51 protein-coding genes are annotated in these 57,671 nt (G+C 44.6%); 24 read left to right on the forward strand and 27 right to left on the reverse strand.

Translation table 11 applies throughout. The features are described 5' to 3' along the window. Nucleotides 1-137: 137 nt before the first annotated feature. Nucleotides 138-728 carry a pentapeptide repeat-containing protein gene (locus tag ACVBIO_RS07420; RefSeq protein ID WP_447172359.1) on the reverse strand — a complete coding sequence of 197 codons (591 nt, stop codon included), beginning with the start codon at nt 726-728 and terminating at the stop codon, nt 138-140. Here ACVBIO_RS07420 and ftsY point away from each other — a divergent pair. The 5 genes from ftsY (at nt 727) to ACVBIO_RS07445 (ending at nt 5,828) form a co-directional block, all read left to right on the forward strand. Continuing rightward, nucleotides 727-1,614, forward strand: a complete 888-nt coding sequence (ftsY, locus tag ACVBIO_RS07425; protein ID WP_447172360.1) for a signal recognition particle-docking protein FtsY — start codon at nt 727-729, stop codon at nt 1,612-1,614. The genes ACVBIO_RS07420 and ftsY overlap by 2 nt on opposite strands. A gap of 71 nt (nt 1,615-1,685) precedes the next feature. Then, nucleotides 1,686-2,378 carry a cell division ATP-binding protein FtsE gene (ftsE, locus tag ACVBIO_RS07430; RefSeq protein ID WP_447158957.1) on the forward strand — a complete coding sequence of 231 codons (693 nt, stop codon included), beginning with the start codon at nt 1,686-1,688 and terminating at the stop codon, nt 2,376-2,378. 9 nt (nt 2,379-2,387) lie between these two features. After that, a complete protein-coding gene (gene ftsX, locus ACVBIO_RS07435) occupies nt 2,388-3,353 on the forward strand; it encodes a permease-like cell division protein FtsX (protein WP_447163520.1) in 966 nt (321 codons plus the stop codon). Nucleotides 3,354-3,690: 337 nt separating this feature from the next. Next, on the forward strand, nt 3,691-4,548 hold the full coding sequence (gene rpoH, locus ACVBIO_RS07440; protein ID WP_447158955.1) for an RNA polymerase sigma factor RpoH: 858 nt from the start codon (nt 3,691-3,693) through the stop codon (nt 4,546-4,548). Nucleotides 4,549-5,150: 602 nt separating this feature from the next. Beyond that, a complete protein-coding gene (locus tag ACVBIO_RS07445; RefSeq protein ID WP_447172307.1) occupies nt 5,151-5,828 on the forward strand; it encodes a hypothetical protein in 678 nt (225 codons plus the stop codon). 25 nt (nt 5,829-5,853) lie between these two features. Here the strand turns inward: ACVBIO_RS07445 and menE are convergent, their stop codons facing one another. The 4 genes from menE to menD form a co-directional block, all read right to left on the reverse strand. After that, nucleotides 5,854-7,311, reverse strand: a complete 1,458-nt coding sequence (gene menE, locus ACVBIO_RS07450; protein ID WP_447172308.1) for an o-succinylbenzoate--CoA ligase — start codon at nt 7,309-7,311, stop codon at nt 5,854-5,856. 69 nt (nt 7,312-7,380) lie between these two features. Further along, on the reverse strand, nt 7,381-8,466 hold the full coding sequence (gene menC / locus ACVBIO_RS07455; RefSeq protein ID WP_447163516.1) for an o-succinylbenzoate synthase: 1,086 nt from the start codon (nt 8,464-8,466) through the stop codon (nt 7,381-7,383). Between the two features lie 14 nt (nt 8,467-8,480). Next, nucleotides 8,481-9,296: a 2-succinyl-6-hydroxy-2,4-cyclohexadiene-1-carboxylate synthase gene (menH, locus tag ACVBIO_RS07460; protein WP_447172309.1), complete on the reverse strand. Its 816-nt coding sequence runs from the start codon at nt 9,294-9,296 to the stop codon at nt 8,481-8,483. Next, complete coding sequence (gene menD / locus ACVBIO_RS07465; RefSeq protein ID WP_447172310.1) at nt 9,296-11,005, reverse strand: 2-succinyl-5-enolpyruvyl-6-hydroxy-3-cyclohexene-1-carboxylic-acid synthase; 1,710 nt, start codon at nt 11,003-11,005, stop codon at nt 9,296-9,298. Before menD ends, menH begins: the two co-directional genes overlap by 1 nt. A gap of 238 nt (nt 11,006-11,243) precedes the next feature. Here menD and ACVBIO_RS07470 point away from each other — a divergent pair, with 238 nt between their 5' ends. Further along, nucleotides 11,244-12,221, forward strand: coding sequence for a LysR family transcriptional regulator (locus ACVBIO_RS07470; RefSeq protein WP_447170079.1), 978 nt, complete (start codon nt 11,244-11,246; stop codon nt 12,219-12,221). A gap of 171 nt (nt 12,222-12,392) precedes the next feature. Here ACVBIO_RS07470 and ACVBIO_RS07475 read toward each other — a convergent pair whose 3' ends face one another. After that, complete coding sequence (locus tag ACVBIO_RS07475) at nt 12,393-12,854, reverse strand: tellurite resistance TerB family protein (protein ID WP_447172311.1); 462 nt, start codon at nt 12,852-12,854, stop codon at nt 12,393-12,395. 111 nt (nt 12,855-12,965) lie between these two features. Next, nucleotides 12,966-13,484 (reverse strand): DUF2780 domain-containing protein, encoded by a 519-nt coding sequence (locus ACVBIO_RS07480; protein WP_447172312.1) that lies wholly within the window; start codon nt 13,482-13,484, stop codon nt 12,966-12,968. A gap of 207 nt (nt 13,485-13,691) precedes the next feature. Here ACVBIO_RS07480 and ACVBIO_RS07485 point away from each other — a divergent pair, with 207 nt between their 5' ends. From ACVBIO_RS07485 to ACVBIO_RS07495, 3 genes are all read left to right on the forward strand, one after another. Continuing rightward, entirely contained in the window at nt 13,692-14,438 is a 747-nt protein-coding gene (locus ACVBIO_RS07485; RefSeq protein WP_447158945.1) for a hypothetical protein, read from the forward strand. A 127-nt stretch (nt 14,439-14,565) separates the two neighbouring features. Then, complete coding sequence (locus ACVBIO_RS07490) at nt 14,566-16,011, forward strand: DUF4145 domain-containing protein (protein WP_447172313.1); 1,446 nt, start codon at nt 14,566-14,568, stop codon at nt 16,009-16,011. A gap of 370 nt (nt 16,012-16,381) precedes the next feature. Then, nucleotides 16,382-17,650 carry a hypothetical protein gene (locus ACVBIO_RS07495; RefSeq protein ID WP_447172314.1) on the forward strand — a complete coding sequence of 423 codons (1,269 nt, stop codon included), beginning with the start codon at nt 16,382-16,384 and terminating at the stop codon, nt 17,648-17,650. A 61-nt stretch (nt 17,651-17,711) separates the two neighbouring features. Here the strand turns inward: ACVBIO_RS07495 and ACVBIO_RS07500 are convergent, their stop codons facing one another. Both ACVBIO_RS07500 and ACVBIO_RS07505 read right to left on the reverse strand, forming a co-directional pair. Further along, complete coding sequence (locus ACVBIO_RS07500; protein ID WP_447158942.1) at nt 17,712-18,041, reverse strand: hypothetical protein; 330 nt, start codon at nt 18,039-18,041, stop codon at nt 17,712-17,714. 188 nt (nt 18,042-18,229) lie between these two features. Further along, nucleotides 18,230-19,204 carry a LysR substrate-binding domain-containing protein gene (locus ACVBIO_RS07505; RefSeq protein WP_447158941.1) on the reverse strand — a complete coding sequence of 325 codons (975 nt, stop codon included), beginning with the start codon at nt 19,202-19,204 and terminating at the stop codon, nt 18,230-18,232. A gap of 100 nt (nt 19,205-19,304) precedes the next feature. Here ACVBIO_RS07505 and ACVBIO_RS07510 point away from each other — a divergent pair, with 100 nt between their 5' ends. Both ACVBIO_RS07510 and ACVBIO_RS07515 read left to right on the forward strand, forming a co-directional pair. Further along, nucleotides 19,305-20,507 (forward strand): multidrug effflux MFS transporter, encoded by a 1,203-nt coding sequence (locus ACVBIO_RS07510; RefSeq protein WP_447158940.1) that lies wholly within the window; start codon nt 19,305-19,307, stop codon nt 20,505-20,507. Between the two features lie 199 nt (nt 20,508-20,706). After that, on the forward strand, nt 20,707-21,300 hold the full coding sequence (locus ACVBIO_RS07515) for a tRNA-uridine aminocarboxypropyltransferase (protein ID WP_447158938.1): 594 nt from the start codon (nt 20,707-20,709) through the stop codon (nt 21,298-21,300). Nucleotides 21,301-21,572: 272 nt separating this feature from the next. Here the strand turns inward: ACVBIO_RS07515 and ACVBIO_RS07520 are convergent, their stop codons facing one another. Next, nucleotides 21,573-23,669: a putative bifunctional diguanylate cyclase/phosphodiesterase gene (locus tag ACVBIO_RS07520; RefSeq protein ID WP_447172361.1), complete on the reverse strand. Its 2,097-nt coding sequence runs from the start codon at nt 23,667-23,669 to the stop codon at nt 21,573-21,575. A 450-nt stretch (nt 23,670-24,119) separates the two neighbouring features. Between ACVBIO_RS07520 and ACVBIO_RS07525 the strand changes: the two genes are divergently transcribed. The 3 genes from ACVBIO_RS07525 (at nt 24,120) to ACVBIO_RS07535 (ending at nt 26,230) form a co-directional block, all read left to right on the forward strand. Continuing rightward, nucleotides 24,120-24,437, forward strand: a complete 318-nt coding sequence (locus ACVBIO_RS07525; RefSeq protein ID WP_447159133.1) for a hypothetical protein — start codon at nt 24,120-24,122, stop codon at nt 24,435-24,437. A gap of 37 nt (nt 24,438-24,474) precedes the next feature. Then, nucleotides 24,475-25,110, forward strand: a complete 636-nt coding sequence (locus ACVBIO_RS07530; RefSeq protein ID WP_447163512.1) for a class I SAM-dependent methyltransferase — start codon at nt 24,475-24,477, stop codon at nt 25,108-25,110. A 148-nt stretch (nt 25,111-25,258) separates the two neighbouring features. Continuing rightward, entirely contained in the window at nt 25,259-26,230 is a 972-nt protein-coding gene (locus tag ACVBIO_RS07535) for a hypothetical protein (RefSeq protein WP_447158936.1), read from the forward strand. Between the two features lie 82 nt (nt 26,231-26,312). On the opposite strand, the gene ACVBIO_RS07540 is transcribed toward ACVBIO_RS07535, so the two are convergent. Beyond that, nucleotides 26,313-26,981: a flagellar brake domain-containing protein gene (locus tag ACVBIO_RS07540; RefSeq protein WP_447158935.1), complete on the reverse strand. Its 669-nt coding sequence runs from the start codon at nt 26,979-26,981 to the stop codon at nt 26,313-26,315. A 278-nt stretch (nt 26,982-27,259) separates the two neighbouring features. On the opposite strand from ACVBIO_RS07540, the gene ACVBIO_RS07545 reads away from it, so the two are divergent. Together ACVBIO_RS07545 and ACVBIO_RS07550 are read left to right on the forward strand one after the other, a co-directional pair. Beyond that, nucleotides 27,260-28,591 (forward strand): M16 family metallopeptidase, encoded by a 1,332-nt coding sequence (locus ACVBIO_RS07545; protein WP_447170072.1) that lies wholly within the window; start codon nt 27,260-27,262, stop codon nt 28,589-28,591. Further along, nucleotides 28,588-30,048 carry a M16 family metallopeptidase gene (locus ACVBIO_RS07550; protein WP_447172315.1) on the forward strand — a complete coding sequence of 487 codons (1,461 nt, stop codon included), beginning with the start codon at nt 28,588-28,590 and terminating at the stop codon, nt 30,046-30,048. The genes ACVBIO_RS07545 and ACVBIO_RS07550 overlap by 4 nt, the downstream gene beginning before the upstream one ends. 164 nt (nt 30,049-30,212) lie before the next feature. Here ACVBIO_RS07550 and trmL read toward each other — a convergent pair whose 3' ends face one another. Further along, nucleotides 30,213-30,674, reverse strand: a complete 462-nt coding sequence (gene trmL, locus ACVBIO_RS07555; RefSeq protein ID WP_447172316.1) for a tRNA (uridine(34)/cytosine(34)/5-carboxymethylaminomethyluridine(34)-2'-O)-methyltransferase TrmL — start codon at nt 30,672-30,674, stop codon at nt 30,213-30,215. Between the two features lie 185 nt (nt 30,675-30,859). On the opposite strand from trmL, the gene ACVBIO_RS07560 reads away from it, so the two are divergent. After that, nucleotides 30,860-31,792, forward strand: coding sequence for a LysR family transcriptional regulator (locus ACVBIO_RS07560; RefSeq protein ID WP_447172317.1), 933 nt, complete (start codon nt 30,860-30,862; stop codon nt 31,790-31,792). 1,542 nt (nt 31,793-33,334) lie between these two features. Here ACVBIO_RS07560 and ACVBIO_RS07565 read toward each other — a convergent pair. Further along, nucleotides 33,335-33,544, reverse strand: coding sequence for a hypothetical protein (locus tag ACVBIO_RS07565; RefSeq protein ID WP_447172318.1), 210 nt, complete (start codon nt 33,542-33,544; stop codon nt 33,335-33,337). A gap of 217 nt (nt 33,545-33,761) precedes the next feature. Here ACVBIO_RS07565 and ACVBIO_RS07570 point away from each other — a divergent pair, with 217 nt between their 5' ends. After that, complete coding sequence (locus ACVBIO_RS07570; RefSeq protein WP_447163508.1) at nt 33,762-34,367, forward strand: hypothetical protein; 606 nt, start codon at nt 33,762-33,764, stop codon at nt 34,365-34,367. Between the two features lie 33 nt (nt 34,368-34,400). Here the strand turns inward: ACVBIO_RS07570 and ACVBIO_RS07575 are convergent, their stop codons facing one another. The 4 genes from ACVBIO_RS07575 to exaC form a co-directional block, all read right to left on the reverse strand. Beyond that, on the reverse strand, nt 34,401-34,559 hold the full coding sequence (locus tag ACVBIO_RS07575; protein ID WP_447158929.1) for a hypothetical protein: 159 nt from the start codon (nt 34,557-34,559) through the stop codon (nt 34,401-34,403). A 314-nt stretch (nt 34,560-34,873) separates the two neighbouring features. Next, nucleotides 34,874-35,752: a YjjW family glycine radical enzyme activase gene (locus ACVBIO_RS07580; RefSeq protein WP_447163507.1), complete on the reverse strand. Its 879-nt coding sequence runs from the start codon at nt 35,750-35,752 to the stop codon at nt 34,874-34,876. A gap of 59 nt (nt 35,753-35,811) precedes the next feature. Beyond that, nucleotides 35,812-37,380 (reverse strand): YjjI family glycine radical enzyme, encoded by a 1,569-nt coding sequence (locus tag ACVBIO_RS07585; RefSeq protein ID WP_447172319.1) that lies wholly within the window; start codon nt 37,378-37,380, stop codon nt 35,812-35,814. 196 nt (nt 37,381-37,576) lie between these two features. Then, nucleotides 37,577-39,097, reverse strand: a complete 1,521-nt coding sequence (gene exaC, locus ACVBIO_RS07590; RefSeq protein WP_447172320.1) for an acetaldehyde dehydrogenase ExaC — start codon at nt 39,095-39,097, stop codon at nt 37,577-37,579. A 272-nt stretch (nt 39,098-39,369) separates the two neighbouring features. On the opposite strand from exaC, the gene acuI reads away from it, so the two are divergent. Continuing rightward, nucleotides 39,370-40,350 carry an acrylyl-CoA reductase (NADPH) gene (acuI, locus tag ACVBIO_RS07595; protein WP_447172321.1) on the forward strand — a complete coding sequence of 327 codons (981 nt, stop codon included), beginning with the start codon at nt 39,370-39,372 and terminating at the stop codon, nt 40,348-40,350. Nucleotides 40,351-40,691: 341 nt separating this feature from the next. On the opposite strand, the gene ACVBIO_RS07600 is transcribed toward acuI, so the two are convergent. After that, complete coding sequence (locus tag ACVBIO_RS07600; RefSeq protein WP_447158924.1) at nt 40,692-41,624, reverse strand: LysR family transcriptional regulator; 933 nt, start codon at nt 41,622-41,624, stop codon at nt 40,692-40,694. 668 nt (nt 41,625-42,292) lie between these two features. Here ACVBIO_RS07600 and ACVBIO_RS07605 point away from each other — a divergent pair. The 4 genes from ACVBIO_RS07605 (at nt 42,293) to ACVBIO_RS07620 (ending at nt 47,023) form a co-directional block, all read left to right on the forward strand. Then, on the forward strand, nt 42,293-43,813 hold the full coding sequence (locus ACVBIO_RS07605) for a flavocytochrome c (protein WP_447163504.1): 1,521 nt from the start codon (nt 42,293-42,295) through the stop codon (nt 43,811-43,813). 28 nt (nt 43,814-43,841) lie between these two features. Further along, complete coding sequence (locus tag ACVBIO_RS07610) at nt 43,842-44,195, forward strand: cytochrome c3 family protein (protein WP_447158922.1); 354 nt, start codon at nt 43,842-43,844, stop codon at nt 44,193-44,195. A gap of 343 nt (nt 44,196-44,538) precedes the next feature. Next, nucleotides 44,539-45,783 (forward strand): hypothetical protein, encoded by a 1,245-nt coding sequence (locus ACVBIO_RS07615; protein ID WP_447172322.1) that lies wholly within the window; start codon nt 44,539-44,541, stop codon nt 45,781-45,783. A gap of 133 nt (nt 45,784-45,916) precedes the next feature. Then, nucleotides 45,917-47,023: a hypothetical protein gene (locus tag ACVBIO_RS07620; RefSeq protein WP_447172323.1), complete on the forward strand. Its 1,107-nt coding sequence runs from the start codon at nt 45,917-45,919 to the stop codon at nt 47,021-47,023. Nucleotides 47,024-47,128: 105 nt separating this feature from the next. Here ACVBIO_RS07620 and ACVBIO_RS07625 read toward each other — a convergent pair whose 3' ends face one another. Next, on the reverse strand, nt 47,129-48,016 hold the full coding sequence (locus tag ACVBIO_RS07625; RefSeq protein ID WP_447158919.1) for a LysR family transcriptional regulator: 888 nt from the start codon (nt 48,014-48,016) through the stop codon (nt 47,129-47,131). Nucleotides 48,017-48,137: 121 nt separating this feature from the next. On the opposite strand from ACVBIO_RS07625, the gene ACVBIO_RS07630 reads away from it, so the two are divergent. Then, the gene (locus ACVBIO_RS07630) at nt 48,138-48,785 is read left to right on the forward strand and encodes a TetR/AcrR family transcriptional regulator (protein ID WP_447170096.1); all 648 of its coding nucleotides are present in this window, start codon (nt 48,138-48,140) and stop codon (nt 48,783-48,785) included. A 47-nt stretch (nt 48,786-48,832) separates the two neighbouring features. On the opposite strand, the gene ACVBIO_RS07635 is transcribed toward ACVBIO_RS07630, so the two are convergent. From ACVBIO_RS07635 to ACVBIO_RS07670, 8 genes are all read right to left on the reverse strand, one after another. After that, nucleotides 48,833-50,752, reverse strand: coding sequence for a methyl-accepting chemotaxis protein (locus ACVBIO_RS07635; protein ID WP_447172324.1), 1,920 nt, complete (start codon nt 50,750-50,752; stop codon nt 48,833-48,835). A 42-nt stretch (nt 50,753-50,794) separates the two neighbouring features. Next, nucleotides 50,795-51,838, reverse strand: coding sequence for an inorganic phosphate transporter (locus ACVBIO_RS07640; protein ID WP_447172325.1), 1,044 nt, complete (start codon nt 51,836-51,838; stop codon nt 50,795-50,797). A gap of 11 nt (nt 51,839-51,849) precedes the next feature. After that, nucleotides 51,850-52,518: a DUF47 domain-containing protein gene (locus tag ACVBIO_RS07645; protein WP_447172326.1), complete on the reverse strand. Its 669-nt coding sequence runs from the start codon at nt 52,516-52,518 to the stop codon at nt 51,850-51,852. Between the two features lie 100 nt (nt 52,519-52,618). After that, nucleotides 52,619-53,443 carry a hypothetical protein gene (locus ACVBIO_RS07650; RefSeq protein ID WP_447172327.1) on the reverse strand — a complete coding sequence of 275 codons (825 nt, stop codon included), beginning with the start codon at nt 53,441-53,443 and terminating at the stop codon, nt 52,619-52,621. A gap of 14 nt (nt 53,444-53,457) precedes the next feature. Further along, nucleotides 53,458-54,816 (reverse strand): OprO/OprP family phosphate-selective porin, encoded by a 1,359-nt coding sequence (locus tag ACVBIO_RS07655; protein ID WP_447172328.1) that lies wholly within the window; start codon nt 54,814-54,816, stop codon nt 53,458-53,460. A gap of 341 nt (nt 54,817-55,157) precedes the next feature. Next, the gene (locus ACVBIO_RS07660) at nt 55,158-56,471 is read right to left on the reverse strand and encodes a hypothetical protein (RefSeq protein WP_447172329.1); all 1,314 of its coding nucleotides are present in this window, start codon (nt 56,469-56,471) and stop codon (nt 55,158-55,160) included. A gap of 11 nt (nt 56,472-56,482) precedes the next feature. Then, a complete protein-coding gene (locus ACVBIO_RS07665) occupies nt 56,483-56,953 on the reverse strand; it encodes a CYTH domain-containing protein (RefSeq protein ID WP_447165300.1) in 471 nt (156 codons plus the stop codon). A gap of 14 nt (nt 56,954-56,967) precedes the next feature. Continuing rightward, nucleotides 56,968-57,603 (reverse strand): hypothetical protein, encoded by a 636-nt coding sequence (locus tag ACVBIO_RS07670; protein ID WP_447165301.1) that lies wholly within the window; start codon nt 57,601-57,603, stop codon nt 56,968-56,970. Nucleotides 57,604-57,671: the final 68 nt, after the last annotated feature.

Genomic DNA, 57,671 nt, shown 5'->3' on the forward strand with positions numbered 1-57,671 from the left:
GCTGAGACTGCACGTATTGCGGCTGAAAATGCCGCCGTGGCAGAAGCTGAAGTTCAAAGAGTTGCTGCAGAGCAAGTGGCTCAAGCTGAGACTGCACGTATTGCGGCTGAAAATGCCGCCGTGGCAGAAGCTGAAGTTCAAAGAGTTGCTGCAGAGCAAGTCGCACAAGCTGAAGCTGCACGCATTGAAGCTGCACGCATTGAAGCTGAACGCATTGAAGCTGAACGCATTGAAGCTGAACGCATTGAAGCTGAACGCATTGAAGCTGCACGCATTGAAGCTGCACGCATTGAAGCTGAGCGCATTGAAGCTGAACGTATTGAAGCTGAGCGTATTGAAGCTGAACGCATTGAAGCTGCACGCATTGAAGCTGCACGCATTGAAGCCGAGCGCATTGAAGCTGCACGCATTGAAGCTGAACGCATTGAAGCTGAGCGCATTGAAGCTGAGCGTATTGAAGCTGAACGTATTGAAGCTGAACGTATTGAAGCTGAGCGCATTGAAGCTGCACGTATTGAAGCTGAACGCATTGAAGCTGAACGTATTGAAGCTGAACGTATTGAAGCTGCACGTATTGAAGCTGCACGTATTGAAGCTGAAACTGCTGCAGAGCAAGCGGCACAGCTAGAAGCGGCAGAAGAGCAGCAGCCAGAACCGCAAGCTAAACCAGTAAAAGAAGGCTTATTTGCCCGCCTTAAGCGTGGCTTAAAACGAACCAGTGAAAGCATTGGTAGCGGCTTTATTGGTTTGTTTAGCGGGAAGAAGATCGATGAAGATCTTTTTGAAGAGCTAGAAGAGCAGTTATTGATTGCCGATGTGGGTGTTGAAACGACGACACGCTTGATTAAGAACTTAACTGAGCAAGCGAGTCGCAAGCAGCTAAAAGATGGCGAAGCGCTGTATGAGTTACTGCGCGAAGAGATGCAAAAGACGCTAGATCCGGTTTCTGTACCATTAGTGCCAGAAAACGCCGATGGCCCATTTGTGATCTTAATGGTCGGTGTTAATGGTGTGGGTAAAACCACCACCATTGGTAAGCTTGCTAAGCAATATCAAGCGCAAGGCAAGTCGGTCATGTTAGCGGCAGGTGACACTTTCCGCGCAGCAGCGGTTGAGCAGCTACAGGTTTGGGGTCAACGCAACAATATTCCGGTTATCGCTCAGCACACAGGTGCAGACAGTGCATCGGTATTGTTTGATGCATTACAAGCGGCTCGCGCTCGTAATGTCGACGTATTGATAGCCGATACTGCAGGCCGTTTGCAGAATAAAGCACACTTGATGGACGAGCTTAAGAAAGTCGTTCGAGTGATGAAGAAGCAAGATGAAACGGCGCCACACGAGGTGATGTTAACCTTAGATGCAAGCACGGGTCAGAACGCGATTAGTCAGGCGCAGTTATTCCAAGAGGCGGTTGGCGTAACGGGTATTACTATCAGTAAGCTAGACGGCACCGCAAAGGGTGGCGTTATCTTTGCGATCGCTGACAAGTTTGGTATTCCAATTCGTCATATCGGTGTGGGTGAGCAGATCGACGATCTACGTACCTTCGATGCGAAAGACTTTATTGAAGCTTTGTTTAGTCAAACAAAAGACGACAAAGACGTTAAATAGCGTTAGCTTATAGAAGATAATTTAAGCTGCATACTCGATGTGATAATACCAACTAATAAGAAATCTAATTAATGATTCGATTTGAGCAGGTAAGTAAAGTTTACCCCGGAGGGCAAAAAGCCCTATCGGATGTGAGTTTCCATCTAAAGCGTGGTGAGATGGCCTTTTTAACGGGTCACTCAGGCGCCGGTAAGAGTACGCTGCTCAAGCTGATCACCGTTATCGAAAGAGCTAACGGTGGTCGCGTTTCGATTAATGGCCACGATATCGCTAAAGTCACCCGCTCGCAGGTGCCTTATCTGCGCCGCGATATCGGTATGATTTTTCAAAACCATCATTTATTAATGAATAAAAGCGTGTTCGATAACGTGGCTTTACCTTTGATCATTGAAGGTTTTTCGATTGGTGAAATTCGTAAGCGAGTAGCCGGAGCGCTGGATATGGTCGGCTTATATGGTAAAGAGCGACATAATCCTATTATGTTGTCAGGCGGTGAGCAGCAGCGTGTGGGCATTGCCCGCGCGATTGTAAACAAACCGCCACTATTATTAGCCGATGAGCCAACGGGTAACTTAGATCCTAAATTATCGATGGATATCCTGCGTCTATTTGAAACCTTCAACGATGCAGGCACCACAGTACTTATCGCCACCCATGATCTTGGTTTAATTGCGCGAATGAAATACCGTACCTTAACGCTTAAGCAAGGGCGAGTATTAGGTGCCGAAGAGCTAAATACTCAAGATAACTTTGGCACTAACTGAGGATAAATGATGAGCCAGCAACCTCAGATAAACCGCAGCAAGCTGCCAATTTCCGGCAGAATCGTGATGTTTTTTATCCGTCATATTCAACATGCTATGGCCAGCCTTGGCGAACTATGGCGTAATCCGGTATCGTCCATCATGACGATGGCAGTACTGGGGGTGAGTTTAAGCTTGCCCGCGGCACTACAGGTATTAGTGAAAAACGCAGAGACCATTACCGAGTCCTGGAATAGCGCTGCTGAAATATCGCTATTTATTGATGAAGGTCGCAGCGAAACCGTGATTCAAAGTTTAATTACCCGCCTGAAGGTTTATCCGGAGGTGAGTAACGTCAGCTATATAGATCGTGATCAGGCGTTAGAAGAGTTTCAGCGTTTATCAGGCTTTGGTGAGGCGCTGTCGTATTTAGACTCAAACCCGCTTCCGGCCGTTGTAATGGTAACGCCTAGTCTTAAGTATTCAAGCCCTGCTGGTGCGAGAGAGCTACTGCGTAAGCTTGAGCAAGAGCCCGAAGTGAGCTTTGGCCGATTAGATATCGAGTGGCTAGAACGCCTGCAAGCGGTCGTTAAATTATTAGAGCGCACTGTACTAGCCATCGCAGCACTTCTAGTATTAGCCGTGGTATTGGTCATTGGTAATACGATTCGCTTAGCGATTATGAACCGCCGTACTGAAATTGAAGTGATGAAACTGGTTGGTGCAACCGAAGCCTTTATTCAGCGACCTTTCCTTTATACCGGGATCTGGTATGGCGTAATAGGTGGTGTGTTAGCGTGGATTATCATTAACTTATTGGTTTGGTATCTGGACTCAGCGCTAGCGGAATTGTTGGGTTTATATGGCAGTACGTTGCACATGGAATCTCTCACCTTTGCTGAACTTGGGCAATTAGTCTTACTCGCTTCGTTTTTGGGGTGGTTAGGTTCCTATCTTTCTGTGCGTCAGCATCTCAGAGCAATAGAACCGTCATAATAAAAGACTATTCTAACTGACAACTAGCCAACAAAAGCTCAGGCTAAATGATGAACTTTTTTTCATTTGCGTTAACGATAGCTAGGTGTAATATTTTGTTGGCGAATTTAAGAATGGCATTTAGCTTGGGTACTAGGCTGGTATGATAAGCGGTTTTTGTGAGTCAGTATGCTCACTCTATACCTACTATATAAGTGATACATAAGCGTACATATTAGATAACGTCGATGGTTGACATATTTTGTCAATTAGTCGATAGTTCACAGTCCGTTTCAGTAATGAGCGGCTCGAAAGTAGATTTTAGCAAGACCTTTGTAAGCAAGTCGCAGGAGCGTAAATGACAGAACAAACGCAATCAATGGCACTGATGATTCCCCAGAGTAGTGGAAGCCTCGAGTCTTATGTTCATTCAGCACACAACATCCCGATGTTGGAAGCTGATAAAGAATATGAGCTAGCGAAGCGTCTGCAAGAAACGGGTGATTTGCAGGCTGCGAAGCAGTTAATTATGTCGCACTTACGTTTTGTAGTACACGTTGCAAAAGGTTACTCAGGCTACGGTTTACCGCAGGCTGATTTGATTCAAGAAGGCAATATCGGCCTGATGAAAGCGGTTAAGCGTTTCGACCCAGATGTGGGCGTACGCTTGGTATCGTTTGCCGTGCATTGGATTAAAGCTGAAATTCATGAGTATGTGCTTAAAAACTGGCGCATCGTAAAAGTGGCCACCACTAAAGCACAACGCAAGTTGTTCTTTAATCTTCGTAAAGCTAAAAAGCGTTTAGGTTGGTTTAGCGATAGCGAAGTGGGCATGGTGGCTGAAAATCTAGGTGTATCAAAAGCCGACGTGACCGAAATGGAATCACGCATGGCAGCGCAAGATCCTGCATTTGATCTGGCTAGCGATAACGATGACGAACAAGATTATGCTCCTATGCATTACCTTGAAGATCATTCATCAGATTTAGCGTCTCAAGTTGAAACAGACAACTGGGAGCAGAATAATCAAGCGCGTTTGCTATCGGCCATCAAGACACTTGATGAGCGTAGCCAACATATTCTTCAAGCGCGTTGGTTAGATGAAAACAAGACCACATTGCAAGATTTAGCATCGACTTACCAAGTGTCTGCTGAACGTATCAGGCAGTTGGAAAAGAATGCAATGAACAAGCTTAAAGGCTGTATGGAAGTTTAATTCCATTATTAGTTTTAGAGACTTTATTAATAATTGAAACCTGCTTACCCAAGCAGGTTTTTTTATGTCTGGAACATTTATGCCAAAAGCCCATGGATGGGCAGCTTTTGGCTTTATGTCTGGAGTTTACCTAGGCATATGTGCCTTTGGCATCAGGCTACGCCTGAGCTTTGAGTTAGACTGCGTCTAACAACTAACGTCGTGGCGCTTCGCCCACACCCAAGATTAACAGCTATAAGCAATCAAACTTCGTTTGATAAAGGTCGTGAGCTTCCAGCTCACACTCGGCCAAGAAGGGGTCTACAGCAACCCCCTCTTGGATCTCCCCGCCGCCCCCGACGAAGTTACATGCATTAGATACGGGCCTCATACTTATTCGAAATAGCCTAACACTTCCGATGGGACATCCTGTCCCGCGAAAGCTATGCCCACATCCGTGTGGGCATTACGGCTATTTCTTCAACGTACTTCGGCAACTTCGATGGGGAATTGGTGTTTTCTGTTAGCTTGCTATAAAAGTTTTTCCTTGGTTTAAAATCAATTTACAACAATGGTTTATAGGTGGTAGTTTGCTAGGGTGACTGTAATTTTTTAGGTGGATAATGAAAAGTGTAGAGAATAAAAAGACTGAAGATATTATTCGTCGAGCAGAAGAAATATTAGCCACTGCTAAACTTGGTTATGAAGATTGGTCCAGCACTAATAAAACTAGGAAATTCTCGGGATTGAGAAATCTTATTGTATTTGGGCGCTCAGTTACATTTGTTATTCAGAATTTAAAGTCGTCTGAGAATAACTTCGAAGAGTGGTACCTTGAAATTCAAAATGAACTAAAACAAGATCCATTAATGAAGTACTTTGTTGATGTTAGAAATAATATTTTGAAGCAAGGTAAGATGGAAGTGAGTACAACTGCTCACCTTAGCAACTTCTCTCCAAGTGATATTCATAAGTTTGGTACACCTCCACCCGGTGCCACATCTTTTTTTATTGGCGATGATATCGGTGGTTCAGGCTGGTTAATTTCATTACCTGATGGATCAGAAGAAAAATATTATATGGATTTACCTAGATCAATAGGTGAAGTGAAGCAGTCTTTCTCTGACCTTCCTGAAGTCATTGACGATGAGTTAAAGAGGAAATCAATTGATGAGTTGTGTTTACTCTATCTTATGAAATTGGAGTCAATTCTTGATCGAGCAAGAAAAGAATTTTTAAACAATGAAGTTCAAGTTATAAATGGAAGAAGGTTGCCACCATTTTTGAGGGTTGTGAAATAATCGAGAATTACTTAAATTCAACTCACTATTTCGCGAGATTAACTGCTGCAATCACCTGTTTACGCACAACCTTAATCCCTGCGCTGCTGACTTCTGGCCAAGGGTAATAACGCCTTGGTCGCTTAAAGCGGGCAATTTTGTCGGCGAGGAATGCGGTGAGTTCTGTTTCCAAAGGTTGGCTAGCTGAACTGTTACTCAGCTTACTCTCGTTAAGCTTACTCTCGTTAAGTTTAAGTATGGCTGCTGGCAGGTTGCCAAACTTGGCATCGGGAATAGGAAACACGATGGCATCGCTAATCATAGGGTGAAGCTTGAGTGCAGCCTCTATCTCTTCGGGTTGGATATTCTCGCCGCCGCTGATAAACATGTTGTCGGCGCGGCCGTCGATGCAGAGGTTGCCGTTATCATCAAAGTGGCCTAAGTCTTTGGTGTAGAACCAGCCGTCCTTATCTAGCGGTAGATTAAAGCCATCAGCGGTTAAATATCCAAGGAATAAGCACTCGCCTTTTACCCATATTTCACCATCAATAACCTTTAACTCTCGCCCCGATAAGACGTTACCACTAGAACCGTCGCTGCGGGCGATACCGGTGCTGATCTGCGATCCCATTTCTGTCATGCCGTAGCTGGTGTAGGCCTTGATATTGCGCTTAGCCAGTTCGGCTAACAGGTTGGCTGAAATGGCGCCGCCGCCGAGCAGCATGGCTTTGACCTGGCTTAAGTTGTCGCTACCGCTACCAAGAAGCTGTTGTAGCTGCGCGCTGACTAAAGACAGGTGGGTGATAGCGTCGCGACTGAGTTGTTCAGCCAGAGTTAGGTGCTTGTCTTCAAATACCACGCAGGCACCTGCGAGGGCGCAGCGGTTTAAAATCGCGAGGCCGCCGATATGAAATAGCGGCAGCGACAGCAACCAATTATCCCCTGCAGCTAACGTAATTAGTTCACTTGAACCTGCCGCGCTGGCGATATGGTTGGCTAGGCTATGGGCGGCGGCTTTGGGCGTACCGCTGCTGCCAGAGGTGAGTATTGCGTTAACGGCAACGAGAGGTTCAAGAGCTGGTGCTAGCTGCTGGCTTTGGAGTGTAAAATCTACAGCCACTGACTCAAACTGGTTTTGATTGCTTAAGGCCAGAACCAGTGACGAGTCCACCGGATTATCAACTGCAAGCCAGTAGTGACGATAACTGTGAGTTTGCATCAGATCCCCGACTTGCTTAGCAGCAAAGCGTGGCGATATGGGACAAAAGAGGATGCCGCTGTCGACACAGGCCCAATAGAGTAGTAGCAGCTGAGGGCAATTATGAGCGATACAGGCGAGGCGGTCGCCTTTTTGCAGCCCCTGCGCTGATAACTGCTCTGCAACTGAGTTAACCTGCTGGCTTAGCCCCTTATAGCTCACCGCTTTACCTGCAAATTTGTAGGCTGCGTTAGCGCCGTGACGCTGCGCGATGTAGTGGATGGGTGAGCGTGTCTTAGCTTGCATGCAGTTATCCGTTATTTGGCCTATGTGGATCTTGTTGAGCTGCTATAGATAGAGGTCTGAGTTAGTCGCTTACTTAAGTGCGACGAGTAGCGTCAAATCATCAAGACTTAAACAGTCTGCTTTGCCTGAATGAGCGAGCAAGTCCTGACTAAAGGCGCCAAGCGTGTCGATCCCTGGGATCTCATTTGGCGTCATGATCCGTGCCAAATGGCTTAAGGCGTCAATACCTAAACTGGCTTCTAAACTAGAACTTAACATACAGCGAACGCCATGTTCTTCAGCTGTATCAATCAGTCGTTGTAACGTCTCGAGACTGCCAAGCAGCATTGGCTTGAGGATTAGCGCACGTAGCCCTGGTTGCATTTCAAATTGATAGTCTGGGCTATTGAGTGTTTCATCCAGTGCCCATGGCAGCTCAATGGCTTGATAAAACGCGTGGTTATCCTCAGGGTTTTGACAGGGCTCTTCAATATACTCAATGCTGTTAAGTGGTATGCAGGCGGCAAATTCTATGGCTTGCTCCAGGCTAAAGCCTCGATTAGCGTCTAAACGCAATTTTAGATCGGGTCGAATCGCTAAGATCTGATGAATAAGCTTGATCTCATCTTCTAATGAGTCTTGAGCCACTTTAACTTTTACGGCAAAAATAGTTTTAGGCAAAGAGCGGACTTTGTCTGCGACGGCGTTAAGCGGTTCATCGGCATGACGATAAATAAGCGGCACGGTACGTGGCGTTATTAGGTGGCTGTCTAACTTGCCGTGCAGTTTACCGTGCAGCAGGCTAAGGCCATAAGCGAGTGCGGGATATTGATTAGCAATCGCGCTTTGTTCGGCAATGTCTAACAGCTTATCGGCTGGCTGCTGGTGCAGCAATGGCAATATTTCAATGAGTTGCTGGCTAACCGCTGCTAATGTCTCACGGCTAAAGCCTGTAATCATTTGCCCTTGGCTGTCGGAGCCGCTAAGCGGTGAGATCTCAACCGACTCTTGCCTATCGCCATCGGCTGTCATAATTGTTCCAGTGAGTACTAAGCCTTGGCGCTGCTCAATGCGCTGCTTGCCTACTGGCAGTGGCTTAGTTAGGTCGATAGCAAACTGATGCAGACTCAATTGAGTAAGAGTTAATGGGGCTGCTTGCTGTTGAGTTGCTGTCATTGAGTGCTCACTCTTTAGTTAGAAGTCGAGTTAGAAGTCGAGGTAAAAACGTGTTTTAGTAGTTTACCAAAGAGGATGGGCGCTGCTAAGTGCACATTGTGGCCGCTGGCTTCAATAGCATGTAACTCTAGCGCTTGCTGTTGTTGCCAGCATTTGGCCAGCGCCATAAATTTACTGTCTTGATGGCCTGCTATAAAGTGTGTAACGACGCTCAATCGACTGGGTGTATCCCAAAGGTCGCCTTGCTCGGCGAGCGAGGTCGCTTGATAGCAATTGGCTAGCAGTTGTGGCTTATTGGTCGCCCTCTTGTCGATTAAGTGGACGCGTTCAACGTCGGTTAAATCACTAAATACAGCTTGCTGATACCATAGGCCTAAAAAGCGTTTAATGGGCAGGTTTGCCAGTTTTAATGCCCATGCTGAATCACTCTCTTTACGAGCAAGTTTATCACTTTCTTGTTTTAAACCGGGATGACAAGACTCCAAAACCAAGCTCAGTAAGTGCTGAGGGTACAGGTTTGCGATATGCAATGCGATACGCCCGCCAAGAGAGTAGCCCACTAAATGGTATTGGCTAATGCTAAGCGTCGATAAGGTCGTTTGAATAAGCTCTGCACAGCGGTTAAACCCCGGCGTGGGCAAGAGGAATGGGTTTGCCTGACAAGCCTCAAGGTTATTATCACCATGGCCGGGCAGGTCGAGAGCAATACAAAAAAAGTCATCTTGTAACTGCGCTACAACCTCATTCCAGTCTTCTTTGCTGCCTAAAAAGCCGTGCAGGAATACCACGGCTGGCGAGCCTATTTGGCCTGCGCAGCGATAGCTCAGCATTAGCTTTGCTTTACCCAATTGGCTACTTGCGCTATCTGCTCGCTGGCTTGGTTCTGGGCCACTGTGACTTCTATGACAGAGGGGCCAGAGTAGGTCATAGCGTACTCGTAGGACTCTATAAAGTCGGTTAACGAGTCGACTTGATTGTAGGCTAGGCCGAACATGGCAGCGCCGAAACCAAATTCAAGTCCGTGAGATAAACGATAGTAGTCGCTTCTGAGCTGCTCATTGGGCACAGGCAATAAATTAAAGATATTACCGCCATCGTTGTTGATAATGACGATCACCAACGGGCTGGTGACACTGCGGGCTATTGCCAGCGAATTAAGATCATGTAGCGCAGAGATATCGCCAATGATGAGTGTCGTTGGTTTGGCCTCGGCAATAGCGACACCGCAAGCGGTAGCTAATAAGCCATCAATGCCTGATGCGCCGCGGTTAGTGAAAACCGTTGCGCTGCCGGTGGTGATAGGTGCGAACATGTCATACAGGCGCACGGGAAGACTGTTACCGATAAACAGTTGCTGCTCATTGGTTTGCATCTTGGCAATCGCTCGAATGGTTTGCGCTTCACCAAACTCGGCATGATCAATCTGCTGCTGATACAGGGTTTCTAACTCATCGTTAAATTGAACTAAGTTTAGTGCCCAATTTGCTTGTGACGATCTTGGCCAGGCGAGCGCGGCAAATTGATGGGCTGGGGCAATCCAAACCTGCTTAGATTTATTACTGGGGTCAAGCCGTTGTTGCTGCGGCAGTACTTGCCAATAATCTTTCCAGTCTTGGTCATTGAGATAGCTAATGAGGCGTTTGGACAGAATACGACCGCCAAACACAATGACTTTTTCAGCCTGAGCTAACAGTGCCTTTGATTTTGGCTGGTGCAGCAGTTGATCGATATTACCGATTGCGCCGCCATGCTGTCTCAGTTGCGACTGTGCATCGGTGACAATGGGCCAGCCCAGTTTTTGTGCAAGTGCGATGAGCTGCTCAGGTTGTTGCTCGGGTGCGAGTGTCGCGGCAACAATGACTCCTTTACCATGAACAAAACGGGCAAGAGCATCAGATGTCGGCATTTGGCTTGTATTCATTGGAGCGAACCGACTGTAAGGCGTGGTTTGTTGCTGCCACTGGGTCACTGGCGCTAGATAGCGAGAAAAATCGACACTAGGTTCATTTGGATATAGAGGTTCACGATACATACAGTTGATATGCACGGGTTGTGATTGGTTACACACCGCTTCATCTAACATGCTCAGTAGCGCTTGTGGCGCGATATTCATGTCGGGTGTTGGCAAATTTAGCTGTTTAGCATATTGCGCGAAAATAGCGGGCTGAATAATGGCCTGGTTAGCACCGCAGTCGATAAGCTCTGGCGGTCTATCGCCAGATAACACGATTAAAGGCACATGGGTGAGCCAAGCTTCTATCACAGCAGGGTAAAGGTTAGCGACTGCAGTCCCTGACGTGGTAATAATCGCAACAGGCGCTTGGCTTGCTTTAGCTAAGCCCAGCGCCATGAAGCCTAGGCCTCTTTCATCAAAGTGAATATGTTGGCTGAGCTTCGACTGTTTTGCCGCCGCTAGAGTTAATGGGGTGGAACGGGAACCTGGCGCCATACAGACGTGTTTTACACCAAGGCGGGCCAGTTCTTCTAAGATTAACGTTCCCCAAAGCAGGTTCAGTTCAGCTGTGTGTTCAGTTTGCATAGGTATTTACCATCTCATTGATAGCCTTAGTTTAACTTGCTTTAGGCTAAAGGAGTATGATCACTCTAGAGTTTTCTTTAGCGAGCATTTTGTCAGGCATTAATAGAGAGAGTCAGTCTTTATATTTTTATACCTACAATTAGGTGTAGATGTGATTGGGGTAGCAAAATCGTATACTTTTCAGTGTTATAGTATTGTATACAATAATTAATAAAATGTTTTTTTAGGCAAGGATTTGATGCGTAAGGAACTTTCGAAGTTAGACTATTTTACTCTCAAGGTGTTTGTTGGCTTAGTTGAGTTTAAAAATGGTTCGGTTGTTGCCCAGAAACTTAGTACGACACAACCAAAGGTGAGCCGCGCTTTAAGTAATATGCGAGAGGTGATCCGTGATGAATTGTTTGTTAGGCGCCAATATGGTGTTGAGCCTAATGTAATGGCGGATAGAATATATCCTATCGCCAAATCTATTGTTCAGGCCTATGAACAGATGGCTGATGCGACTGCTCAACGCCCTGCTAAAAATCAATTAGTGATCGCAGCTCAAGAGCATTTATCTGGATTCTTGGTTGAATCGATTACTGAAGTTTGTCAGCGCCAAGGGCTAGATATGTCGGTGAGCATTCAACCTTGGAGCGATAATGTGCAAGAGTTATTGGCTCAGGGAAAAGTCGATTTCGCAATTACGGTAAACGCTAAAGCGTCTGATGTAGTACAGAACGTCAAGGTTGGAGACGTTAAGTATTACTTTCTGGCTGCAAAGAAGGGGCACTCATTATTTGAGAAAGAGTTGACGCTGAAGCATCTACTCGAAAATAAGCTGGTTTTTATTAACTACTCTAAAGTGGGCTTAGTTGATCATTGGTTTGAAAGTTATACAAAAGAACATGACTTAGACCTTAAAGTGAGTTTTAAAACGACGAGTTTAGCGATGGCGCTCAATCATCTTACTAAGTGTGATGATGTGTGTTGGACAGCCTCCATCTTCTCTCATCTGTACTTTAATAACCGGAATGATATCGATTATATCGATGCAACGGATTTTTATAATCAGGTGCTGTTTCCTAGCCGTGACCGTGAAAGTTATACCTACTATTTGCAGTATCACCATTCCCATGAAAATGATTTTTCTAAGGCGTTATCGACGCTGTTAACTGAAAAGCTCACGCTTGCTCAAGAATTATATGACCAGCAAAAGCTAGCTCAGGCTGCGTAATGATAAGAGGATGGAAACCAAGTTAACTCACTCAAGTATAGGTATTTTAACTTGATGTTGTTGGCGGAGGGTAACTCATTTAGACGGTTCTCCGCTGGTTAACTGGTACATAATCATCTAATAAGATTAATGCGGTTTTAGAATGAACCTTCATTCTAAAACCTGCTAAGTCTAAGAGGGCTTTCCGATTTGTTCCATGGCGATATTTCGCATCTGGATCAGTTCGCTATGGCGCAGATATAGAAGCTCAGCAGTGCGGCGAATAATTTGGTCTTCATAGCGACATAAATGACCATCAGCATAGGCAAGCTGCCACATTGCTAAGATCAGCTGCTGTTTTTGTTCTACATCGAAATTGTCATTAATCGCTTGAGTAAACTCATACAAAGAGGTGGATTTCTCTTGTGATTTTTTTGCATCACTAATCAAGGTTTCTACATCGTTAATGCTGAGATTTAAAGTGGTGGTTAACAGCTCTGGCAGGAGTTTATTTTCTTGCTCAGACACACTCTCATCAGCCATCACCACTTCTAAAAGTAGGCTTGCAGCTGCTAGATTTAAATGTTCGGCGAGCTCTTCATCAGATAGTTTGACGTGTGGGTTAGCAAAGAAATGTTTGAGTTTTGCAAGCATATTAACTCCTAAAGCTGAAGAGGGAATGTGATTATAATGATATTTAGAGCACTATTTTCATCGAGAGTTCCCTCTCAGTTATACGCCGATAACTGAGAAGGAGAAAGGCGTTTATAAGATAGAGTTAAGGCCTTTCATCAGTAGATCTGCTGTGCCAGCGCTACCGTTGGTGTCTAAGTATCCTTTTACAATATCGACCATAGGCGCTGCTAACTCTTTTGAAATCCCTAGCTTTTCAAAGGCGTCATACACCATGGCACCCCCTTGAAGAGACTCACCTAAGCCACCGGCTTTTGATAATAAACCAGACATGCCTGAGTCACTGTTTAGCTCAGGAGCTGCACTTAACAGCCCATCGATCCCTGGGATCGAATCTGCTATTGAGCTAAAGTCATTGCTACCTAAAGAGCTTTTCGCCAGTGAAAGCAAGCTGCCTAATCCACCCTTAGCTTGGGTCTGACTCAGACCCAGTTGTGACATCACGCTACCGACTAAGTCACTTGACTCGGCTTGCTCGCTCGGTGCTTTAGCGGTTTCAGTTGCTTGGCCTAATTGGTCCAAAATTCCAGCACTGGCTGGAGTGCTCAGTAGGGCGGTAATGGCAAGCAAACTTGCAGTTGTTAATTTCATTTGGGCTGTCCTTAGTTGTTTATATTCTGTCTATTCTAGCGGTTTTAACAATTTGTTTGCATTTTTTTGTTTGTCGACACCAACGAATACGAATCACATATTCAGTTTGAGTGGTGTAATTAGTGATTTCAATTGTGCATTAATTTATAAACTTGGGTATCCTTAGCGTTAACTCGTGTTATTGAATTTTATCTTTTGGAAAACCCTATGCCATTGTCAGCAATTTTGACTCAAGCTTTTAACTTTTTTCGAAACAATATTAGTCAGTTAGCATTTTTGTTTGTACCAATTTTATTTATACAAGTTGGTATACAACTATGGCTAAGTTTAGAGATTAGTTCTGCCGATCTTGAAAACCCACAATTTGGCACTAGCCACATGGTCGCCATGATGGTGCTGTTGCTGGTATTTTCGTTCCTGATCGCCGCTTTAACGTTATTTTTAGAGATCCGTTCTCAAGGTCACAGCCCAAGTAATGGCATGATCTTAAAGACGGGTTTGAACTTTGTTCCACCGCTATTGTTAGCGGGAGTGTTCTCGGGTCTTGCCGTTGCCGCGCCAGTGATGATTTTGGCTGCGATTAATGTCAACTTGATGATTATCGGTATCTTTGTATCGCTTTATCTGTTTGCTCGCCTGGCATTCGTTAACTTCATGGTTGTGGTTGAAAGACTGACCCCAATGGAAGCTATTAAGCGCAGCTTTAGTTTTAGTGGTCCAATCGTACTTAAAACAATTGTCGTGCTATTGCTATACATTCCATTGTCGCTATTTGGTGGCATATTGGCACAAATTACTGAGCTAGGTGGCCTTCCTGTACAGCTTATTGGCGAAGTGATTGTGGCCTTCTTTGGCCTATTTGTGAACGTTGCCCTGTTCCGTTTGTATATGGTGTCGCGTCCGACTCCTGAAACGCCTGGCAACATTCAAGAAAACGACAGCAGCACTGATTAAATCAGTATTGTATTGAGCCTTGCAGTATTTTGCTTTCGAGTAAAGTGCTGCCGGGTTAGCGTGTTAGTTTAAAATTGCGACTCGCTTAAGCAGCGATATTTTTCGGTTGTGGTTAGGGGTATACGTCTTGTTGAACGATATTGAATTCGTGAATCTGTTTTCTGCGGAATTAGGCGAGGATTATCGCAAGGCTAAAAGCTATGTAAAAGATGTTCCTACCCAGGCTTTACTGCATGTGCGTAGCTTCAGTCATAAGCTCACCAGCTTGCTTGCTGAACCCAAGACAGTGCACTTTGAAAGCCCTAATCTGTATGATCGTATCGAGCAGTTAAATCAACGCCGACTCATAGATGTTAAAACCACACGCGCACTGCATAAGCTTAGAAGCGATGGTAACCGTGGCGCCCACCCTGAAAAATATCACCTGACTCCAGATCAGTTACAGCAACTAAGTGAACGTTCGATCAAGCACCTTTTGTCTTTGGTTGAATCGCTGTTTGTGAGCGTGACGAAACAAGATAAACCCGACTATTACTTCGAAGAGTTTGATTCATTGGCGGGACGAGATCTTTGTTATCGTGCGGTAATGGAGCGAGATCCCGAGTCTCAGTATTTAGTGGGTATGTCGCTAAAAACGCGGGCATTGATGCAGCGTGAGCAAGAGTTGGCACTGCACGATAGTGGTCAGGAGGCGGTGGAAGATCGCTCAACAGCCTCACTGAAACAAGCCAGCTATTGGTTCGCCCAAGCCTCGGAAAAAGAGTTAAATGCCTTGTATGAGCACGGCGTGTCTTTAATCCATGGCTACAGTGGAGAGACTGACGTAGCCGCTGGTGAGCGAGCGATTGCTAAAGCTGCAGATGCAGGAATTGCCAATGCTATGGCACTGCTAGGTTATTTCTATCTGGTGGGGAGCGAGCAATTTAGTGTCGACCTAAATCTGGCCGAAAAATTTCTAAGTCAGGCAGCTAAGCTTGAGCAATCAGAAGCGATGGCCAATCTTGGGGTACTGTATTACCAGCAAAATAATTTACCCACGGCTTATAAGTATATTAATCGGGCGGCACAGGCCGGTTTTCCTCATGCACAATTTCATTTAGCCTTGATGCTAGCTCGCGGTGAAGGCTGTGAGCAAGACAGCGTAAAGAGTGCCTATTGGATGGCGGAGGCTGCAGAGCAAGGGCAGGTTGACGCTATGCTGTCACGCGCACAAACCATGTTGCATGATGATAATGCATTAGGACAAGATCTCTCCCAGGCAGAATCTTACTTACGTGAAGTGATTAAATACGGCCACAGTGTCCCAGCCATGATAGAGCTGAGTATCGCCCTTGCCGATGGTATTTTGGGGCACATTGATGTGGTGTCTGCCGCCGCCTTACTCAAAATGGCACGGGAGCGAGCGAATCAGGAAGAGCTAGATGTGATCTTGCCTTTATGGGGATCATTATCACACCAAGTCGATGCGGTATTAGCGGTGAGCGATTCAAAAGAAGAGCGTGTGTCATTACACAAAGCGGCAGAACTATTGTCAGAGCCTACAAGTAGGCTGAGTAATGACTCGAGCCCGTAGCATTGTTCGTCTAGTCTATGTTGTACTTTCTTGTCCCCATTCAGTCGCTATTCGCGCTTAACTCCGCAGCTAAACTTGAATCAACCTCATAATAACTATGCATTATCAGTGATAAAATATAATTATCAATGCATGGGTTAGCACCAAAGATTGACTTCGATTGGGCTGCTGGGTGAGTTCTTTTCATGTTCAGTACCCTGCTATACTTAGCTCCTGTTAGCCTGTAACTCTTTAATCCTCTGAGCTTGCCCTATCTATTGTCTGCTATCCTCGTTGACTAGTTAGTCAAACTGCTTAATCGACTGCTACAATTGTATAATGTATACTTAGGTTGTGATCTTGATTATCCGCTTACCCACTAGGAGTTCTTTTGCCAAACTTTGATACTGAACAAGACAGTGCTGCAACCTTATTATTTGATGCACAACAAGCTACGCTGAATCAGTTTGCAGAGCGCTATATCAAGCTGGTGTTAGCTGTAGGTCAACATGATAGCTATTATGTTGACGCATACTACGGGCCAGAAGAGTGGCAGAAAGAGACCTATTGGCAACCGTTAGCAGAGCTTCAAAGTCAGCATCAATTCGGTTCTGAGTTATTAGCAACACTGGCACTACAGGTAAGCGCTGATGAGCTTGTTGAGCGTTATCAATTCTTAAAGACGCAGTGGCATTCTGTCGGTGCGTATCTTAATTTCTTACAAGGCAAGCAACTGAGCTTTAATGAAGAAGCGGTTGCTTTATATGATTGCCATTTAAGTCCCTATTCACTGCTAGAGCATCAACAAGTGCTGGCTGACATAGAAGCTCTACTACCGGGAGATGGCTGCCTGACCGAGCGTTATAATCAATTTAAGTCTCAGTTTATTGTTCCAAAAGACAAAGCGGCACAGGTGTTTACGGCCTCGGTTGATATTGCTAGGCAACTCACCAGCAAGCACATGAACTTGCCTGACAACGAAAGCTTTGAAATTGAATATGTGAACGACAAAGTGTGGACGGCGTATAACTGGTATAAGGGGGACTCCCACAGTTTAATCCAGTTAAATCAAGACCAACCATTAGGTATTGAGCGCTACTTAGAGTTGGCGTCCCATGAAGGCTATCCTGGGCATCATGTATTTAATGTCTTGCAAGAGCAGAAGTTAGTGAAGGCTAAACAATGGCTAGAATATTCCATTTATCCGTTATATAGCCCAATCTCTTACCTTTCTGAGGGCAGTGCAAACTATGCGTTGAGTTTGATCATGTCTGACGACGAAGTATTGGCCTTTGAGCGTGATGTGCTAATGCCGCTGGCAGGGCTAGAGGGGGATCTGGCTTTATTCCATAAGGTATTAAAGCTGATAAAGAAACTTGGCTACTACGAAAACTATGTCAGTCAGTGTTTAACCGACAAACAGGTTGATGCTGAAACGGCTGAAAAGATGCTAATCGATGGCGCGCTATATCCGCGTTCTCGTGCTAAACAACGAGTGCAGTTCTTTGATCGTAATCGTTCGTATGTGATTAACTACAGCGTGGGCGAAGATGCTGTTGCTGCTTGGGTAGAGGCTAGAGCTGAGACTAAAGCAGATAAATGGACACGCTTTGAGGCCCTGTTATCAAGACCTCTTAATGCATCAGATATGCTCGTTTAGCCTGCGAGGCCAGTTAACTCGAGCCCAGTTAAACCTGCGCTAAGCTTGAGTTAGAGCTGAGTTAAACTGGTTCATTTGGGTTGTGTTCAAAAGTACGACCCTGACGTGGAGTTGAGGAGGTCTCTTTGAAAATAGTCTCCTGGAACTCTTCACTTTGGCTGTGAAACTCTTGATTCGCTTGCTGCTTTTGAAAGCGAGCTAGCTGACGCTTTAGGAATACTCGGCCAAATAGACTGAGTACGACAAAAGTAATGGCGCCAAATAGTAATAAAAATGGCAATGCAACCAACGCTAACGTCATAAACGCTAAGCCGATAACGAATGCTAACCAACCACGAGTACCAGAAAATCGATTCAGCATCGGATTGTGTTGAAATTGGCTATAAATCATATGTTCTCCCAAATGTCTTAATGTTAGCTTACACGAAGAAGATGAATGAAGACTGAATGGCTTTAGTCTTTTGTTCGTGATCTCTAAGGCTAACTGTTAAATATTATATTGCCGAATATTTAAACTAAGATCACGTTAATAAAGCTTCATCTTAATATGTGGCATTCATCCCCCCAACTCTGCGCAGGCTATTTAGGGATATTATGGCTAGAAAGTGCATTCGCTACGCTTTCGCAAATAATCTCTTTTACCCACTTGTGTCCCGGTTCGTCAGCATTACGTTCATGCCAAAGTAATACATAGGCGAGAGGAATAAACTCAAAGGGTAGAGGTAACTCAACGAGTGAATAAAGCTTCTTAGCATGTTTAGCGAAGCTCGCGGGTAAGGTAAAAATCAGATCGCTATGGGCACATACGCTCGCGGCCCCATAAAAATCAGGCACGGTGGTGCTTAGGCGACGATGATGGCCTAAATCAGCTAGATGGTAATCGAGTGCCCACCAGTCATTGCCTTCACAACGTACTTGAACATGTGACATCTCAAGATAAATATCAAGATCCCAGTGACCAGCCGCTATTGTTGAGAGAATGGGGTGGTCTTGGCGGACTAAGCAGACTTGATGGTCGGTAAATAAGGTCTGGTGCGCTATGCCCTCGGGTAATCTATCGACTTGAAAGGCAGCCTGTGGATGCAGTTCCCGCCCTGAAATACCAAAGTCTATCTGTCCTTGCTGAATAGCTTGAATCGAGTTTTCTGTCCATACAAAGCTATTGAGTTTAAGGTTGGGCGCTCGATTGAGCAGCGTACCAATAAAGTAGGGGATCAATGTTTCATAGGCGCTCTCAACCATGGCAAATGAAAACTGGCGCGTGCTGTTATGTGGCGTAAAACTGGGCGGCAAGGTTAATTGGTGCAGCCCTTGTAAGCATTGCGGCAGCATTTTTCCTAACTGCACGGCATGAGCCGTTGGCTTAAGTCCATGAGCTGTGCGCAGAAAAAGCGGGTCACCTAAGGTTTCTCTTAACCTGTGTAAACTCTTGCTTAACGCTGACTGGCTGACATGCAAACGGTTGGCCGCACGGGTGACACTTTGTTCTTCTAATAGCACTTGTAAGATAACCAATAGGTTTAGATCGATACGTGCGAGGTTTTCAAGTTTCAAAGATATTCCTCAATGGAAATTCATAATGGAAATAATATCATTTCTGTTCATACCTTAGTTTGATTACTATAGCGCTGTTTTCCTAATTCTGAGAAAGATCATGCGTCGTAGTTTGTTACCTATTTTATTGCCAATGGTGATTTTAAGCCCGTTGGCTATCGATATTTACCTCCCATCTATGCCTGCAATGGCGGCAGAGTTTTCTGTGTCAGCGAGCGAGATCCAATCGACGCTAGTGCTTTTCTTATTTGCTATGGGCACAGGCCAGCTATTAATCGGGCCGTTAGCAGACCGTTATGGTCGTCGCCCCATTGCGATTGGCGGTATCATTTTTTACATGATTAGCAGTGTATTAGCCGCTATCGCTGTGGAGTTTCATTGGCTTCAAATAGCCAGAGTGATGCAGGGCTTAGCCGCGTGTTCAACTTCAATAGTGGTATTTAGTGCCGTAAGGGACTGCTTTTCACCAAAAGAAGGCGCGCGATACTACAGCTATTTGAATGGCATGATCTGTATTATTCCTGCATTAGCACCGACACTTGGCGGCATGTTAGCGCTGCAATTTGGCTGGCGCTCTAACTTCATTTTTATGGCGCTATATGGCCTGGTTATTCTTGCGTTAGTGACCTATCGCTTACCTGAGACTCGCCCACAAAATACCGTGAGTGATGGGCCGCTATATCGCTGGGCACGCTATAAGCCGGTGATAACCGAGCCACATTTTGTGTTTTATGCTATCGCTTGTATGGCAGGTATGGCTGCGATTCTTAGTTATGTGTCTTATGCGCCAGTCTGGTTGATTGGTCACCTTGGAGTGTCTGAATTAGCCTTCAGTGGCCTGTTTGGTTTAAATGCAGCAGTGAATATCGTGGCTTGTTTTGCAGCGCCGTTAGTGATGAAAAAATTAGGTAACCGCTCTACAGTGATTATCGCATTAGCGCTAATGCTAGTATCTGCGGTAACTCAGGTCATAGTGCAGCTCGTTGGGCCGCAAACAGGCATGATGGCGGCGTATAGCTATATGCTACCTATGATGCTGCTATGTATTGGCTTTGCACTGTTACTTGGCCCTGCAACCAGCATGGCGCTATCAGCCTTTGGTGAAAGAGCGGGCACTGCAACGGCAATGCTTGGCTTTATTCAGATGAGTGGCGCTTCACTACTTACGGCGTTAGTGCAGCAAACGAGTCTGCCAGCCCCTTATGCAGTAGCAATGCTGATGGGCTCTGGTGCCATCGTGCTACTCGCTATGATGGCGATGCCAAAGTTAGATCACTGGCATCAAGAGCAACACGCTTATTAGGCTTGTCTGCCGAGAGCGGCTGATAACTAATAGTAACAGTTAACTTTGTTTCACCCTGAAACACTTTAGCCTGCACAGACTAACCATCTATGCAGGCTTTTTTTATTTGATGATATTTGGTGTATTCCATAGTCATATTATTTGTCACCTCACTCAGCTACAATTTGCAGGCTACTCCAAACAAATACTTAGAGGTTTTGTGTCTCGTCCAACTTGTCCTAACTGCCACTATCCATTAAATGCGTGTTTGTGTGCCAGTATTCAAACCATGCAGGTCAAACCTGAACTGATTATTTTGCAAGACCCGAGTGAAGTCGGCCATGCCAAAAATAGTGTGCGCTTGCTAGAGCTTGTCATTACAAACACGCAAGTTGTAGTGGGTGAAAACCCCGATGATTTTGCAGGGGTGCGTGAGCAATTAGCGCAGTCGAATAAGCCTATTTATTTAGTGTATCCGTCAGACAATAGTGTATCGGCAAACGAGACTCAGGTTGAGAAAGAGGTAATACTGCTTTTTTTAGATGGTACCTGGCGTAAGGCGTATAAGTTACTGCAGTTAAACCCTTGGCTGCAGGCTTATCCTGCGCTGCATTTGGATCTAGATTCCGCGTCAAATTACACAATACGCAAAGCCAGTCGCAGTGATAGTTTGTCAACATTAGAAGCGGCGGCCATGATGCTCAAGGCGATCGATCAGCAGCAAGATGTTACGCCGTTAACTCATGCCTTAAGCGCGATGGTTGAGCAGAGGCTAGCGTCTATGCCAGCAGAAGTAAGAGCCAGATATCGCTAAGAATCTTTATTGATTTGCAGGTATGGGGTGTGTCGATGAGTCCGTTCATCGATGTGAGCTTTTGTGATTCACATCGTTTATTCCTTGAAAAAAACCTGTCGATATCACGCTAATTTTAGCGGTAATAGGGTTTAATATGCCTATCATCTTATGGTGATGATAGTGGCTACGCTGGCAACAGCTTTTGCAGGGAGCGACACTGAGTAATTACATTCAGAGTGCTGGCGTAGCTACCCTCCACATGCTTGGGGGAGCGAATCTTCTCGCGTAATTTACTTCAATGTTTCTAAAGAAAAGCGTTCGCAGGTTGTCGGTTTGCCAAAATAGTAGCCTTGGCCCATCCCATTCCCTATGGTTAAAAGCAAATCTCTTTGCTGTCTGGTTTCTATCCCTTCAACAATAAAGCTGATCTTCAAGGTCTGAGCTAACTGGATGACGGCTTTACAGAGGTTAACTCCCTGCTCGCAGTGTAGATTTTGGACAAACTCAGAGTCAATTTTTAGGGTGTCAATTGGCAAGGTGCTTAAATGGCTCAATGAAGATAAGCCTGCACCGAAGTCATCAATGGCAATGCTGATGCTCATCGCTTTTAATTGGGTCAGCACTTTTGTAATGAGCGTCGGTCGGCGGATAAGCGCGCTTTCGGTGATCTCTATAATTAAGGCATTAGCAGGTAACTGTGTTCGTGCTAATACTCTTTCAAGCATGGAGATGAAATCGGGATGCTCAAGCTGTGAGGCTGAAATGTTGACGCTAATTTTTAATATTGGGTTGAACTCTTTACGCCATTTTACCATCTGTAAGCAGGCTTGCTCCAATACCCATTGCCCCACGTTGACCATTGAGCCCGTCTCTTCTAATAGAGGAACAAAGTCGTGAGCTTCAAGGATTTCACCATTACTTCGTTGCCAGCGAAGCAGGGTTTCGACACTCACTAACTCGCTAGACTCAAGCTCGACAATACCTTGATAGACTAAACTAAATTGCCTTAAACCTTGTGCATGGCGCAGATCATTTAAAATGTGGAGCTTTTTCTCAGCAGCCTCTCGAATCGTAGCGTTATAAAAGCGAATATGATTAGGGCTATTTTTAGCTGAGTACATTGCGGTATCAGCCATGCTCAGTAGCTGATTCGCTTCATCGCTTTGTTGCGGAAAAAGCGAGATCCCGATACTGGTTCCCAGATAAAACTTTTGACTATCGACCTCGAACGGTGCTTCAAACAGTGAGAGTACTAACTCTGAAAATGCTTCAATCTCTTGTCTGCTAGCGCACTCAGGCAGTATTAAAGTAAATTCATCGCCACCAAGACGCGCAATTTCAGCATTCTCAATACAGCATGCTTCTAATCTTGCTGCTACAAGCTGTAAGACTTTATCACCCGTTGAATGGCCAAAACTGTCGTTAACATTTTTAAAACCATTGAGATCTAAGAACATTAAGGCGCCAATCATGTCAGGCTTATGCTTGATATGACTAATGGCTTTATTGAGGAGCTTAATCAGATGAAAACGGTTGGGTAGCCCGGTCAGTTTGTCATACATGGCTTGTTGAGTGAGTTTAGCTTCGAGGGCTTTTTTGTCACTGATATCACTAAATAGATTGACATAGAAGACCTGTCCATCGGCATAAATCCGTCGACAGCTCTGCCATGCAGGAAAAGTAGAGCCATCAGAGCGGCATTTCCAAACTTCACCTTGCCAGCTACCACGATCGTTTAATTGTGTGCTGGATGTGTGCGTATCGAGCTGCACTTCAAGATGCAGGTCGGCGGGGGTTTTTGTGAGTAAATGTTCAGCACTGAAACCACAAATACGGCACATCGCTTTATTTACCGCCAAGATACGTTTGCTCTCGTCGGTGATATAAACCGCTTCAGCGCTGTCTTCTAAGGTGATTGACATCAATTCTTTGGGCAAGGTTTCAAAGCCGTTGCTGATGGTCTCTCTAGTGCGCTTACGCCTATTCATAGGCTTAAACGAAATAATCATCACTTGTTTTTCATCAAGTTCAGCAGGATAGATAGTCACAACTGTGGGTAAGTCTTTGCCTTGCTGGCTCATGTGTAGCCAGCTCATCGATACAACTTCGCCTTTAGCGGCTCTTTTGAGCATTTGCTGGCCATATTCGACGCTGCTTCTGCCTGATGATTGGATCCTAGGGGAAAAATCAAACGGTGTTGCATGAAGAAAGTTATGCTCTTGGCTCTCAAAATAGTTGAGCGTTGCAGCATTAGCTGCCAAAAAGCGAGAACCTTGAATAATAGCCAATGCAGTGGGCTCAGACTCGTTTTGCCAAAGCTTGAGCTGATCTGATAATCCGGGGACGGTAAAAGATACACGCGAATATAGCTTAGACCACATTGACACACTCATACACTCTTCCCTTTTGGTATGACTCTATTCAGTGCTAAAACAACACAGGAATTGATGATAAAGCCAGCAATTTAGTATAGCTTTATTCGATTGGCGTCAAAAATACCTTTATTTGACGCTTTGTACAATTAAGATGTAACAAAATTGAATCTAGAGAACATTTATAACAAAAATAGTTTTGAAATCGATAAGTTAAGCTGTCAGTACCGATTAAAATCGTTGCGAACCATCGCAGTGACGGTTTGCTGTAATACAACGGTTTTAATTTAAGCACTTTAATTCAATTGCTTGAGATAAATAGTGGCCAAGACAAAATAAAAGACGATGCGAGCACCGAGGAAATGGGTAGAATATGCATTTAGAGAAGTGCTTCTTATAAAAGGAATAAAAGTGGCCATTCAGAAAATAGCATTAACGAGTCAGCTCTTCGTTTTTCTTAGTTTTATGGGAATGAGTTTAGATTTAGCCGCGGCGGACCCAGAAGCGACCGCTGAGCGGGCCCATTCTTTATCGCTACAAGCAGAAAAAACCAAGCAACGCGTTGAGCATGAGCAACTGCAAAAAGCGCGTGATGCCGCCAAGCAAAGGCAAGAGCGCGAAAGCAAAGTGCTTGAAAGGCAAGAGTCTGGTGATTGGGAAAGCGAGCAAAGAGAAAAAGCACAAACACAATTTAAGCAGCGTGAATCGCGTGAAGAAAAATACTTGCGTGAAGCGCGAGAAGCGGCCAGTAAAGATCGCAAAATCCCCAAGCCTTTTGAATAAGCCTTATTACCAAAATAAATAGAGTTAGGAATATCCAGTGAGTATTTGTCCCTTGTGCCAGCAGCCTGATCTGCAGGCTTTCCATCAAGATAAGCTGAGAGAATATCAGCGCTGCAATCATTGCTTACTGGTCAGCGTTCCAGATCGCTTCTTGCTTAATAGTGTTGATGAAAAAGCCGTTTATGATCAACATCAGAATAATCCTGATGATCTTGGTTACCGTAAATTTTTATCAAGGGCACTGGATCCTATTTTAGCGCGAGTCACTCAAGATGCGCAGGGGCTAGATTTTGGCTGCGGCCCCGGTCCCACAATTAGCGTGATGGCGGCAGAAAAAGGCATCAAGGTTGATAATTACGATCTCTATTATTGCAACGACCCTCAAAAGCTGCAGCAGCAATATGATTTTGTCACAATCACAGAGGTGATTGAGCATGTCGCGGATGCAAAGTCCTTATTAGCGACACTCGATAGCCTGCTAAAATCTGGCGGCCTATTGGTGATTATGACTAAGCGGGCAGGCGATCTCGACGCTTTTCGCAACTGGCATTATAAAGGCGACCCGACTCATATAAGATTTTACTCAACCGCGACCTTTGAATGGATAGCCAAGCAGTACGGCTGGACACTCGAAGTCATGGGTAATGATGTAGTGCTTTTTACTAAAGATTAACGGCAGGTGCGTAAAGCCCTGTCCTCAAGCTGGCAACAACTTGCTATAGTCGCTGTGTAAAAATAGTCGCTGTGTAAAAATAAACACCCCATCTGCAAAGGCTCTTCTATAGGGCCTTATTGTTAATATGAACAAAGGAATGAGCAGTATGAAAGTAACAATTTCGGCACTTATCTATTGGGCGTGTATCTGCTTTAGTGCTTCGCTATCGAGCGCTGCACAGGCTGCGTCGAGTGACTCGATTACGTTTTTAAACAAAGCCGATGCCGCTAACGTATTAACCCAAGAAGATGACTTTGTTCGTGGTATTAGTCAATTTGATATGGCCTCACGCATGAAGCGTGCAGACAGTCCGAGTAAAGCTGAGTATCTGGCTTTTGTTGCAGGACAGACCTTAGATTGGAGTGAGCAAGAGCGTACTGCTGTGAAGCAAGCATTTGCCCAGATCCAGCCTCAACTAGCGGCATTAAAAGTGTCACTGCCAACACCCATAGAGTTTATTAAAACCACCGGCTTAGAAGAGGGCGGCGCGGCTTATACCCGAGGCCAAGCCATTATTTTGCAGCAAAAGCAGCTGACAAATGAACAAGGCCTGCCTGGGTTGGTTGCCCATGAGTTACTGCATATATTTTCTCGTTTTAATCCCCAAATGAAACAGCAGCTTTATCAAGCGATTGGCTTTTACCCTGTCGGCGAGATTAGTTTTCCTACGGCGCTTGCCAAGCAAAAAATCACCAATCCCGATGCACCCATCAACGACTTTGCCATTAGAGTTCGCTATGACGATAAGCTGGTTTGGGCTGTGCCTATTCTGTACTCGGCTGATAAGCAATATAGCCTAGAGAAAGGCGGTGAGTTTTTTGATTATTTAGAGTTTAACTTTGTGATTGTCGGCAGTGATGAGCAGCCAAATACCGCAGCTTATGATCCGGCCAATGCACAAATTGTAAAAGTGTCTGAGCTAAAGGGCTTCTTTAAGCAAATTGGCCGTAATACCAACTATATTATCCATCCAGAAGAGATCATTGCAGAGAACTTTTCATTCTTAATGACGGGCGAAACCGAGCTTAAATCGCCAAAACTACTGCATAGCATCGAGCAGATTTTTGTTGCTCAGTGATTTGAATAAATAACGTGGCTGGTGATCTCATTAACCTTAGCTGAAGCTATCAGTGCGGTTATTCGGTGCCAGCCATATCTATTTAGCTGTTTAAGTGATGCAGTATTACCTTTTGCACTAACTCTAGTGTCGCTTCAGCCTCTGAATCTAGGGCAAAACCATATTGTGCTAAGCCTGTTTGTGGCTCTAACTCTTGCTGATTCTTCAGGGTTACAGGAATGGTTTTTAGCTCATCATCAAGCTCAACTTCGAGCCTAAATTGGCTATCCACAATAAAATCGCTTCTGGCTTTACCTACAAATGCCCCGCCTTTAATTGAGATATCTTTTAAATAACCGCTTGAAATAACATCAGCACAATCGAGTGCAATAAGACTGGCTTTGACATTGATAGGCACGCGAGAATGCTGCCTCAAGGCAACCGTTTGCAACTCTTTGGGATAGGTGACTATTAGCCAGCGACCTACAGAGCTAACAACTTGTTGAATAGTACTTCTAAAGGCCAAGATCTTGGCATCTTGCTCGTCGCTACTGACGACCCGAAGGATCACACTCTGTCGCTCTCTGATATAGGCACTTGCAGCTTGCCAAGCTTTGTCATTGCCTAAGGCTAAGATAACCGAACGACCGGGATCTATGCCGATTAAGCGGCTACGCAAGCGAATTGTTTGTGTTGGTGTGAGTAACTGCAGGTGCACCCCAGTGCCGCAGTTGATCGTGTCTAATGTATTGAAGTCCTTTTCTGATGGCATAAAGCAGCCTACCCGTCGATTAAGCAGAGCTTGAAGCTAACATAAAAGAGTCGTTTTCAACAACGAGAACACACCGGCGTTGCGTCTGGTTTACCTTGAGTTACAAATATTTGCCGCAGTTAATTTGATTTTCATCACAATTTGCTTTTTGATGGACGCTGCTTTCATAGCGAAACATCGCGATGAAAAAGAATAATAGTCGGAAAAACACAAATTTTCGTCATACGCAGACTGGAAAAGGTTAAGTATGGCAAAGGTGCTCAAACAAGGAGCGGATAATGAAGCGCTATACAAAGGCATTGTTTTTGAGCCTAGGATTGCTAATGGCAATGCCGATGGCTCAAGCCACGGAGGCCAAAGATATTCAGAGTTTTACGTTGGGTAACGGCATGAAGATTATGGTATTGGAAGATAGCTCGATACCCAATGCCAACATGTACCTATTTTGGAAAGTCGGCTCACGTAATGAAGTGCCGGGGATCACAGGGATCTCACACTTCTTCGAACACATGATGTTTAATGGCTCTAAAAAATATGGCCCTAAGATGTTTGACCGCACCATGGAAGCCGCGGGTGGCGCAAATAACGCCTACACCACTGAAAACTTAACCGTTTACACCGACTGGTTCCCCGCTAATGCGCTAGAGACTATTTTTGATCTAGAAGCCGACCGTATCGAAAATCTCGATATCAACGAGCAGATGGTGGAAAGTGAGCGTGGAGTTGTCGCTTCAGAGCGTTTAACTGGGCTTGAAAACTCTAACTGGCGGGTGTTGCAAGAAGAGCTAAAAGGCGCAGCATTTAGAGCACACCCTTATAGCTGGTCGGTTATCGGTCACGAATCCGATATTGCCGCTTGGACGTTAGAAGACCTGACTCAATACCACAAAACCTATTACGCACCGAATAACGCAGTGGTGGTGATTGCGGGTGACGTGAAGCTTAGCGAGGTTAAAAAGTTAGCCGATAAATACTTTGCGCCAATTGCTGCACAAGCGCCACCAAGAGCGGTGAAAACGGTTGAGCCTCTGCAAAAAGGTGAGCGCCGTGTGTTTGTGCAAAAAGCCTCGGTGAGCACCCCAAATGTGATGCTAGGCTACCATATTCCTGCGACCTCAAATGCTGACTATTACGCACTGGATCTACTGTCGTCTATCTTGACCACAGGCAACAGTTCACGCATGTATCAAGGCTTAGTCGATAAGCAAGTTGCCATAGAAGTTGATACTTATATGCCGATGTCATTCGACCCGAACCTGTTTTACGTGATGGGGGTGGCTAACCCTGGGGTGACGGCTCCAGAGTTAGAAGATGCGATGATCAGCGAGATCAATCGTGTAGCCCGTGATGGTGTTACGGCAGAAGAGCTTGAGAAAGTAAAAAACATCAAGCTAATGGGCTTTTATCGCGCCATGGAAACGATTAACGGCAAGGCCAACACCATAGGGACCTACGAGCTGTTCTTTGGTAGTTTTGATAAGCTATTTAATGCGCCAGAGGCTTATAACAAGGTGACACCAGAAGATATTCAACGTGTCGCGCAAACTTATCTTAAACGTGCAAACCGCACTGTTGCCGTACTGGCTGCAACCGAGGAGGCTGACCAATGAAAAAGTGTAATTTAAGCTTAAGTGCCTCGGCCTTACTGCAATCTAAAAAACTACTCACAGTGGTGGCTGTTGCGGGGGCGCTCGCGCTAACTGGCTGTGTTGCCACGGATCCGGCAAAGACAGTCGACACGGGGAGCTTTAGCGTACCTGCATATCAACACGTTACTCTGTCTAATGGCTTAACCGTGTATATGATGCCGCAGCGTGAAGTGCCGCTTATCACTATCGATGCCATCGTCCGTGCGGGTGCGGTTAACGACACCACCTCTGGTGTGGCCGAAATGACCGCCGCAGGTTTAATGTTAGGTGCAGGCGGTAAAAGTAAGCTGGAGATAGAACAGGAGGTTGATTTTTTAGGTGCCAGTTTAAGCAGCGGCGCAGGTAAAGAGGGCAGCTATATCAGTGCTAACTTTATGGCAAAAGATGCAGATAAGATGCTGCCGCTAATTAAAGATATGTTGCTTGCGCCAGACTTTGATACCACAGAGTTTGATAAGTTACGTCAGCGAGAAATTGCCGGCTTATCGCAATCGAAAGAGAGCCCGCGTGCAGTGATCAGTCGCTACTTCGATAAACTTGTTTTTGGTGAGCATCCCTACGGCAATGCTACATCAGGTAACAGTGATTCGTTGGCCGAGCTAACGATCCCGCAGTTGCGTGCTTTTCATAAGAGTTACTATCAACCGTCGAATACGGCCATTAGTGTCGTCGGTGATTTTGAGCCTGCACAGATGCAAGCCAAGCTAGAGAAGCTGTTTGCCAATTGGCAAGACGCTGAGCCTGTCACCTTAATCAATCTTACCAAGGGTCTACCTAAGTTTGATGCAAGCGCAGTATTACTGGTGGATAAGCCTGATGCGATTGAAACGACCTTCTTAATTGGTGGTATGGGTATTCGTCGTGATAATCCTGACTTTGTTGGGCTTACCGTGATCAATACCATCTTGGGTGGCCGCTTTACCTCATGGCTTAATGACGAGCTAAGGGTTAATGCGGGCCTGACTTATGGCGCACGTTCTGGTTTTATCCCTTACTCGGCGTCAGGCACATTTAGGATCAGCACCTTTACCAAAACGGCGACCACCAAAGAAACCATCGACTTAGCCTTAAAAACCTATGCAAGGTTATGGGAGCAAGGGCTAGATCAAGCGACCTTAGACTCAGCCAAAGCTTATGTTAAAGGTCAGTTTCCGCCTAAGTATGAGACCAGTGCTCAACTTGCCGGGCTAATGACGGATATGTACCTGTATGGTTTTGATGATACCTTTATCAATGAGTTTCAGGCCAAGGTGGATGGATTAACGCTAGAAGAATCAAAGCGCTTAATCGACACTTATTTCCCGAAGAAAAACCTACAGTTTGTCATCATCGGCAATGCAGCCAAGATAGCGCCGATTGCCAAAGAGTATGGCAAGGTAAAGCAAGTAGACATGACTCAAGTGGGCTTTGGTGGCTAAGCTTCCTTAAGGCCGTAAATACATAACGGAACACAGCAAAAAGCCGCGGTAATCGCGGCTTTTTGCTGTCTGGAACAGTTATGGCAAAAGCCCATGGACGGATAGCTTTTGGGCTTGTGTCAGGAACAGTTGTCTGCAACATTTATGCTCGAATACGAGTCTGGTTACATACCTGCGTAATCTAACTGACGCCAAGCTTCATAGCTGATAATGGCTACGGCATTCGACAGGTTCAAGCTACGGCTGGTCGACATCATAGGAATGCGCAGGCGCTGCTCGGTTGGGATAGAATCGATAATATCAGCGGGTAGACCGCGGCTTTCAGGGCCAAATAACAACACGTCATCTTGCTTAAAGGTCAGCTCAGAGTGTGGACGACTGCCCTTAGTGGTACACGCCATAATGCGCTTACCATCCATCGCCTCAAGGAATGCCTCGAAGTTCTTGTGGTGGGTTACGTTAGCCAAATCAGCATAATCTAAACCCGTACGACGTAGCTTTTTATCTTCCAGATCGAAGCCTAATGGCTCAATCAGGTGCAGCTGGCAGCCGTTATTGGCGATTAAGCGGATAATATTACCGGTATTTGGGGCGATTTCGGGTTCGTAAAGCGCGATATGAAACATGCTGGCCTGCCTAAAAATTGGTGAGCCGAGATTATACGGCAAAAACCTCGATGCGGAAAATCGCGCAGCGGTGATGGCAACATGTTGCGTGAGATAGGTCGTGATTATGTGGTTTAGCAATATGCCAACCGCTGTTTTAGGTCTATATTCCGCTTTACGAATACACGGTTTATTTAGGCAGACATATGGATCTCGCTAAACTTTCTCGGATCAGCATGAAGCACTTGATCACCCTGCATGTGATGCTCGACACCTTGAGCGTGACCGCCAGTGCTGAGCGTTTATGTCTAAGCCCGTCATCGGTGAGTAAGACCTTAAGCCAGCTCAGGCTCAGTCTCGACGACGAGCTGTTTTACCGTCACGGCAATAAGCTGGTGGCCACGCCATTAGCGAGAAGACTGGGGCCTAGCGTGCATCAAATCATCAATGATATGAATCAGCTGATGACCCAAGAAGCCTTTAATCCTGCTGAGTATAAAGGCCGATTTTCACTGGCGATGCGTGAAAGCACCTTTGAATTATTAGCCGCCAAGTTAACCGCGCATGTGCTGACGCAGGCGCCGAATATTCGTTTAGATATTTTTGCCAAAGACAGCGTGGGTTTTGATGGTTTAGTTAAAGGCAGTTTAGACTTTATCGTGTTGCCTCACGATAGAAGTCAGCCGCCGATCTCCCAGCATGAACTGGTATGGGAAACCTTAATTAATGACGAGATGGTGTGTCTGATGAATCCTGGGCATCCGCTGGCGACTCAAACGCAGATCACTATCGATGATTACCTCAGTTATAGCCATATTGGTATTAGCGATACTGATTTAAATACCCCATTTTTTGAGATGCAGTTAGCGCAGCAAGCACGCAATCGTGCGGTACCGATTTCGGTTTCAGATTTTGGTAGTGCAGCGTTACTGTGTCATCACAGTGAGTTGCTGTTTACCAGCTCGAGGCGCTGGGCTGAAATAGCGTTGCAAGCAAAAGGTTTGGTGACTAAGGCGATGCCACTTGATTATGGTGAAGTGGCGTATAGTTTGGTGTGGCATAAGCAGAGTATGAATGACCCTGCACTTAGGTGGTTGTACCAACAGTTGGTTGCTTTTACTCAGGTGGAATTCGAGTAAGTTAATTCTGATTTTTGGCATCAGGCGATGCCTGAGCTTTGAGTTAGACTTCGTCTAACAACTACATCAATCAAACTTCGTTTGATAAAAGTCGTGGGATGCCATCCCACACTCGGGCAAGGAGGACTGCTCGTCCTTATCAAGAACATCCTTGTTCAAAAGCCAGTTCGCCGTCCGTGGTTCTCGCTCAGAGAGTCCATAGTTATGGACTTCGCCCTTGCATCCACCATGACGCCCCTACGAAGTTACATGCATTTGATACGGGCCTCAGTTATTTTCGAAAATCGCTATCGCCTCATATTCGCCGTCCATGGCTCACCTAAGGCGATCTCGGCATCCAGCCTCGCTCACACGACTTTCTGTTTACAAGAGTTCTTCAATAACTTCGGCAACTTCGATGGGGGATGGATGTTTTCTGACACAAAGTGAGCGGGTTTTAATTTTTTTTTTTCATATTAATGGCTCAGTAGTGAAATGATTATGCCTTTCTAACCTCGTGCAGATACGGCTGAAGCCTTCGGTTTCAGGGATGAAACCGCAGAGCGGCCAGGGATGGCGTAAAGCGTGTTTCAGCAGTGTCTGCACATGCCCGTGCTGCAAGCTATTGGAACCGCAAATGCCAGAAGTTGGTTTGAAGATTCAAGTGATGAAGAGTCTAAAGGTTTAACGCTGTAGATTTAAAGCTTGAGCAAGTTTCCCGCAAAGGAAACCCTTAACTTCTGCACATACGCTGGCTGCAGGCCATTGGAACCACAGATGTCGGAATTGGCTTCATACCTTCAAATGGCTATGAGGCCAAAGGTTCGCATGCTTTAGATTTAAAGTCTGCGTTAGTTTCACGCAAATGAACCCCTTACCCTCTGCATATACACTTGCTGTAGGCAATTAGCTGCATACGATGCTGAAAGTGATCTATGAGGTAATTGGTCACATCATTAGAACAGTTAGCTTCAGTGTAAAAACTCTGAGGCCACAATGACCAGGTATCTGTATCCTTTATGGTGAATTATTCTTCTGTTGGTTGTTCTAGAACCAATCAATAGAGTTAACTATTTAAAAACCGCAGTTGAACAGTATTTAAACTTATATGAATAAAAGTTTGACACGCGTCACGTTTTATTGCTAATTTGAACTCAGCGGTTTAGGTCGGAGAGTTCATTGATATAACGAGGACTCAATCGACTGGGAGTTCGACATTAGCTAGCTCCGCTGGCTGAGCCGGATTCGACAGAGCTGAGGCATTGTTATTAGAAGCTTCGACCGAACTACTTTTCAATCCGAGTCTTGCGAATACTATCGGATACCCATTGAGTTACCCACGGGTAACTTTGATAAGCCTAACAAATCAGCATTCATGTTAGGCAGTAAAACAAAAAAGCATCCCAGCGGGATGCTTTTTTTTGCTTTGAATTTTGGTTGATGGTTAGACTTCGTCTAACGACTTTATTTATCAGACTACGTCTGAACTCTATAGTTAGATTTCGTCTAACAACTAAAGTCGTGGCCTTGCCACTTATCAGGCTGCGCCTGACCCTTAAGCAATCAAGCTGCGCTTGATAAACGTCGTGGCGCTTCGCCCCACATTGGTAATGCATCAGGCTGCGCCTGACCAAAGTCGTGAGCTTCCAGCTCACACACGGGCAAGAAGGGGTCAACAGCTACCCCCTCTTGCATCTCCCCAGCCGCCCCGACGAAGTTGTTGATCCTCATACTCCAATAAAAATCGCCTAACGGCTCAGATGGGACATCCATGTCCCCCCGAGCCTGAACCATCATCCATGATGGTTCCACGGCATTTTTATCTACGTACTTCGGCAACTTCGATGGGGAATCGGTGTTCCCTGTGAGTTAGGAGTACTCAATTAAGAGTTACTAATCAATAACTTTAATTAGGTTTTGAAAGGCTGTTGTTTGATAATAAATATTCATCATTTAGTCCATACTTACATTCAGTAAAGGTTGAACCTATTTGAAAACAATATTCCTTATTAGCGGTAGCCTGTTGGCTGTGCTTTTTGTGATGCTTGGGATTGTCATAGGAGTTTCATATGATGCTCCAACAGAAGAAACCCTCGCTTGGATACAAGCTCTATCCTCCGTTGGTGGTGTTGTTATAGCTGCATCAACGATGCTTATTGCACTATATGCTCTCCATACATGGAAAAGTCAGTTTGATCACGCAGAGAAGTTCAAAGCCATAGTCAATTTAGAAACTCAGTTGAGGGCTCTATATGAATCATTTGATAGCTTGCTAGAAGGTTATATTCAGAATGTTGTATATGCTAATTCCGAAAAAGACTACTCAGATTTACAGAAGTGTTACCTTGCTGAAAGGGACAGTTTTATTAGGTTAATGGATTTTTCCTTGAGTTTCTTATCATCTAAAGAACAAAAAAAAGTACTACAAGAATTTGAAAAAACTCGTAAGGTTTTTGATGATGCACGTGGTTTGGCTAACTCATATCACGGGTGTGGCGATACTTCTGATTTCAATATTTTGAGGTTTGAAAATAGTAAGGAAATTGAAAGGAATCAAACGGACTATAAAGGTTTACTAAGACGCCTTAGAAGGTAATTAATTTTTAGTTAAAGACGCCGAAGTGTTGGTTTAATGCTTTTCTAACCCAGTGTAGATGCGGCTTAGGCCTTTGATGGCATGGATGCCATCGTAGAGCTTACATGGAAGTACTTGTAGCGTGCCTAAGAAGTGTCTGCACATACGCTGGCCGCAGGCCATTGGAACCACTGGTGTGGGAAGTTGCTTCATGGATGCAAATAACGAACAACCTAAAGGTTCACCGCTTTGGCTTTCAAGTCTGAGTATGTTTCGCGCAAATGAAACCCTTAACCTCTGCACATACGCCGGCTGCAGGCCATTGGAACCACAAATATGATAAGTTGGTTTGAAGAGTCAAGCGATGAAGAAGCTAAAGGTTCTTCGCTTTAGCTCTCAACTGCGTAACAGTTTCAAAAAATTGGAACCACCAGTGTTAGAAGCTGCTTCATGGATGCAAATAACGAACGAGGTAAAGGTTCAAAGTTTTAGCTTCAAAAGCTACAAAGTTAGGCTTAGCTCAAAGCCTACAAATAAACATTGGGTAAAACTAAATTACGTACTCCACGCTCAGTTAGCCGTGCCGCTAACTCAAGCATCTGCGCTTCACTGCAAGTTGGCCAATTAAGGGCTTCGCCTGTTACGCCATGATGTTGAAAGGCGTTAAGCTTAACTCTTACATTGGCAGGTAACTGGCTTAGATAGCCTGCTATGGCATTAACCTCACTGTCAATATCACTTATTCTCGGAATATACAGTAAGCGTATTTCGTATAGCTTTCCCTCTGCCGCAAGCCGTTTTAAACTGCTAAAGACCCGATGATTATCGCGGCCTGTGATGTAATAATGAGTGTGCTCTTGCCAGGACTTTAGATCGATCATCGCGCCATCTAGGTAGGGCATAACTTGCTGCCAGCCGTTTTCACTTACATAGCCGTTACTGTCGATCATGCAGCTTAAATGAGCTAAATCTGCGCTGACTTTTATCGCTTGAAACAGCTCGACGATAAACGGCAGTTGCAAAGTGGCTTCACCGCCGCTGACGGTGATGCCGTTGATAAAGTGCACTTGGCTGCGGATGAGCGTAAGCATTTGCTCTACGCTGAATTGACGAGTCTTAGGGCTAGATTGCTTAGGGCAGGTGGTTAAACAAATATCACACTGGGTGCACTTGTCACTGTCCCAAACGATCTTAGATTTACCTTGAACTGTTGTTGTCAGAGCTAACGCATCTGCTGGGCAGGTGGCCACGCAATCGCCGCAACTGTCGCACATGTCTATGGTGTACGGGTTGTGACAATTTTTGCAGCTAAAATTACACCCCTGCAGGAAGATGACTAGGCGACTGCCTGGACCATCGACGCAAGAGAAGGGAATAATTTGGTTAACCGTCGCGACTCTGCCCATGTTTTACTCTAAACCCTGTATTAAACTAATTGTTAATTTATAAGCAGCTTACTTGGCCGTTATTTGGCGTATACCGGCGCATGCTCATTAGCTACCACACGAGGCTGACGCTGCAAAATCTTAGTATTCTCTGCTGCCTCAGCGCCTAACCATGTGGTATTGGTGCGTGAGCCCTCTGCTTTAAAGCTGGCGATATCAGACAGCTTAACCATATAACCTGTGACGCGGATCAAGTCGTTTGAGGCCACGTTGGCGGTAAACTCGCGAAAACCTAAACTCAGCGCACCTTTGCACAGCTGCATCATCGCCTGTGGGTTGGCTTTAACCGTTTCATCTATGGTGAGAATGTCACTAATCCCCGAGGTGTAATACTGGTGATGCTCGGCGAGCGCTTGAATATGCGCAATCGGGTTGGGCTCGGTGCCATAGGGAATACGCACGCCCGGCGTCACGTCTTTGTCGATGCTAATGCCGCCCTGCGAGTGCAATAACGCTCGGCCGTTGTAGCCGTAAGTTACAGGTGTTGATTTTACGATGGCATCGAGTGCTTTAGAGATCTTATGCCCAAGCTCGTTAGCTGCCGCACTATGACCATAATGGCTGCTTGGCTTATCTGCTCTTGATTGGTCTATGTTGTCTTCATTGAAATCAGGTGTGCCCTGCAGAATGCTAACAGCCTCGGCCATGCCGTAGATCCCAAACATAGGTGCAAAACGTGATTCTTCAATCAAGGTTTCTTTAACTAAAAAGCTATTAAAGAAGTTAGATTCTTCATGCAAAAATTTAGCGCGTGCGTCAATCAACTCGAATGTGAGCTGGCAGTATTGCGGCAGGATATTATCGAAGAAGTCACTGATGCTATTGGCTTTAAGGGCGACCTCTTTTAGGTTCAGTCTTACTAAGGTGTTGGCACCACCGGCTAATGGCAGAGAGTTATAACAACTGACAATGCCGAAGCCTTTGTTATCAAAAGTGTTGACATGGATTGGGTAGTTAGCAATATGGGGTTTGCTGCACTCACAAATATTGCTGGCGGCAACTTGTAGTAGCTCATCCGGCGTAATTTGTGGGTCGTACATAAAGGTTAGATTCGGCGCTATCTGCTTAAGCTCGGCATCGACACGTAAAATGGTGCGGCAAACAATATTGTCTGTCGGGCCGATGTTTACGTGCATAAAGGCATCTGGCAAGGTGCGGTCTAGCATGATCCAAAATAGCTTTAATTTACGATAAATAGTCTCGTCATCAAGACCTTGGCAAAATGGTAATAGCACGTCATCGAGTTGACCTAGATAAACGGGAATATTGGTGACTGATGGTACATGGTGATAGATGATAGTTAATGCATTTAAGGCTTCATCTAAGTCTTGCGCCGGGCTTAGCTCTAAATACTCAGAACCATTTTGTAAAAACTTGGCGTAATCGGGCAGAACATATCTTGGCTTGAACGGCGCGTTGCCTTCAAACATATCACAGATAACACCTTGCTCTTTGGCCTCGGCTACGGCATCTGACACCTCAACATAAGGCAGACTCGCTTCTGCTTCTAAGGCTAAGAAGTTAGACTTTTGCTTTGGCGAAAGGTTAGGGTCACGAGCTATTTGAGCGATTCTGTTTGCGACGGTCATGGTGCAGTATCCACTAATATTTTATGGATATATTTTAAGATGCTAACGCTGAATTCTTATAGTGAAAAACGGCTAAAGAGTGATTGCCAATTTGGAAATCCGAAGCCAGGGTTCTCAACTTATTTGAAAGTGAGTCGGTGAGCGGGGCAGACTGGCAACTGCCAGCCTGCATAAGGTGAGAACAAGGTAAAGCGAGCTAGAAGAAACCTAGCGGATTAGCATCGTAACTGATCAACAGGTTCTTAGTGTTCTGGTAGTGATCTAACATCATCTTGTGGGTTTCACGGCCAATACCTGATTTTTTATAACCGCCAAAGGCGGCGTGAGCAGGGTAGGCGTGGTAACAGTTAATCCATACGCGTCCCGCTTGAATGCCGCGTCCCATACGCTGGGCGGTATTCATATCGCGAGTCCATACACCTGCACCTAGACCGTATTCGGTATCGTTGGCAATCGCTAAGGCTTCTGCCTCATCTTTAAAGGTAGTTACCGAAATGACTGGGCCAAAAATTTCCTCTTGGAAGATGCGCATATCATTGGTGCCCTTTAAGATTGTCGGCGTAATATAAAAGCCATGACCGTGTTCACCTTCAAGTTTGCATATGTCGCCACCAATCAATACTTCAGCGCCTTCATCTTTACCTATGTCCAGGTAGCTTAAGATCTTATCGAACTGCTCTTGCGAGGCCTGCGCGCCCACTTGGGTATCGGTATCGAGTGGGTTACCTTGCTTAATCGTTTTACAGCGCTCAATCACCTTAGCAATAAACTTGTCGTAAATAGACTCGTGAATTAATGCGCGTGATGGGCAGGTACAGACTTCACCTTGATTAAAAAACGCCAACAACATGCCCTCTATGGCTTTATCGAGGTATTCATCTTCATGATCCATTACATCGGCAAAAATAACGTTAGGAGACTTACCGCCAAGCTCGACGGTTGATGGAATCAATGATTCAGCGGCGCACTTTAAAATATGATGGCCTACCTCGGTTGAGCCAGTAAAGGCCAGTTTTGCAATGCGCTTGCTGGTGGCTAGCGCTTGGCCGGCCTCAGCGCCAAAACCATTGACCACATTCAGCACGCCTTTTGGCAGTAAGTCTTCAATGAGTTCGAGCAGCACTAGAATTGATACCGGTGTTTGCTCAGCAGGTTTGAGTACCACGCAGTTGCCAGCAGCGAGCGCGGGGGCAACTTTCCATGCCGCCATCAGCAGTGGGAAGTTCCACGGAATAATCTGACCAACCACGCCAAGGGGTTCGGGAAAGTGGTAGCTAACAGTATTAGCATCAATATCGGCGGCGCTGCCTTCTTGGGCGCGAATGCAGCCAGCAAAATAGCGGAAATGGTCGACCACTAAGGGTAGATCGGCCGCTAGCGTTTCGCGTACAGCTTTACCGTTATCCCAAGTTTCGGCAATGGCTAAGTATTCAATATTTTGCTCAATGCGATCGGCAATGCGCAGCAAGATGTTCGCACGCTCAGTGACCGCTGTTTTGCCCCAACTGTCTTTGGCTTCATGGGCGGCATCGAGTGCAAGTTCAATATCAACTGAACCTGAGCGTGGCACCTGGCAAAATACCTGGCCATCTACGGGGGAAGTATTGTTAAAGTAAAGATTATTAACCGGTTTAGTCCATCTACCGCCAATGAAATTTTGGTACTGTGGTTTGAAATTGATAATGGCGCCGGGGGTGCCTGGTTTGTTATAAATCATACGAACGATTCCTTGTGTATTATTTATGCGATAACTCAGTGTAGTAGATAAAATAATGGCGAGGGTATAGGAAAAAAGTCGAGTAGCTTATTGCTAGGTTTTTTGGCTATATTGTTGCTCCATATAACAATAATTAGAGCCTTTGGTTTTGGTTATTTGTGCTAGTCGTTATCAAAGATGAATCCTGTGCATTGTTTCTATGCAAAATATGCACTTCATTCATAACTATTTATGGCCTATGCTTCTCTCATCAGTTTAAATAGGAACTTGTCATGTTTAACGCACTTGTTTTGACCCAAGAAGAAAAGCTTACTTTGGCGAGTGTTCGTCAAATCACCGAGGCAGACTTGCCTGAAGGCGAAGTGTTGGTGGACGTTTCATGTTCATCACTCAATTACAAAGATGGCTTAGCGGTTACAGGTGTTGGCAAAATTATCCGTAACTTCCCTATGGTTCCGGGTATCGACTTTGCGGGAACCGTGCTTGAGTCAAGCGATGAGCGTTATAAGGCGGGTGACAAGGTGATTTTAACTGGTTGGGGCGTGGGCGAGAATCACTGGGGTGGTCTAGCTGAAAAAGCCCGTGTTAAAGCCGACTGGTTAGTGCCAATGCCAAGCAATTGCGATGCTGCTAAAGCGATGCAGATTGGTACTGCAGGTTTAACGGCGATGTTGTGTGTTCAAGCATTGCAGCAGGCAGGTGTACAGCCTAGTGATGGCGATGTATTAGTCACTGGCGCCAGTGGTGGCGTTGGCTCAGTTGCGGTGACCTTGCTAGCGCAGTTAGGTTATCGTGTGGTGGCAAGCTCCGGTCGCGTAGAGCAAAACGGTGCCTTGCTAACTAAGTTAGGTGCCAGTGAAGTCATTGATCGCAGCGAGCTTGAAGTGGACTCGCGCCCGCTTGAAAAGCAGCGCTGGGCCGGCGTAGTGGATACCGTTGGTAATAAGGTATTGGCAACCGCATTAGCACAGATGAATTACGGCGGCGCAGCTGCTATTTGCGGTTTAGCGGGTGGCTTTGCATTACCCACTACCGTGATGCCATTTATTCTACGCGGCGTGAGGCTGCTAGGTGTTGACTCGGTTTCTTGCCCGTTTGACAAGCGTCAAGCAGCGTGGGAAGCGGTACTTAACTTGCTACCAGCTAGCTACTTTGAAGATGCTTGCGAGACGATTTCGCTTGAGCAAGTGCCAGAATTTGCACAGCGGATTATTAAAGGCCAGGTAACTGGTCGCGTGCTAGTTCAGCTATAAGCAGGTGCTAGGATCTAGGAAAAGCTGAGAAAGAGCCTAGGTCCTAGGAAAGCCGGAAAAGCATGCTTTCTTCTGTAGTTTGGGCTTTAGCCCATCATGCATGCGACCCATATCTTTGATGTCTATCTGCAGTTCAATCCATCTCTAATTCGATTTATTTTTTTGACGGCATAAATGCCGACCTACATAAAGTGGCAAAGGCACTGTTTTGGTGTTTGCTTTTCCTAGTAGGACGAAGTCCGTCCTCGAAGCACAGCGCTCTAGGGCCTAGAACCTAGAACCTTGTTTATTATGTCCGCCCTCGAAGCACTACGTCCTAGGAGCTAGAAAATACTAATCGGTTACAGATTTTGTGGCGTTTGCTCCAACAAGGTTTGTGTGGCGTTAGCTATCTCTTGGCGTAACCACTTTTGCGCCTTGTCTTGCTCACAGCGAGAATGCCAAAACAGATTGTAATCTAGGCTTTGCAGCTTAAAGGGTAGCGGTTTAACTGTTAGTTTATGTCGCTGGGCTGCCATTTCAGCCATGCCTTCTGGCAGGGTAATAATCAGCGGATTAACCGATTGCAGTGCCAACGCGGTATCTAGATGCGGCGTGCGCAGTAGTTCGGTGCGCGGCGGATATTGGCTTATTGCATCATCGAGCAACGCCTTGACCCCATCACTAATCGCAATGGTGGCATGGGGATAATGCAGGTAATCTTCTAAGCTGATGTCGCTATTAGCCAGTGGGTGGTTAGGGGACAATAAGCAACTGACGCCGACCTTCCCAAGAAAGGTGTGCTGCAGATTCCCGGTTTGACCAATGGCGCGGCAAATTGCCATATCGGCGCCTTTAACACTTAGCTGCGCTTGTAATTCTTTTTGCTGCACAGGCACGATCTCTAACCTGATCTGCGGCGCTTTTTGGTAAATACCGGGCAAAATAAACGGGATTAATGCCTGCATGGCGTAATCAGTCACTGCGATAGAAAATTGTTGCTGGCACTCCTCGGGCACAAAAGCTTTTGGAGTTAGCAGCTCGATGAGCTGGCCTGTGGGTTGGCGTAATTGCTGATAACACTCGAGTGCAAATGAAGTGGGCACGAGTTGCTGGCCAACACGTGAAAACAAAGGATCGTTTAGCATCTCTCGCAGGCGAGATAATATGCGGCTAGTCGCCGATTGGCTCAGGTGCAAGCGTTTGGCTGCTTGAGTGACACTGCGCTCTTCGACCAAAATTTGCAGGGCGATCAATAAGCTCAGATCTTGGCGGTAGATCTCTTCTAATTCCATAATATGTCAGGTTTTCCAATTAATACTAAGCAGCATAAAGGCGTGATAGTTACCCTTATCGTTACTGTTATCGAGAGTTTAGCGCTTTTTTAATATAAGTACCTGTATCAGATCCGTAATTCCACTCGAATCCATATCTGTAATCGAAAACTATAATCGAAAACTGTAATCGAAAACTGTAATCGAAAACTGTAATCGAAAACTGTAATCGAAAACTATAATCGGAAATTGTAATCAATTTTGAATGAGTTTAATCATCAAATCATCGCCTTTAAAGCGAAAGGTTATCTATCTTGGCGAGATTATTGCGCTGATTATGAGTGCGTTTTCTCTGTCAGGGTTACAAAAATACAACCTAAACATATCGTGGGGTTGTTGCCAGATTAAATTTGCTTTTAAAGGGGGATACGGCTTACGTCATAATGCAAGTAAACTCGCGCTATCTCAGCATTTTTAGGGTTTTGTTGTTAAGGACTTTGCACTTGGTCTGCATTTGGAATGGATTCCAAAATACCTCTAAAGTAATAAAAAACTCAAACATTAGATCTCGGTTAAAATTCGTAAATGTTATTTTATTGTATACAGTAAATCCTTGTTTACCTCCCGTTTTGGAACGGGTTCCAGCCCTATGATTATTGCGTCTAATAAAACTAATAGGGTGATGACAGATGAGCAATAAAGATCTGCTAGGACGCCGTAATTTCATTAAAGGATTCGGAGCTGCAGCTGGCGTGGCGCTAGCTGCACCAGCATTGGCCGTATCTGAGAAAGCGGATGGCGTTAAATGGGACCAAGAAGTAGAAGTCCTAATTATCGGTTCAGGTTTTGCGGGTTTAGCGGCGGCGATTGAAGCCACGCGTAAAGGCGCAAAAGATGTACATATTTTCGAAAAGATGTCTTATTTTGGCGGTAACTCTGCCATTAACGGTGGTTTGTTCGCAGCCCCGGGCACACCGATGCAAAAGCAAGAAGGTGTTAAAGACTCTGTAGAAACCATGGTTGCCGACCAGTTAAAGTCGGGCCGTGGTATTGCTGATGAGGCATTATTACGTCACGTAGCTGAACACGCTGTAGAAGCGCTACAGATGACTTTAGATGCGGGTTCTGAATATCACCCATACCTACAGCAGTTAGGTGGTCACTCTGTTGCACGTACTTATCAAACAACAGTGAGCTGTGGCGCGGGGATCACCCAGCCATTACTGCATGAGTGTCGCAAATTAGGTGTGCATACTCATAACCGTGCTAAGTTTGAAGGTTTCTTAGTCGGTGATAAAGGTGAAGTCGTTGGCGTGAAAATGCGTGACAATTATCACTTTGGTGAAGATCAGCCGGGTAAAGTCAGTAATATTCGTGCGACACGTGGCGTGATTATGGCGACAGGTGGCTTCGCGCAAAACGTTGATCTGCGTATGGCGCAAGACCCAACGCTGACAGCTGAAGTAGGTTGTACTAACGCACCTGGCGCTACAGGTGAAGGGATGTACGAAATGTTCCGCCTAGGCGCGGTTCCTGTTCACTTAGCACATATCCAGTCTGGCCCATGGGCATCACCAGATGAAGGTGGTTTTGGTTATGTGTCTAACTACTCTATTTATAACTTCCCGCATTCAGTGGCGATTAACCGTTTAACCGGTCAGCGTTTCATGAACGAGATTGCCGACCGTAAAACCCGTGCTGATGCCGAGCTAAATTGTCGTGATGCACAAGGTAACGCTCTGCCTCCAATCTTGATCACTAGCTATAAGGATTCTAAAAAGCATCCTAATACCAAGAAAGTGCTTAAGTACGATGTGGGTTGGAAGTTTGACTCAATTGAAGATCTTGCGAAGCATTTCGATGTGCCATTAGCGCCGCTTAAGCAGCAAATTTCTGAGTATAACGAGTACGTTAAAACGCAAAATGATCCTCAGTTTGGTAAGAATATGACAGAGGCAAAGGGTAAGTATATTGAGGCGCCATTCACAGTGGTTCGCTTATGGCCAAAAGTGCATTACTGCCAAGGTGGTGTGCAGATCAACACTAACGCTGAAGTAAAAGACAGCTTTACTGGGCAAGCTATCCCAGGCCTATATGCGGCCGGTGAAGTATGTGGTGGTATTCATGGTGTGAGCCGTTTAGGGAGTTGCTCTATTCCTGAATGCATGGTGATGGGTATGACGGCTGCGCGCAGCATGATGAAAGCCTAAACTTGCCAGATAATAAGAGGAATGAGCGATGAGTAAATTAAAAGCGGTATTAGCGCTAACCTTTGGTTGCCTACTAACCTTATCTGCACAAGCTGTAGAAATACGTGACCACCATAAAGAAGTGATCGGTAAAGATTGTAAAACATGTCATGACAATGGCATCAAGCAATTTCCATCAGATCAAGCGTGTTTGCAGTGTCATGATGTTGATGACTTAGCAGAGCAAACAGCACGTAGTGAAGATGATAAGTGGCAGAACCCACACAACAACTTACATTACGGCAAAGAGCTTCCTTGCCAAGAGTGTCATAGCGAACATGGCACTAAGCAGCCATTATGTAGTAACTGTCATACATTTAAGTTTGATAAGTTTCAGCAGTAACTTCAACTCAAATATTTTTAGTGTCGTTTCATCTCAACGACACTGAATAATGAGTAAGGCCATAATTAATTTAATTATGGCCTTTTTTTCCTGCATTGTTATTTTAGCCTCTCAATTTAATTGTGAGGCTTTTTTGTCTTTTAATTATTTCGGCTTAAACGGTTTAGCCTTAATAAATAAGCATGTTTTAATATTGTTTATATCTTTTACATTTGTTTTTAATATGTGACAAATATTGGGTTTTATTAAGTAAAGTTAGCTATCGGACCATTTTTGGAAACCATTCCAAATATAGTATTTATATAGTTATTAAAAATTATAATTTAAACCAATAGGGTGATGTATGAATAGTAAACTGGTGCTCGCAACAATACTTTTATCAAACAGTGTTGTGGCAGCTGATATTCCTGACTTTCTAGATAAAAACGATATTAATAGTGCTCAATTTCAGTGTTTAGGTGATTCCCCTCAATACAGCGCTAAAGATCAAAAGTATATTGATATTTTGTGGGATGAAACATTAACGTATTTAGAGGCTTACGCTATTGCATTAACCAATGGCCAAGCCAGTGGTTGTTTAAATTCAGATACCGCAATGGTTGACTCTACTGAGGGTGGGCAACATATGTGCGTGATGGACAGACGCGATATGAAGCTGATGGTTAAAAACATCTACCAAGTGATTAACAATAGCGATGAAGCAAAGAAGTGTTTTGGTGCACGAGAAGATGTGAGTTGGATTTATAACCCAGGTGGCGAGCTCAGCAAGAATTCTCCAGTGGCACAGCATTTTAGTCGTACGACTTTTGACGAGTTTTTCGATAAGAAAGTGACCGATAAACAAGTGCAGCAATACGGCAAAAGCTTTACTAAAAACTTCTACAAAATGGTCACCGGTGATGAAGTGAAAATGCCGGCTGTATTCCCTTACGACATTAGCGCTAACTCATTGCCTAACTTGTGGGCAGCAGCTGGCTGGTTCCCTATGTATGCCGAAGAAAGTAAGCGAAATGATAATAATTTCAATAATATTCGCGGTGGTTATGCCTATGCAGAAGTTTTTGGTCATTGGGGTTTATTGCGTATTGACGAAATTAATGGTGAAAAGGTGGGGGCAGAAGTCGGCATGACGGTTCAGTCAGTTGATACCTTGTATCCGTTCCATAACCATGCGGTTTCTGAAATGTACTACAACATGCGTGTACCTGCTTGCACCAATCAATTTAAAACTATGGCTATCCGTGAAGACTCACCATTAGTTAGCACAGTTAAAGAGGACGACAAGGTGCGTCGGGTGCAGTTTGATGAGGGACAGCACAACTCACAAACAATGTGGCTGTCTGGCAGCAGCGAGCAAGATCCATTGATCTACTTCCATCAAAATACGATTCACGCATTTGATGTTGATGGTAGTTGTGAAGCGAAGCCTGAAGAGCGCGCGATTGTATCGGTATGGGCCCGCAGTAATGCCAACGACAAACGCAATGACTACGGCACGACTTTGTTGTGTGAATCAGCAAATAACCCAGGCACACCTGCTAAACGCGGTGAAGTGATTCAATGCGACTTAACCAAAGTTAAATGGTAGTCATTTGATAAGTATAGGTGGCAATGACCTTGCCACTTTTTATGGCGATATTGAAATATAAATTGTATTAATATGATGACGTTGTACGTATTAACGCAATTTATATTTATTTTACATGAAATGGATGTTTCAGATGAATAAATTAAATACAGCAATACCATTGTCAATATTAATGGCTTTGGCAAGTCATACAGCGGTTGCAGATGATCTTAATATTGGTGGCTCTGTTCGGGCAAATTATAGTTACAGTGATTATTCCGAGCCATCAAAAGATAAAATGGGTGATTTTGACTTCAATCTTCTTTCTATTACTTTTTCAGATAAGTGGAATGACATTGGCGTTAAAGCGGAGTACCGTTTTTATGATGGTTATGATCATTTAAAATACGGTTATGCTTTTTGGGATGTAAATAAAGATCTCACCATTAATGGTGGTGTCATTAGTAAACCCTTTGGTAATAAAGGCTACGCATCTCATAACTGGTGGTACAGCTTAAACTATTACATGGGTTTTGAAGACGATTATGGCGTGGGTGTCAGTGCTCAGTACCAAAATGGGGTTTCATTATCTGAATTTGCCTTTATTAAAAACGCGGTTTACGGCGGCACTGATCACCGCGATTTTGCGGGTACTGTGGCTAAGGGCACTGTCGATGGTACTAGTTATAACAACGAAGAAGCCAATACTCTGGTTGCGCGCCAAAGCTTTACCTTAACCAGTGGTGAGCTAACCACAATATTGGGTGCGTCAGTTGAGTATGGTCAGCTATATAACTCAGGGTTTGGTGAGAATGGCGATACGCTAAATTATGCAGTGCACCTTGATATGAACTATGCCGGTTGGGGCTTTCAAGCACAGTACTTAGCCTTTGATTTTGACCAGTATGACGATGGCCAAATCGACCCAGATAAAATTGGTATGGGTATGCTAGGTGGATTCTATGAAGTCGCAAGTAAAGGTAATATCTATACGGCTAACTTGTCTAAAAGTATTGGCACCTCGTGGGGTAGCCTAACTGTGTATAACGATTTCAGTATGATACAGCCAGACTTTGAAGAGTTTGATGACTCCATACTAAACTCCACAGGGGTATCGCTAGCCTATGGTCCCGTCTTTGTGTATGTGGACCATTATATGGCGAAGAATGTGCTTTGGCTTGGGGGCAATAGTTTGGGGTTAGTCGAAACTAATGATAATTGGGATCACCGCTTTAATATCAACCTAGCTTACTATTTTTAATTATTTAAGTGTTTATTTAAGTGTTTATTTAAGTTAGTTATTTAAGCTCAGATACAAAAATGCCAACGTTCTCGTTGGCATTTTTACTTTAAGCCTCAAGCCAGTTTAGCTAAGCATTTGCGCTTGAGTGGCTTCACCTAGCGCTAGCACATTGGCCTTGATCAAGTTGATTAACTGATTTGTTGCATCAGTTTGTGTCTCTGGGTTGATATACAGCGACTCATTAAAGGTCGGTAATGGCGGAATGTTATGCTCGATAGGATCGAGGATCTGCATCTTATCGCTAATGCGAAACTCTGCAATGGGCGCTATGACTAAATCATTTTCAACGGCCATACACATAGCCGTTGGTGAGGGCGTAGAAAGTAGCACACTCATGGGGCGCATTGAGATCTGATGATTAGCAAAAACTTGCGCCCGAATAGGGCAGTTTTCTGGATATAACGCCATCGGCACCGTTTCGCGCTTATGGGCGCTGCCGTCTTTGGCTGCAACCCAATGAAAACGTCGCTCAAATAGTAACTCGCCATGACCCGCTGCGGGTGTTTGCCAATGAGTCGCAACAATCACATCAAATTCGCCATTATGTAGACGCTTATAGAGATTGCCACTGACATCGGTATCGATGACTAATTCGATACAGGTAAACTCGCGAATAAACTCTAATAAGAAGCTGCCTAAATAACGATTGATGTAGTCAGTTGGCACACCGAGCCGTATGACTTCACGGTTTTGACAATCTTTTAGCTCGTCAATCGCCTGCGAACTGAGTTGCAGCATCTTATAAGCGTAGTTAAGCAGCGTCTTACCAGACTCGGTCATGGTGACACCTTTGTTATCTCTAAGTAACAAAGGCTTACCAACGCTCTCTTCTAACTTCTTGATTTGCAGGCTTATCGTTGACTGTGTACGGCAAAGTTTCTCAGCAGCTTTGGAAAGATTTCCGCATTCAACTACCGCAATAAAGCTTTCTAATAGTTCAATTTTTAACATGGGCTATTGAGTTTATTCATGATGCTATCAGTATTACTCAATACCCGCTTGATACCTAGGCTGCTATTTTATGAATGTGAACTTAAATTATATTGATTGTTAGATTTGTGAAGAGGTCGACATGAGTAACTGGCAACAGCGAGAAAGCTATTTAACCGACATTGCGGAGCGCTGCTTAAGAGGGCATAAAAGCTTTGATTTGTGCCGTTCTCACCTGGTTGGAGCGAGTCAGATCTCCAAAGGCACCATCTACAATCATTTTCCAAGTGAAGCAGATTTAGTCGTGGCAGTCGCTACGGCACATTTTAGAAAACGCCTTGAAAGAGCCGCGATTGATGACGCTGTTTATCAAGACTATTTAACCCGCTTCTTGATGCACCATTGCTGGGGACTGCATGACGATCTGCTATATGACCGTTTTATTATTTCCCGTGTGATGCCTAACCCAGAGCTGTTAGAGCAAGTCACTGATGATAACCGTCAGGCATTCGAACAGGTTTATGGTGAGTATATACAGTGGAATAACGATCTCATCAAGTCTGTTGGGGTGGTCGAGGGCTTTAACCGTGCAGAGCTGGTTGCCAACTATCTGCGCGGCGCTCAAATCAACTGCGACGATGCGGGCAAGCAATATGATGACGCGGGTTTGTACTATCAATTTAGCTATGCCCTAGCGCAGTTGATGGGGCACTCAGATAAACGTATTCCTAAGCAGGCAGATTATGCCAGCTGGTTAACCAGACTCGAGCCCGCGGCAAACGCCGCTTAAGGCAATAAGCATAGTTTGTTACGATTGATTTTTAGGGGCCGCTAACCCTAGATAGTAAACTTTTTACAGCTATCAGTTAGCTGTTCACTTAGTCGGTTGAGCTGCGACGATTGCTCTGCAACCTTATCGGAAATTTTATTTAGATCAATGCTGACGACTTCTATCTTAGCAAGGTTGTTAGTGAGCTCTGAGGTTGCATCTGCTTGTTCTTTGCTGCAATCAGCAATAGATGCAAGCTGCTTGGTCGAGTCATTAATCTGCCTCATGATATGATCAAATTTTGCTTCTGTTTTTTCTGCTATATAATTACCTTGCGACATCTTTGCTAGCGAGATGTCGACTAGCTTTATGGTTCTGGAAGCCGCCGTTGCAGTGCGATTAGCTAGACTACGAACTTCATCTGCAACTACAGAGAAACCTCGACCAAATTCACCTGCTCGCGCGGCCTCTATTGCAGCATTGAGTGCGATAAGGTTGGTCTGTTCGGCGATATTGGTGATTTCATTCATGATACTGGCGATTTCACTGCCTGAATGATTAATGCCTTCGAGTGAGGCAAGCAGTGACTGCATCTGTTCATGGCCTGCATTAGCTTGCTCGAGGGTCTCTATCCCTTGCGCATTCATATTCTCTGATGAGCCAGCGGTGATTTGGGTTTGGCTTTCAATTTCATGCAGAGCCGAGCTCATGGATGAAACTAGGTTTAGCTGGTTATTTGCGCCTTTTGACAGCAAGGCACCATCTTTATTTAGCGCAGTAGAGGTTTGCTGAATCGCATCAGTGCTGGCTTTTACTGAGTTGACTAGCGTTGAAAGGTGGCTGAGCATTTTGGTTAATGCATGACCGAGAAGATCCTTCTTTCCGGCTAATGTGACTTGGCAAGAAAGATCGCCGCAGGCGATGGTCTCTGCTGTATTCACTTGCCGGCGTTGATTGTCGATTAAGTTAGATAGCGCGTGGGCAATATGACCCAGCTCATCTTTTCTGTGAAGCAACTTCTGCCAGGCAGAGCGATCTAAATGACTTAACTCAATATCCCCCACAGAAAGTTCGGTTATTGCAGTTGAAACGGTGCTAAGGCCCTGGGTTATTAGGTTGACGAGTTTAAAAATTAATAGCGAAATAATCACAATAGCCGCTATAGCGACAATACTGCTTGTGACTATCAACTGGCTTTGGTTAGCTTTAATTGCCCGCTCTTGCACTGAGCTGATCACTTTCCAACCGCTAACGGGCTCTTGTTTTACCCAGCCTAAGTAGTGCAGTCCCTGCTCTGAATAGCGAACTAATTGATTGTTGGCTTTGCATAAACCCTTAAACATACGTTGATTTTCTGCTAGAGAATTAATTGCTCTATGTGCGATGAGTTGGCATTCCCGCGATAAAATAAACGAGTTGCTGTTACTGTCTATTTTGCCGATATCTACATGGTCGCGATAGAAGTTATCTAGAGGTACGCTCATAAAAAGCATGCCATTAGGAGCCACCTTTGCTGCAATGGTGACTAATAACTTGCCATCGACACGACTTTTCACTGGGTCTGATATGACTGCTTGGTGACTTTGATAAGCTAGATCGATATAACTCATTTTTGCATAACTTTTACCTAATCGTTTAGGGTTGCTTGCGGCAATGGCAATATATTGCCCATCAAGTAGTGCGACGTTACGAGCACCGACTTGCTCGCCAATGGCTTGCAAATGCTCAGAAGCCGCTTGGCGAAGTGAAGGATCGTCAAGTGCCATAGCGATAAATGGACTATTTGATAACGCATTAATAGTGCCGAGCTGACTATTTACCCAGGTTTCGATATTTTTTTGCAGTAATGCACCGTTACTTTTAATTGTTTTTGTTGATGCTTGTTCTAAGGCGTTCAGGCTTATATGAATCGTTGCAAAGGCGATTGCGATGAAACCGGCTGCCACCATTGGTATGAGCAGTATGTTGAATCTAAGACGTAACTTCATAAGTCTTCCTGCTTACTTTTATATTGTCGCTTTCGCTCAACGTTAAACGACAACCTGATTAAATAGGTTCTGTATAATGCACAATCCGATAAAGCATGCGATTGCAGACATAATTGGAGTGATCATCCAGCCCACAATAATTTTTAGTAGAACCTTCCATTGAATGGGTAAACGTTTTAGTAGCGCGATACCGATAACCGCACCAATAACGGCTTGCGAACTAGATACTGGCACAAGGGGAATGGCGGGCAAACCTATGCTGACAAAAGCATTTGATAAGGTTTGTGACGAGAAAATAAATAACACGATAGAGTGCGCCATCACCACGACCCAAGCGGTGATGGGGGTCATTGCAATGAGGTTGTCACCCACGGTGAGCATGACTTTTTTTGAGTAGGTAAATACACCTATGCTGATGGCCACCGCACCAATAAAAAACAGCTGCATTGCGGGACTAAATGATATGCCAAATAGCTCCATTGGATCTATGGGGGTGCTCAATACAAAGACGCCCATCACATTGGCAATATTGTTTGCCCCTAAGCTATATGAACCAAAGGCGCCTGCGACAATTAGCCCGATACGAGTCCAGTGGTCTAATTGAAAGAGTCCAGGCCGGATGCGTTTTATAGCGACCGATACGCATTTGAAAAGAATAACCGCAGTGATTGCGGCGAGAATTGGGCATAGCACCCAAGTGCTTAAAATCTTTGTTAGCGCCTCAGGATCTGTTTCCATGCCACTAAACAAATTCCAACCGATGATAGCACCGACGATCGCCTGCCCTGTCGATACAGGTAAACCAGACTTTGTCATAAAATAAACGGTGGTTGCTGCAGAGAGTGCGACGGTAAATGCGCCGCCAAGTGCTGAAACTTTGCCTAAGGCACCTAGTGTGTGCGAGGCTCCAGCGCCACTGATTACCGCGCCTAAAATTACCATAAGGGAACAGATGATTGCAGCCGTTGAGAACTTGACCATCTTTGAACCAACGGCTGTACCGAATACGTTGGCGGCATCATTGGCACCTAAAGACCAACCGAGAAATAAACCACTTGAGAGAAAAATCCATATTGCGATATCCATACCTTTAACTCCTATTGCACGCGTTTAAGGGTGTAGATCGCGATGCGGTCACTGATATCTTCAGCCAAATTAGCGACTTGATCGATTCGGTCACAGAAATAACGTAGCTGTATCTTGTTGACTAAAGGCTGGTCTGTATCAAATAGCAGTACTTTGGTTCGGGTACACAAACGATCGGCTTCACTTTCGAAAGCAATGACCTTGGTGTGGTACTCCTGCACTCGTTGTAGATCGGTAAAAAAGCTTTTAGCGCACAGAAGCGTGTGGTCTATGGTTTCGCCAACAATCGAGAGGAAATTAAGTAGCTCTTCTTGTATTTCCAGAGGAATATAGGGCTGCTCAATTTTTAAGTGTAAGCCAATGGTTTCTTGTTTGTTGATTAGGCGGTCGGTTAAGTCAATGAGTGAGGCAACATCAGAGCGTAAGTCTGGGATCAGGGTTTTACGATACAGGGTTTGCTCGATCTCTCTTTTTAGCAGGTCGGCACGATGCTCGATACTTTGAAGTTCTGCTAATGTCGTTTCAAACTCTGTGCTTTTAGGGCCATAGGTTAAGTAGTTTTTCCACATCTGAATGGATTTATGATGTGACAAGGTTACCTGCTCGAAGAAGAGATAAACTTTAGTTTCTGTTGATTCGCTCTTGGAAAGAAGCGTAGTGAGCCGAGAAAAACCAAACATGGTATCTCCTTATTCTTATTTGAGGGCATTTTAGGTGACACGAGGGGAGGCCTGATACCACTAAGGGAGCGGTTTAGTAGTGCCAGGCCTGATTTAAGGTTTAGTTAAATCCTTTTGACATCTTAAATGTTGCTGTTGTCTTGGAGCCTTGATTATCGCTTGGCAAGTTAACTTTCTTTACCTCTTCAGAGAGGAAGTTATACGCTTCTTCAAGGTGTGTTTTATCACTGGAGTGACCCTTAAATGAAAACTCAGTGAAAGTGACTCTTGGGTTGCGGTAATAAGGCGTCCACAATTGGAAATCTATTTCCAAATTATCAAAGCGAGGATCTTTTAAGTTGCCTTCCCAGCCGTGAGTTCTCATCACCAAAGTCTGCTTTAATTGCTGTTTATGGTTTTGATAGATGGGTTCAACTATTTCCCATGCCGTAGCGTTTCTCTTTAGCACCTTAAACACGGCTTCCATGTCGATATTTTTGACATCAATATCAGCTGGAGAGTAAGGAATATCATAACTAACGCTATAAGCGGACTTGTCTTTGGTAAAGTCGACTTCAGCTTTCTTGTAATGACTCAGATCACCGAACGCCTCTGGATTTGGCGCTCTTAACTTGACTGTAATCTTGCTTTTACGAGGCTTAGTTACGTGCTCTCTGACTCGGATCTGTATATTGTCAGCTTTAAAGGCTCGGTCGGCCGTATCGATGTAAGTCACTAACTTAACCGAGATATCATCTTCTAAATCAACAAAATTAAAGGCTTTTTTAAATGCTTCTGTTTGCTTATTGGCGGCATAAGGTAAGGTTTTACCGACACCAGTATTAACGTGGTACTCCAGCTGATCAAATGCATCCGGTGATAAGGCATAGGCACTGCCGCTAAGGCATAAGTTAATAGCACCAATCAGTAGTAAATTATTTCTCATTACTGTTTCTCCCTTTAAAATGCAAACTGTAGGCGAGCTTGGATAATATTGGCGTCTTGGTCGTACTTCTCTACCCCGTCGATATCAGTATATGGCGCTACGTAGTCGGCCTGAGTGTAAACATAGTTCAACTGTGCCTTTAGGTTATCTTCTAAATACCAGTTCAATCCAATAACGTAATCTGTTTTTTTACCGCCTTCGATACCTGCTTTAACATCATCAAAGTTAGCGTAGTCATATCGAGCTGCGACTTCCCAAGCCCCCCAGCCGCCTGCAGAGATAGGATTTGAAGGCTGCACGCCTTTAAAGGTGCCTTTTTTGCCACTGTAGCGCCACTGTTCACCGGTAATGGTGTAAACGGCTTGAGCATAGTAAGCATCGACATTGGCTTTTGGATCTGCAGTTTGGTCAACTGATGCACCTACATATTCAGACTGGAATAGGAAGTTGCGGAACTGATAAGCGAGCTCGGCACCGTAGTGAGTACCTGATTGAGACTTGATTTTACCAGTATTAATGATACGTTCTGATGGCTTGGTATTAGGGCGTGCACGGTAGCGTAATGCTTTTTCTGCATCATCATTTAAGTCAATGTAGAGCCCACTTGCACCAATGTGAAGTAGGTGACCATTACGGTCAATCGGCGCCATTGTAAAACGTGCATTGAAGACATTCATCTCTGCATGGCTTTGATCATCGGTAGAGAAAAACTCATTTTCAGTAGTGATACCGTAGCCTACATGTAAATTATAATTGTTGCCGACATAGCGCCACTGAACACCAAGTGCACGGTCTGGTGCAAATACATCAGTCGCGGCACGTTCTAAGAAGGCGAGGTGGGCTGAACTACCTGTGGCTTCCATACCGAATGCATACTTTTGAAAACCAAGCTTAAGACTTGAATCGTCCCACCCCTTATAGACCACGTTTGCATCTTTTACTTCAACTTCGGTGAGTCCGTCAAAGTCGAACTCTAGCTCATATTCCCAAACATTAGAGAAATAGCCTTCAATACCAAAGCGTAAACGACGAATGCTGGCATCGGTGAACTTATCATTATACTCACCATCAGTATCATATAAGCCATCAGCTTTTACGTAGTCGGCTTGAATACGTGCTTTAAACTCCATGGTTGAACGGCCATCTTTTGAGATAAGTTCAGGGCTTGGAGAATCTTTAGAGAACTTTACGCGGTCAACTTGATTTGCAGCATCTTTTGCTTCAATTAACTCCATTTCAAGTGCGTTTAGTCGCTCTTCAAGTTCCATCACTTTATCTGTTTCAGATGCCATAACAGCAGATGAAAAACATAAGATCGATGCGGAAATTGCTAGCGCAATAGGTGAGCTTGGAAACATCTTGTTATTGTTCATAATACTCTTCCTTCTGTAACTTCTTATTGTATTCGCTTGGTGTTTAACATTTATAAAATTTCGATGTGTTAAGGGTATGCCTTGTATGTGAATAAAAACATGATCAATGTCAACTAATTGCAACTAAATCGTACAAATCGTTTTGAATTGTCGTTTTGTTGATGTTGATCTGTTTTTGTGTGTATGTTGGGTTTATGTTGCGTTTTGCTTGGCGTGAAATATGTGATAAATCTAGCCAAAGCTGATCCATTTTTATCCCGCTAAAGCTTGATAGGTCAAGGGCAGAAAGCTAATTACTTATGCACTGCCCCTACTTTTGGTCCCAGCGTAAGGCGCTGCTTTTACTGTTTATTTTCAATCTTATGAATTCCTTTACGACTCACGTAAAGTTTATAGTGGTAGTGGTGCACTTCACCGTTATGCTGCAGCGCTATCACCAGATGTATGGTGTGTACTTTATGGACTTTTGTTTGCTTGATTTGAGACTCACTCTCATACCAGTGTGGACTAATAACTTTAGGTAGAAGGCGTAAGGATTTACTTAGGTTGACTGTCAGTTCATCTAAAAACTTTTTTTGTTCATTATTTGTTGTTGGGGAGAGGTAACTTCGCTGATGAACAAAGGCAACATCCAGTCGATCTCTTTCTGAATGATTAACACGCTTGAGAATAGTGACAATCGAATCACTCAGCTGTTGCTGTTGTTGCCGGTAATAGGTTTCTTTGATGTCAATAATTCGGGTGCCATCATTGGCATGAAAGCGATAGTGATGTTGGAAAAAGTGGGAGAAAAACTTTTCCATTAAATAGTTACGCCCTAGCTCCTTAATGCGGTCTTTAAAGATATAAGAGAGTACTAACGAGATAAAAAAGGGGGTTGAAAAATTGCCGAATGCTTTTTGGGTCGCAAAGGCAATGCCAGTGGCAAATGCCATGGCTAACGCTGCGGCGAGGCCAAAAATAAGCTGTTCGGCAACCGCTCCATCTTGGAGCTTTTTTCGTTTCACTTTGTAAGGAGTATTAATGATGCGTCGCCCCATATGTAAGCGGCGTAGTAGCTTTTCTCTATCATCATCACTACGACTGGTTAGCTTTAAATTGTGGATGTCAGCATACTGTTTAATCTTGGCGAGCAATGGGTCGATATTGACTTGTTCAGGCTTTGGCTTCTGAGATTTACTCTTTAATAAAGCTTGGTTGAAGTAATAAACTAATTGATGGTTAGCAAGTAGATATAATTTATGGTGAGTTAGCTGACTTTCTTTGTCATGAATACCTTGAAATGACTCGATTAGCTCAGCCACTACTGTGAGTTGCTGGGGCTCAGCAGTAAGCAGTATTTGATTTATTCCAGTCACAAAATTAGACAGTGCAGTAACATATTTTTTAGCGTTATCTTGTGCCTTGGCATAAGCATATTGTCGCAACAGTAAGAGGTCGTTTTTAATGATTTCAATGCTGACGGATTCTACTCGAACTAGGGATTGTTTCTGCAGTAGGTTTTGGTAAAAAAAAGTGGGAGAAAATATGTCGCTATGATCGCTTAAAGGAGCTGGGTAAAAGTAATGAACTTGTACCTTGGCACTTTTTATTTGGGCGTCAATTTCCACTTTTATCTTTAAGTGGTATTGGTCTACGATCGATAGCGACAGCATATGACTACCTGTTACCAAGTGGTATAAGGCTGCTTCATGAGCATTGAATTATAATAACGGGGATCTCCTGTAACCTCTTCACCTAGCCAGCTTGGCTTATTAACGGTTTCAGATTCTTCAGTCAGCTCGACTTCTGCTACAGTAAGTCCTTGGTTGCTCTGATAAAACTCATCAACTTCGAAGATATGATTGCCATGCTCGACTAGGTAACGAGTTTTATCAATCACGCCAGGCTCACAGATTTCTAGTAGCTCTTTAGCTTCCTGTAACGGGATTTCATTTTCCCACTCATATCGAGAGGCTCCCGATTCGTTGCCTATACCTTTAATGGTTAAAAACCCTTTGTCTCCTTTGACGCGTACTCTTACCGTTCTTTCCGGAACGCTGCTCAAGTAACCTTGAGTAATTCTTACCGAGCGGGCTGTTTGCTGCTTGAACTCATCGCTGTTGACTAGATATTTACGTTCGATTTCTTGTGCCATGATTAAGTCCCTAATTAGTTTGCTAATGGTAAGTTTTTCATGCCGATGACACGCTTAATGGCTTGCAGATAATTGATGTTTTCAACACCTTCTAACTTGAGATCTTTGATAGTTCGCTGAATATCTTCAAGCTCGGTTGACTCACTATTAACACTGACGATTCGCGCCCCGTTAACTAGCACGTTTGCGACTTCACAAATGGTGTCGTTCACCATATAGCCATAGCGTTCTTTGTGGATCTTCACTGCTTGTAGATCTGGGTGGTCATTGATGAGGTCGAGAAATTCTTCAAAGCTATATTGCTCTTTGTTTAGCGCTGGTTGTTCAACCATAAATGCGGGAAAGATCTCTTCTAGAAGTTGAGCTGCGCTGATAGGGAACTCTGCTTTTAACTTGGGATCCCATTGCTCTAAGCCATCCACTGTTTGTACGTAAGACTTTACGTCCATTTTGCCGTCGCGAATTTTGGTGTTATTGAGATCATTGGTACGAGACATGATATAAATTTCATCACTTTGTCTATGCCAAACCTTTTCTGGAACAGGAACAGATAGACGCGCCATACGTGTTGAAGCTTCGGTGAAGTCCTGACCAAAAGTTCGGAATTCGAAACGTGGCTTTGAAACTTCACCAATTTTTAGTTCTGACATAAAACGATCCTCGATAAGTTTTTGGGGGTTGGTATGCTATTTACAGTACGCATTTTAAAAATAAAAAA

Source organism: Shewanella sp. 0m-8, assembly GCF_052977265.1.

Excerpts from the sequence above, each read along its gene's own strand:
- ACVBIO_RS07420 (WP_447172359.1), bottom strand. The coding sequence starts at position 728 with ATGCTTTCACTGGTTCGTTTTAAGCCACGCTTAAGGCGGGCAAATAAG.
- ftsE (WP_447158957.1), top strand. The coding sequence starts at position 1,686 with ATGATTCGATTTGAGCAGGTAAGTAAAGTTTACCCCGGAGGGCAAAAA.
- ftsX (WP_447163520.1), top strand. The coding sequence starts at position 2,388 with ATGAGCCAGCAACCTCAGATAAACCGCAGCAAGCTGCCAATTTCCGGC.
- rpoH (WP_447158955.1), top strand. The coding sequence starts at position 3,691 with ATGACAGAACAAACGCAATCAATGGCACTGATGATTCCCCAGAGTAGT.
- ACVBIO_RS07445 (WP_447172307.1), top strand. The coding sequence starts at position 5,151 with ATGAAAAGTGTAGAGAATAAAAAGACTGAAGATATTATTCGTCGAGCA.
- menE (WP_447172308.1), bottom strand. The coding sequence starts at position 7,311 with ATGCAAGCTAAGACACGCTCACCCATCCACTACATCGCGCAGCGTCAC.
- menC (WP_447163516.1), bottom strand. The coding sequence starts at position 8,466 with ATGACAGCAACTCAACAGCAAGCAGCCCCATTAACTCTTACTCAATTG.
- menH (WP_447172309.1), bottom strand. The coding sequence starts at position 9,296 with ATGCTGAGCTATCGCTGCGCAGGCCAAATAGGCTCGCCAGCCGTGGTA.
- menD (WP_447172310.1), bottom strand. The coding sequence starts at position 11,005 with ATGCAAACTGAACACACAGCTGAACTGAACCTGCTTTGGGGAACGTTA.
- ACVBIO_RS07470 (WP_447170079.1), top strand. The coding sequence starts at position 11,244 with ATGCGTAAGGAACTTTCGAAGTTAGACTATTTTACTCTCAAGGTGTTT.
- ACVBIO_RS07475 (WP_447172311.1), bottom strand. The coding sequence starts at position 12,854 with ATGCTTGCAAAACTCAAACATTTCTTTGCTAACCCACACGTCAAACTA.
- ACVBIO_RS07480 (WP_447172312.1), bottom strand. The coding sequence starts at position 13,484 with ATGAAATTAACAACTGCAAGTTTGCTTGCCATTACCGCCCTACTGAGC.
- ACVBIO_RS07485 (WP_447158945.1), top strand. The coding sequence starts at position 13,692 with ATGCCATTGTCAGCAATTTTGACTCAAGCTTTTAACTTTTTTCGAAAC.
- ACVBIO_RS07500 (WP_447158942.1), bottom strand. The coding sequence starts at position 18,041 with ATGATTTATAGCCAATTTCAACACAATCCGATGCTGAATCGATTTTCT.
- ACVBIO_RS07510 (WP_447158940.1), top strand. The coding sequence starts at position 19,305 with ATGCGTCGTAGTTTGTTACCTATTTTATTGCCAATGGTGATTTTAAGC.
- ACVBIO_RS07525 (WP_447159133.1), top strand. The coding sequence starts at position 24,120 with ATGGGAATGAGTTTAGATTTAGCCGCGGCGGACCCAGAAGCGACCGCT.
- ACVBIO_RS07535 (WP_447158936.1), top strand. The coding sequence starts at position 25,259 with ATGAAAGTAACAATTTCGGCACTTATCTATTGGGCGTGTATCTGCTTT.
- ACVBIO_RS07540 (WP_447158935.1), bottom strand. The coding sequence starts at position 26,981 with ATGCCATCAGAAAAGGACTTCAATACATTAGACACGATCAACTGCGGC.
- ACVBIO_RS07545 (WP_447170072.1), top strand. The coding sequence starts at position 27,260 with ATGAAGCGCTATACAAAGGCATTGTTTTTGAGCCTAGGATTGCTAATG.
- ACVBIO_RS07550 (WP_447172315.1), top strand. The coding sequence starts at position 28,588 with ATGAAAAAGTGTAATTTAAGCTTAAGTGCCTCGGCCTTACTGCAATCT.
- trmL (WP_447172316.1), bottom strand. The coding sequence starts at position 30,674 with ATGTTTCATATCGCGCTTTACGAACCCGAAATCGCCCCAAATACCGGT.
- ACVBIO_RS07560 (WP_447172317.1), top strand. The coding sequence starts at position 30,860 with ATGGATCTCGCTAAACTTTCTCGGATCAGCATGAAGCACTTGATCACC.
- ACVBIO_RS07565 (WP_447172318.1), bottom strand. The coding sequence starts at position 33,544 with ATGGATGTCCCATCTGAGCCGTTAGGCGATTTTTATTGGAGTATGAGG.
- ACVBIO_RS07575 (WP_447158929.1), bottom strand. The coding sequence starts at position 34,559 with ATGAAGCAACTTCCCACACCAGTGGTTCCAATGGCCTGCGGCCAGCGT.
- ACVBIO_RS07580 (WP_447163507.1), bottom strand. The coding sequence starts at position 35,752 with ATGGGCAGAGTCGCGACGGTTAACCAAATTATTCCCTTCTCTTGCGTC.
- ACVBIO_RS07585 (WP_447172319.1), bottom strand. The coding sequence starts at position 37,380 with ATGACCGTCGCAAACAGAATCGCTCAAATAGCTCGTGACCCTAACCTT.
- exaC (WP_447172320.1), bottom strand. The coding sequence starts at position 39,097 with ATGATTTATAACAAACCAGGCACCCCCGGCGCCATTATCAATTTCAAA.
- acuI (WP_447172321.1), top strand. The coding sequence starts at position 39,370 with ATGTTTAACGCACTTGTTTTGACCCAAGAAGAAAAGCTTACTTTGGCG.
- ACVBIO_RS07600 (WP_447158924.1), bottom strand. The coding sequence starts at position 41,624 with ATGGAATTAGAAGAGATCTACCGCCAAGATCTGAGCTTATTGATCGCC.
- ACVBIO_RS07605 (WP_447163504.1), top strand. The coding sequence starts at position 42,293 with ATGAGCAATAAAGATCTGCTAGGACGCCGTAATTTCATTAAAGGATTC.
- ACVBIO_RS07610 (WP_447158922.1), top strand. The coding sequence starts at position 43,842 with ATGAGTAAATTAAAAGCGGTATTAGCGCTAACCTTTGGTTGCCTACTA.
- ACVBIO_RS07615 (WP_447172322.1), top strand. The coding sequence starts at position 44,539 with ATGAATAGTAAACTGGTGCTCGCAACAATACTTTTATCAAACAGTGTT.
- ACVBIO_RS07620 (WP_447172323.1), top strand. The coding sequence starts at position 45,917 with ATGAATAAATTAAATACAGCAATACCATTGTCAATATTAATGGCTTTG.
- ACVBIO_RS07625 (WP_447158919.1), bottom strand. The coding sequence starts at position 48,016 with ATGTTAAAAATTGAACTATTAGAAAGCTTTATTGCGGTAGTTGAATGC.
- ACVBIO_RS07630 (WP_447170096.1), top strand. The coding sequence starts at position 48,138 with ATGAGTAACTGGCAACAGCGAGAAAGCTATTTAACCGACATTGCGGAG.
- ACVBIO_RS07635 (WP_447172324.1), bottom strand. The coding sequence starts at position 50,752 with ATGAAGTTACGTCTTAGATTCAACATACTGCTCATACCAATGGTGGCA.
- ACVBIO_RS07640 (WP_447172325.1), bottom strand. The coding sequence starts at position 51,838 with ATGGATATCGCAATATGGATTTTTCTCTCAAGTGGTTTATTTCTCGGT.
- ACVBIO_RS07645 (WP_447172326.1), bottom strand. The coding sequence starts at position 52,518 with ATGTTTGGTTTTTCTCGGCTCACTACGCTTCTTTCCAAGAGCGAATCA.
- ACVBIO_RS07650 (WP_447172327.1), bottom strand. The coding sequence starts at position 53,443 with ATGAGAAATAATTTACTACTGATTGGTGCTATTAACTTATGCCTTAGC.
- ACVBIO_RS07655 (WP_447172328.1), bottom strand. The coding sequence starts at position 54,816 with ATGAACAATAACAAGATGTTTCCAAGCTCACCTATTGCGCTAGCAATT.
- ACVBIO_RS07660 (WP_447172329.1), bottom strand. The coding sequence starts at position 56,471 with ATGCTGTCGCTATCGATCGTAGACCAATACCACTTAAAGATAAAAGTG.
- ACVBIO_RS07665 (WP_447165300.1), bottom strand. The coding sequence starts at position 56,953 with ATGGCACAAGAAATCGAACGTAAATATCTAGTCAACAGCGATGAGTTC.
- ACVBIO_RS07670 (WP_447165301.1), bottom strand. The coding sequence starts at position 57,603 with ATGTCAGAACTAAAAATTGGTGAAGTTTCAAAGCCACGTTTCGAATTC.